General features: G+C 67.0%; 60 protein-coding genes (1 of these 60 only partly in view). 26 read left to right on the top strand and 34 right to left on the bottom strand.

The window, feature by feature from the left end; translation table 11 throughout:
• On the bottom strand, positions 1–1,073 hold the 5' portion of the coding sequence (locus ORI27_RS26535; protein ID WP_266000090.1) for a hypothetical protein. The gene continues 472 nt to the left of window position 1, outside the view; only the first 1,073 of its 1,545 coding nucleotides appear in the window; the start codon lies at positions 1,071–1,073; the stop codon falls past the left edge of the window.
• Between ORI27_RS26535 and ORI27_RS26530 the strand changes: the two genes are divergently transcribed.
• Complete coding sequence (locus tag ORI27_RS26530) at positions 1,012–1,344, top strand: hypothetical protein (RefSeq protein WP_266000089.1); 333 nt, start codon at positions 1,012–1,014, stop codon at positions 1,342–1,344. The two genes, ORI27_RS26535 and ORI27_RS26530, sit on opposite strands and share 62 nt — an antisense overlap.
• A 103-nt stretch (positions 1,345–1,447) precedes the next feature.
• Here the strand turns inward: ORI27_RS26530 and ORI27_RS26525 are convergent, their stop codons facing one another.
• Positions 1,448–2,686 carry a WS/DGAT domain-containing protein gene (locus ORI27_RS26525; protein ID WP_266000096.1) on the bottom strand — a complete coding sequence of 413 codons (1,239 nt, stop codon included), beginning with the start codon at positions 2,684–2,686 and terminating at the stop codon, positions 1,448–1,450.
• A 44-nt stretch (positions 2,687–2,730) separates the two neighbouring features.
• Here ORI27_RS26525 and ORI27_RS26520 point away from each other — a divergent pair, with 44 nt between their 5' ends.
• A complete protein-coding gene (locus ORI27_RS26520) occupies positions 2,731–3,534 on the top strand; it encodes an SDR family NAD(P)-dependent oxidoreductase (RefSeq protein ID WP_266000088.1) in 804 nt (267 codons plus the stop codon).
• Here ORI27_RS26520 and ORI27_RS26515 read toward each other — a convergent pair.
• The 4 genes from ORI27_RS26515 to ORI27_RS26500 form a co-directional block, all read right to left on the bottom strand.
• The gene (locus ORI27_RS26515) at positions 3,521–4,435 is read right to left on the bottom strand and encodes an alpha/beta fold hydrolase (protein WP_266000087.1); all 915 of its coding nucleotides are present in this window, start codon (positions 4,433–4,435) and stop codon (positions 3,521–3,523) included. The genes ORI27_RS26520 and ORI27_RS26515 overlap by 14 nt on opposite strands.
• Before the next feature lie 15 nt (positions 4,436–4,450).
• On the bottom strand, positions 4,451–5,092 hold the full coding sequence (locus tag ORI27_RS26510; RefSeq protein ID WP_266000086.1) for a hypothetical protein: 642 nt from the start codon (positions 5,090–5,092) through the stop codon (positions 4,451–4,453).
• Positions 5,089–5,718 (bottom strand): Mce protein, encoded by a 630-nt coding sequence (locus tag ORI27_RS26505; RefSeq protein ID WP_266000085.1) that lies wholly within the window; start codon positions 5,716–5,718, stop codon positions 5,089–5,091. The genes ORI27_RS26510 and ORI27_RS26505 overlap by 4 nt, the downstream gene beginning before the upstream one ends.
• Positions 5,719–5,795: 77 nt before the next feature.
• Positions 5,796–6,269, bottom strand: coding sequence for a VOC family protein (locus tag ORI27_RS26500; RefSeq protein ID WP_266000084.1), 474 nt, complete (start codon positions 6,267–6,269; stop codon positions 5,796–5,798).
• A gap of 109 nt (positions 6,270–6,378) precedes the next feature.
• Between ORI27_RS26500 and ORI27_RS26495 the strand changes: the two genes are divergently transcribed.
• Positions 6,379–7,242, top strand: a complete 864-nt coding sequence (locus ORI27_RS26495; RefSeq protein ID WP_266000082.1) for an alpha/beta fold hydrolase — start codon at positions 6,379–6,381, stop codon at positions 7,240–7,242.
• Positions 7,243–7,353: 111 nt separating this feature from the next.
• Here ORI27_RS26495 and ORI27_RS26490 read toward each other — a convergent pair whose 3' ends face one another.
• Positions 7,354–8,286 carry a hypothetical protein gene (locus tag ORI27_RS26490; protein ID WP_266000081.1) on the bottom strand — a complete coding sequence of 311 codons (933 nt, stop codon included), beginning with the start codon at positions 8,284–8,286 and terminating at the stop codon, positions 7,354–7,356.
• A 50-nt stretch (positions 8,287–8,336) separates the two neighbouring features.
• Between ORI27_RS26490 and ORI27_RS26485 the strand changes: the two genes are divergently transcribed.
• The gene (locus tag ORI27_RS26485) at positions 8,337–9,113 is read left to right on the top strand and encodes an adenylate/guanylate cyclase domain-containing protein (protein ID WP_266000095.1); all 777 of its coding nucleotides are present in this window, start codon (positions 8,337–8,339) and stop codon (positions 9,111–9,113) included.
• Here the strand turns inward: ORI27_RS26485 and ORI27_RS26480 are convergent.
• Positions 9,110–9,286 carry a hypothetical protein gene (locus ORI27_RS26480; protein ID WP_266000080.1) on the bottom strand — a complete coding sequence of 59 codons (177 nt, stop codon included), beginning with the start codon at positions 9,284–9,286 and terminating at the stop codon, positions 9,110–9,112. The two genes, ORI27_RS26485 and ORI27_RS26480, sit on opposite strands and share 4 nt — an antisense overlap.
• A 38-nt stretch (positions 9,287–9,324) precedes the next feature.
• Here ORI27_RS26480 and ORI27_RS26475 point away from each other — a divergent pair, with 38 nt between their 5' ends.
• Positions 9,325–10,005 carry a guanylate cyclase gene (locus ORI27_RS26475; RefSeq protein ID WP_266000094.1) on the top strand — a complete coding sequence of 227 codons (681 nt, stop codon included), beginning with the start codon at positions 9,325–9,327 and terminating at the stop codon, positions 10,003–10,005.
• Between the two features lie 15 nt (positions 10,006–10,020).
• Here ORI27_RS26475 and ORI27_RS26470 read toward each other — a convergent pair whose 3' ends face one another.
• From ORI27_RS26470 to ORI27_RS26460, 3 genes are read right to left on the bottom strand one after another with little or no spacing between them, the layout of a single operon-like run.
• Positions 10,021–10,548 carry a DUF1942 domain-containing protein gene (locus tag ORI27_RS26470; RefSeq protein ID WP_266000079.1) on the bottom strand — a complete coding sequence of 176 codons (528 nt, stop codon included), beginning with the start codon at positions 10,546–10,548 and terminating at the stop codon, positions 10,021–10,023.
• A 10-nt stretch (positions 10,549–10,558) separates the two neighbouring features.
• Positions 10,559–10,969, bottom strand: a complete 411-nt coding sequence (locus ORI27_RS26465) for a VOC family protein (protein WP_266000078.1) — start codon at positions 10,967–10,969, stop codon at positions 10,559–10,561.
• A gap of 39 nt (positions 10,970–11,008) precedes the next feature.
• Complete coding sequence (locus ORI27_RS26460) at positions 11,009–12,235, bottom strand: EAL domain-containing protein (RefSeq protein ID WP_266000077.1); 1,227 nt, start codon at positions 12,233–12,235, stop codon at positions 11,009–11,011.
• 250 nt (positions 12,236–12,485) lie between these two features.
• On the opposite strand from ORI27_RS26460, the gene ORI27_RS26455 reads away from it, so the two are divergent.
• Positions 12,486–15,215, top strand: a complete 2,730-nt coding sequence (locus ORI27_RS26455; protein ID WP_266000075.1) for a LuxR C-terminal-related transcriptional regulator — start codon at positions 12,486–12,488, stop codon at positions 15,213–15,215.
• A 12-nt stretch (positions 15,216–15,227) separates the two neighbouring features.
• On the opposite strand, the gene ORI27_RS26450 is transcribed toward ORI27_RS26455, so the two are convergent.
• From ORI27_RS26450 to ychF, 4 genes are all read right to left on the bottom strand, one after another.
• Positions 15,228–15,776 carry a VOC family protein gene (locus tag ORI27_RS26450; protein WP_266000073.1) on the bottom strand — a complete coding sequence of 183 codons (549 nt, stop codon included), beginning with the start codon at positions 15,774–15,776 and terminating at the stop codon, positions 15,228–15,230.
• 24 nt (positions 15,777–15,800) lie between these two features.
• Entirely contained in the window at positions 15,801–16,091 is a 291-nt protein-coding gene (locus tag ORI27_RS26445; RefSeq protein ID WP_407666435.1) for a VOC family protein, read from the bottom strand.
• A 134-nt stretch (positions 16,092–16,225) separates the two neighbouring features.
• A complete protein-coding gene (locus tag ORI27_RS26440) occupies positions 16,226–16,792 on the bottom strand; it encodes a dihydrofolate reductase family protein (protein ID WP_266000072.1) in 567 nt (188 codons plus the stop codon).
• A 39-nt stretch (positions 16,793–16,831) separates the two neighbouring features.
• On the bottom strand, positions 16,832–17,911 hold the full coding sequence (ychF, locus tag ORI27_RS26435) for a redox-regulated ATPase YchF (protein WP_266000071.1): 1,080 nt from the start codon (positions 17,909–17,911) through the stop codon (positions 16,832–16,834).
• 94 nt (positions 17,912–18,005) lie between these two features.
• Here ychF and ORI27_RS26430 point away from each other — a divergent pair, with 94 nt between their 5' ends.
• Positions 18,006–19,130, top strand: coding sequence for a DUF6542 domain-containing protein (locus tag ORI27_RS26430; protein ID WP_266000070.1), 1,125 nt, complete (start codon positions 18,006–18,008; stop codon positions 19,128–19,130).
• Here the strand turns inward: ORI27_RS26430 and ORI27_RS26425 are convergent.
• Positions 19,127–20,128, bottom strand: coding sequence for a 4-hydroxy-3-methylbut-2-enyl diphosphate reductase (locus ORI27_RS26425; RefSeq protein ID WP_266000069.1), 1,002 nt, complete (start codon positions 20,126–20,128; stop codon positions 19,127–19,129). The two genes, ORI27_RS26430 and ORI27_RS26425, sit on opposite strands and share 4 nt — an antisense overlap.
• Positions 20,129–20,181: 53 nt before the next feature.
• Here ORI27_RS26425 and ORI27_RS26420 point away from each other — a divergent pair, with 53 nt between their 5' ends.
• From ORI27_RS26420 to ORI27_RS26405, 4 genes are read left to right on the top strand one after another with little or no spacing between them, the layout of a single operon-like run.
• On the top strand, positions 20,182–20,736 hold the full coding sequence (locus ORI27_RS26420; protein WP_266000068.1) for a lipid droplet-associated protein: 555 nt from the start codon (positions 20,182–20,184) through the stop codon (positions 20,734–20,736).
• A complete protein-coding gene (gene xseA, locus ORI27_RS26415; protein WP_266000067.1) occupies positions 20,733–21,953 on the top strand; it encodes an exodeoxyribonuclease VII large subunit in 1,221 nt (406 codons plus the stop codon). Before ORI27_RS26420 ends, xseA begins: the two co-directional genes overlap by 4 nt.
• Positions 21,950–22,180 (top strand): exodeoxyribonuclease VII small subunit, encoded by a 231-nt coding sequence (locus tag ORI27_RS26410; RefSeq protein WP_266000065.1) that lies wholly within the window; start codon positions 21,950–21,952, stop codon positions 22,178–22,180. The genes xseA and ORI27_RS26410 overlap by 4 nt, the downstream gene beginning before the upstream one ends.
• A gap of 52 nt (positions 22,181–22,232) precedes the next feature.
• On the top strand, positions 22,233–23,330 hold the full coding sequence (locus ORI27_RS26405; protein ID WP_266000093.1) for a 3-beta-hydroxysteroid dehydrogenase: 1,098 nt from the start codon (positions 22,233–22,235) through the stop codon (positions 23,328–23,330).
• 7 nt (positions 23,331–23,337) lie between these two features.
• Here ORI27_RS26405 and ORI27_RS26400 read toward each other — a convergent pair whose 3' ends face one another.
• From ORI27_RS26400 to ORI27_RS26390, 3 genes are read right to left on the bottom strand one after another with little or no spacing between them, the layout of a single operon-like run.
• On the bottom strand, positions 23,338–23,748 hold the full coding sequence (locus ORI27_RS26400) for a hypothetical protein (RefSeq protein ID WP_266000064.1): 411 nt from the start codon (positions 23,746–23,748) through the stop codon (positions 23,338–23,340).
• Entirely contained in the window at positions 23,745–24,149 is a 405-nt protein-coding gene (locus tag ORI27_RS26395) for a hypothetical protein (protein ID WP_266000063.1), read from the bottom strand. Before ORI27_RS26395 ends, ORI27_RS26400 begins: the two co-directional genes overlap by 4 nt.
• 22 nt (positions 24,150–24,171) lie before the next feature.
• On the bottom strand, positions 24,172–26,580 hold the full coding sequence (locus ORI27_RS26390; RefSeq protein ID WP_407666434.1) for a plasma-membrane proton-efflux P-type ATPase: 2,409 nt from the start codon (positions 26,578–26,580) through the stop codon (positions 24,172–24,174).
• A 112-nt stretch (positions 26,581–26,692) separates the two neighbouring features.
• On the opposite strand from ORI27_RS26390, the gene ORI27_RS26385 reads away from it, so the two are divergent.
• The 9 genes from ORI27_RS26385 (at position 26,693) to ORI27_RS26345 (ending at position 34,941) form a co-directional block, all read left to right on the top strand.
• Positions 26,693–27,718 (top strand): hypothetical protein, encoded by a 1,026-nt coding sequence (locus tag ORI27_RS26385; RefSeq protein WP_266000060.1) that lies wholly within the window; start codon positions 26,693–26,695, stop codon positions 27,716–27,718.
• Between the two features lie 158 nt (positions 27,719–27,876).
• Entirely contained in the window at positions 27,877–28,092 is a 216-nt protein-coding gene (locus ORI27_RS26380) for an amidase family protein (RefSeq protein WP_266000058.1), read from the top strand.
• Positions 28,093–28,221: 129 nt separating this feature from the next.
• Positions 28,222–29,766, top strand: coding sequence for an arylsulfatase (locus ORI27_RS26375; RefSeq protein WP_266000056.1), 1,545 nt, complete (start codon positions 28,222–28,224; stop codon positions 29,764–29,766).
• Complete coding sequence (locus ORI27_RS26370) at positions 29,759–30,691, top strand: HAD family hydrolase (protein ID WP_266000054.1); 933 nt, start codon at positions 29,759–29,761, stop codon at positions 30,689–30,691. Before ORI27_RS26375 ends, ORI27_RS26370 begins: the two co-directional genes overlap by 8 nt.
• The gene (locus ORI27_RS26365) at positions 30,688–31,578 is read left to right on the top strand and encodes a formylglycine-generating enzyme family protein (protein ID WP_266000052.1); all 891 of its coding nucleotides are present in this window, start codon (positions 30,688–30,690) and stop codon (positions 31,576–31,578) included. Before ORI27_RS26370 ends, ORI27_RS26365 begins: the two co-directional genes overlap by 4 nt.
• Positions 31,579–31,639: 61 nt before the next feature.
• Positions 31,640–32,707: an NAD-dependent epimerase/dehydratase family protein gene (locus ORI27_RS26360; protein WP_266000051.1), complete on the top strand. Its 1,068-nt coding sequence runs from the start codon at positions 31,640–31,642 to the stop codon at positions 32,705–32,707.
• Positions 32,704–33,477 (top strand): SDR family NAD(P)-dependent oxidoreductase, encoded by a 774-nt coding sequence (locus ORI27_RS26355; RefSeq protein ID WP_266000050.1) that lies wholly within the window; start codon positions 32,704–32,706, stop codon positions 33,475–33,477. The genes ORI27_RS26360 and ORI27_RS26355 overlap by 4 nt, the downstream gene beginning before the upstream one ends.
• A gap of 5 nt (positions 33,478–33,482) precedes the next feature.
• A complete protein-coding gene (locus tag ORI27_RS26350) occupies positions 33,483–34,652 on the top strand; it encodes an AI-2E family transporter (protein WP_266000092.1) in 1,170 nt (389 codons plus the stop codon).
• A 43-nt stretch (positions 34,653–34,695) separates the two neighbouring features.
• Entirely contained in the window at positions 34,696–34,941 is a 246-nt protein-coding gene (locus tag ORI27_RS26345) for a hypothetical protein (protein ID WP_266000049.1), read from the top strand.
• Positions 34,942–34,953: 12 nt separating this feature from the next.
• On the opposite strand, the gene ORI27_RS26340 is transcribed toward ORI27_RS26345, so the two are convergent.
• The 3 genes from ORI27_RS26340 to ORI27_RS26330 are packed head-to-tail and all read right to left on the bottom strand — an operon-like array spanning position 34,954 to position 37,264.
• The gene (locus ORI27_RS26340) at positions 34,954–35,772 is read right to left on the bottom strand and encodes an LLM class F420-dependent oxidoreductase (RefSeq protein WP_266000048.1); all 819 of its coding nucleotides are present in this window, start codon (positions 35,770–35,772) and stop codon (positions 34,954–34,956) included.
• 28 nt (positions 35,773–35,800) lie between these two features.
• The gene (locus tag ORI27_RS26335; protein WP_266000047.1) at positions 35,801–36,613 is read right to left on the bottom strand and encodes a dienelactone hydrolase family protein; all 813 of its coding nucleotides are present in this window, start codon (positions 36,611–36,613) and stop codon (positions 35,801–35,803) included.
• A gap of 9 nt (positions 36,614–36,622) precedes the next feature.
• Positions 36,623–37,264: a DUF4245 domain-containing protein gene (locus ORI27_RS26330; protein ID WP_266000046.1), complete on the bottom strand. Its 642-nt coding sequence runs from the start codon at positions 37,262–37,264 to the stop codon at positions 36,623–36,625.
• 360 nt (positions 37,265–37,624) lie between these two features.
• Between ORI27_RS26330 and ORI27_RS26325 the strand changes: the two genes are divergently transcribed.
• From ORI27_RS26325 to ORI27_RS26310, 4 genes are all read left to right on the top strand, one after another.
• Positions 37,625–38,071: a hypothetical protein gene (locus ORI27_RS26325; RefSeq protein ID WP_266074027.1), complete on the top strand. Its 447-nt coding sequence runs from the start codon at positions 37,625–37,627 to the stop codon at positions 38,069–38,071.
• Positions 38,072–38,197: 126 nt separating this feature from the next.
• Positions 38,198–39,229, top strand: a complete 1,032-nt coding sequence (glpX, locus tag ORI27_RS26320) for a class II fructose-bisphosphatase (RefSeq protein ID WP_266000043.1) — start codon at positions 38,198–38,200, stop codon at positions 39,227–39,229.
• A gap of 36 nt (positions 39,230–39,265) precedes the next feature.
• Positions 39,266–40,681 carry a class II fumarate hydratase gene (locus ORI27_RS26315; RefSeq protein WP_266000042.1) on the top strand — a complete coding sequence of 472 codons (1,416 nt, stop codon included), beginning with the start codon at positions 39,266–39,268 and terminating at the stop codon, positions 40,679–40,681.
• Positions 40,682–40,687: 6 nt separating this feature from the next.
• Positions 40,688–41,986, top strand: a complete 1,299-nt coding sequence (locus ORI27_RS26310) for an MFS transporter (RefSeq protein WP_266000041.1) — start codon at positions 40,688–40,690, stop codon at positions 41,984–41,986.
• A 164-nt stretch (positions 41,987–42,150) separates the two neighbouring features.
• Here the strand turns inward: ORI27_RS26310 and ORI27_RS26305 are convergent, their stop codons facing one another.
• From ORI27_RS26305 to ORI27_RS26275, 7 genes are all read right to left on the bottom strand, one after another.
• Positions 42,151–43,356 (bottom strand): cation:proton antiporter, encoded by a 1,206-nt coding sequence (locus tag ORI27_RS26305; protein WP_266000040.1) that lies wholly within the window; start codon positions 43,354–43,356, stop codon positions 42,151–42,153.
• A 12-nt stretch (positions 43,357–43,368) separates the two neighbouring features.
• Positions 43,369–44,262 (bottom strand): polysaccharide deacetylase family protein, encoded by an 894-nt coding sequence (locus tag ORI27_RS26300; protein ID WP_266000038.1) that lies wholly within the window; start codon positions 44,260–44,262, stop codon positions 43,369–43,371.
• A gap of 65 nt (positions 44,263–44,327) precedes the next feature.
• Positions 44,328–44,897 carry a TetR family transcriptional regulator gene (locus ORI27_RS26295; protein ID WP_266000037.1) on the bottom strand — a complete coding sequence of 190 codons (570 nt, stop codon included), beginning with the start codon at positions 44,895–44,897 and terminating at the stop codon, positions 44,328–44,330.
• Between the two features lie 107 nt (positions 44,898–45,004).
• Positions 45,005–46,303, bottom strand: coding sequence for a PhoH family protein (locus tag ORI27_RS26290; protein ID WP_407666436.1), 1,299 nt, complete (start codon positions 46,301–46,303; stop codon positions 45,005–45,007).
• A gap of 209 nt (positions 46,304–46,512) precedes the next feature.
• On the bottom strand, positions 46,513–47,337 hold the full coding sequence (locus ORI27_RS26285; RefSeq protein ID WP_266000035.1) for an acyl-ACP desaturase: 825 nt from the start codon (positions 47,335–47,337) through the stop codon (positions 46,513–46,515).
• 62 nt (positions 47,338–47,399) lie between these two features.
• Positions 47,400–48,878, bottom strand: a complete 1,479-nt coding sequence (locus ORI27_RS26280; protein WP_266000034.1) for a glycine hydroxymethyltransferase — start codon at positions 48,876–48,878, stop codon at positions 47,400–47,402.
• 25 nt (positions 48,879–48,903) lie between these two features.
• A complete protein-coding gene (locus tag ORI27_RS26275) occupies positions 48,904–50,121 on the bottom strand; it encodes a DUF885 domain-containing protein (protein WP_266000033.1) in 1,218 nt (405 codons plus the stop codon).
• Positions 50,122–50,151: 30 nt separating this feature from the next.
• Here ORI27_RS26275 and coaA point away from each other — a divergent pair, with 30 nt between their 5' ends.
• Positions 50,152–51,090, top strand: coding sequence for a type I pantothenate kinase (gene coaA, locus ORI27_RS26270; RefSeq protein ID WP_266000032.1), 939 nt, complete (start codon positions 50,152–50,154; stop codon positions 51,088–51,090).
• Here coaA and ORI27_RS26265 read toward each other — a convergent pair whose 3' ends face one another.
• The 5 genes from ORI27_RS26265 to ORI27_RS26245 all read right to left on the bottom strand — a co-directional run bounded on the left by ORI27_RS26265 (position 51,091) and on the right by ORI27_RS26245 (position 54,926).
• The gene (locus ORI27_RS26265) at positions 51,091–51,513 is read right to left on the bottom strand and encodes a hypothetical protein (protein ID WP_266000031.1); all 423 of its coding nucleotides are present in this window, start codon (positions 51,511–51,513) and stop codon (positions 51,091–51,093) included.
• Between the two features lie 42 nt (positions 51,514–51,555).
• Complete coding sequence (locus ORI27_RS26260; RefSeq protein ID WP_266000030.1) at positions 51,556–51,960, bottom strand: hypothetical protein; 405 nt, start codon at positions 51,958–51,960, stop codon at positions 51,556–51,558.
• A 109-nt stretch (positions 51,961–52,069) separates the two neighbouring features.
• Positions 52,070–52,483, bottom strand: a complete 414-nt coding sequence (locus ORI27_RS26255) for a hypothetical protein (RefSeq protein ID WP_266000029.1) — start codon at positions 52,481–52,483, stop codon at positions 52,070–52,072.
• A gap of 246 nt (positions 52,484–52,729) precedes the next feature.
• Entirely contained in the window at positions 52,730–54,100 is a 1,371-nt protein-coding gene (locus ORI27_RS26250; protein WP_266000028.1) for a hypothetical protein, read from the bottom strand.
• A 31-nt stretch (positions 54,101–54,131) separates the two neighbouring features.
• The gene (locus ORI27_RS26245; RefSeq protein WP_266000026.1) at positions 54,132–54,926 is read right to left on the bottom strand and encodes a (2Z,6E)-farnesyl diphosphate synthase; all 795 of its coding nucleotides are present in this window, start codon (positions 54,924–54,926) and stop codon (positions 54,132–54,134) included.
• 55 nt (positions 54,927–54,981) lie between these two features.
• Between ORI27_RS26245 and trhA the strand changes: the two genes are divergently transcribed.
• On the top strand, positions 54,982–55,725 hold the full coding sequence (trhA, locus tag ORI27_RS26240) for a PAQR family membrane homeostasis protein TrhA (protein WP_266000025.1): 744 nt from the start codon (positions 54,982–54,984) through the stop codon (positions 55,723–55,725).
• Positions 55,726–55,893 lie beyond the last annotated feature (168 nt).

Below are 55,893 nucleotides of genomic sequence, written 5' to 3'. Positions count from 1 at the left end.
ACGATGTACTCACCGCCGTCGGCGGTCAGGATCACGCTCTTGGCCAGCACGGTGCCACCGGCCAGGTAATCGGAGAGCAGGTCGGGGTCCTGCAGCGGATTCTTGAGGGCCTTCTGGGCGTCGATCTCGTTCTGGCTCGGGATCAGGCTGCTCACCGCCGCGGTGATCGGGGTGACGGTGATGGCCTGGTTCGGGATTCCACGGACGGCGCCGCCCGTGGTGATCAGGTCCAAAAGCGGTGTGTTGCAGGTCTCTTCGCACTGTTCACCGGTGACGGGATCGGTCTTGAGGTAGGTGTTGAACAGGTTGACGAATCCGTCCGGGTCCTCGTCGTAGACGGCCATCAGGATCTGCTGCAGCTGGTTGACGGCGACCATGTCGGGCAGCGGCACACCGTCGGTCGTCATCCGTTCGATGTTCTCGGTGCTGTTCAGGACCTTCATCGCGGTCCCGGCCAGCCCGCCGTCTCGGTACCAGTGGTCCACGTAGTACGAGACCTCGGTATCGGTGGCGGCACGACCGAGCACGACCTGGAAGATCTCTTGGATCTTCACCTCCCGGAACGGGTCGGCCTTGATGAACTGCACGGCCACCAGTTGAGTCGGCCGACCGGCCTGCAGCTGCTGGACATAGATGGCGGCCTGGCTGGCATCAGTGGGTTCGCCCAATACGCTGCGGTAGAGCAGCTGGACGTACGTGTCGGCGGTGCCGCCGCTTTCCCGGTAGAACTCCCTGGTGCTGGCGATCTGCGCCACCACCAGCGGTTCGGGTACGCCGATCCGCAGCTCTAAGGTGCCGATCGCCAATTCCCTTGCGGTGGGTGCGCGCCCGAGTAGCTCGAGGAAGTAGCTGTTGACCTGTTGCTCCCGGAAGGCCGTCGACGTGTAGAGGCTGTGCACCACGGCTGCCGTTCCCCGCGTGTCCAGCAGCTTGGTGTAACGCTGCAACTGGTCGGCAGTGGGGTCGACCCGCAGGACCTCGCGGAAGAGGCCGGTGACGATGTCGGTGGATGTGCTCGACTCGTCCGCCGCGGCGGCGCTGCCCGCCGCCGCCGACACCGGGGTGGAGCTCACCGCCTGGCGGGTGCTGCGTGCGGTCGCCGCCACTGCCCTCACCGTCACCGTCGACGTCACGCGGGGCCGCGCGGCCGGGGTGGCCCGGTTGGCGCGCAGGGCGACCGCCGGGCGGGGGCGATGGGCACCGGCGCTGGCGGACTGCTTCGCCGCATGCGAGGTCCGCGCGGAGCTCGCGGTGGATGTCGACGACCCACCATCGTCGGCCGACGCGATCGCCGGTACCGCGAACATCGCCGCACCGACGCCGGCCGCCACCGCTCCGGCCTGAAACCAACGCACCACCGCCACATCCGCCATAGCCCTGACTTACCACCTGGGACCCGGCACGGCGTCCTTCATCAACTGGGCTTCACGTGCCCGACAACGCGTGTTCAGCCCGGCAGTGCGGCCTGCAGCCGGTCCCAATAGTCGTCGATGTCGACGTTGTCCGAGTCGGCGTGCACGCTGATCGCGATGGTGTCGCCAATGCCGTGAACGCCGTGGGTCAGGCTCATCATCGGTGACAGCGCCGGGTATCCGGCGGTGAGCGCCACCGGAAATCCCCCGAACGACAGATCGGCCGGCCCGCGGTTGACGCTGGAGACCACCGTGTTGCCGGTGACGGTCTCGGAGCGGGCATCGGGATCGAAATGCCGCACTCCCCACCGCAACAGTGGCGCGGGGATGGCCGCGGACGCGGCGGCCGACGCCCGCATTGCGGGGTGCCGGCCACGGCGTCGCTGAGCCGACAGCTCCGCAGCGATCAATTCCGCCCGCCGAGCTGGACCGACATCCGGATGCAGGGCGATGCCGACATTACGAAAGTTGTTGTGCCCAGCGGGGTTCAGCATGCAGGCCATCGGGACCTCTGCCCCCAGCCGGGAGGGCTCCTCGCCATGGCCGGCCAGATAGCCGGCCATGGCCTCACCGATCGCGACCAGCGACGCGATCGTCACGGTGGGACCCGCTAGCCGGTCGCGGTGCAGCGTTAGCGTCCGCACCGCCGGCGTTCCGTTGGGCCGCCGATTGATACTGCGCACCGGGCACCCCGCGGGCGGCCCCGGCACCAGACCCGCCTCGGTATCGCGCACCAGCATGCGGTGGGCAAGAGCCGCCGAAAACCCGAGCGCCGGCAGGAACCCACGGCGCGCGGCCACCGGGATCGGTACGGGGCGGTCGCGCCCCAGAAGCGCGCCGCACAGTGCGGCACCCCGGTTGTTGTCCGCGAACGCGTGGCCCATCTGCACCACGATCACCGAACCGTCGCCTGTGCGGCCGGGCACGCCCAGAACCCGGGGGAAAACATGCGCACGCCAAGCCATCCGGTAGAGATCGAGCTGTTCGCCGCCGAGCTCGACGATGGCCCGCAGACATCCTTGCCAGTCCATTCCCTCGGTGTGGTGAACAACGAACTGACCGGAACCCACCTCAGCGCGGCCCCACCGCGGGTATCGCCACCAACCGTCGTCGGCCACCCGCAAGCGCAGTTCGTCACATGCTTGCGCCCGCGACCGCAATTCGGCGACGGCGCCGTCCACATCACCGGGCGAGCCGGCAAAGGCGTACAGCAGGAACTGATCATTGGGAATGACGGCCGACATCCAGAGCATCTGCGCGTCAACCGCGGTCATCGCTCTGCTGGCAGCCACGCCGACCATTGTCCTAGGCTGACAACGTGTTGCCGCCACCCGGTCCCAACCGCGCCGCGCTGATCACCGGAGCCTCATCGGGCATCGGCGCTGAAATAGCCCGAGTGCTCTCCGACCGTGGGCACCACGTGGTGCTGGTGGCCCGGCGCACCGAGCAGCTGACCGATCTCGCCGAGCAACTCCGCCGCCCCAGTTCAGTTGTCGGAGCTGATCTTTCACAACCAGCGCAGCGGGCGCAACTGCCCGAACGGGTGGCAGCCCTCGGTCTCGAGGTCGACATCCTGGTCAACAACGCCGGGCTGTCCACCATGGGTCCAGTGGCCGCCGCCGACCCCGATGCCGAATTGACCGTGATCGAGGTCGACGTGGCCGCCGTGGTGGATCTGTGTACCCGATTCGTCGCGGGCATGGTGGGCCGACGCCGCGGAGCGGTGCTCAACGTCGCATCGGTGGCCGCCTTCGGGCCACTGCCCGGACAGGCTGTCTACGGCGCCGCCAAGGCTTTCGTGCTGTCCTATACCCGGGCGTTGGGCGAGGAGCTCAAATCCAGCGGCATCACGGCGACCGCCCTGTGCCCGGGCCCGGTGCACACCGGGTTCGGGGAGGCCGCGGGCATCTCCACCGAGGAGGCCGAGGCCGCGCTGCCCAAGCCGCTGTGGGTGTCCCCCGAGGATGTCGCCAGGGCCGCGGTGGACGGGCTGGCGGCGGGCGATCCGGTCGTCGTGCCGGGAAGGCTCAATCGTGCGGCGACCGCGGTCTATCACCTGACGCCGCGGCGGCTGCTGCTACCGCTGCTGGCCCGCAACCACCCGGGCCTCAAGCAGAAGTAGCCGACAAGAAGTCGACGATCCGCCGGCCCACCGCGTCGGGCTGCTCGAGCTGCAGGAAGTGCCCGGCGTGCTCGACGATCGCCACGTCGCTTCCCGGCGGCAAGACATCACACACCCATGGCGTGAATTCCGGTGTCATACAACCGTCGTCGTTGCCATGCAGGTACAGCGTCGGCAGCCGCGGCGGCTCGAGCCACCACTTGTGCAGTTCGGCATAGCGGGCCGGCGGGCGGGTGTTGCGAATGGTCGCCCGGTAGGTGCCCAGCGCCGCGCGCCAGCGATCCGGCGCGCCGATCGCGGCGTCGACATGGCGCAGATCCTCGGCGGCGTTGTAACCGGGCGACCAGCGCCGCCACAGCAGCGGCACGATCCAGGACGGCGAGCGTTCCGGCAGGGCCGGCAGCTGGAAATAGCTGATGTACCAGCTGCGCAGGAATTGGGCCGGCACCAGCCGCAACAGCCGGCCCCGGTTGGCCAGCGGCTTGCCGGCTCGCGGTCGCAACGCCGCCGCCGGCGGTACCGACATGACCACTGCCTTCACGAAAGGGCTGTCCGGCATGGCGGCCAATCCGGTGGCGGCGATGGCGCCCCAGTCGTGGCCGATGATGACATCAGCGTCGGTGGGGTCGCAGGCCGCGCGCACCTGCAGCGCATCGTCCATCACCGCCCCGATGTGGTAGCTGCCGTCGGTGGGGATCGATGAGGGCACATACCCGCGCATGAATGGCGCGATGACGCGGTAACCCGCCGCCACCAGATGGGGCGCCAGCTTCCGAAATCCGTACGCAGTATCGGGAAAACCGTGCAGGCACAAGGCAATCGGGCCGTCGGCCGGCCCCCAGCTGAGTGCGCGCAGCTGGACCGCCGGCGCCGAGACGTCAATCCAGCGCGGCTCGGTCATCGATCCCCCTCTTCGCTAGATCGGGTCAAACCCCGAGATGAGCCAGCGGTCCTTGACCTTGTCCAAGGTCACTCGGACACTCGAGGCGGTGTTGGTCGGCGCGTCGGTTCCGACGACGACGGTCTGGTTGACGAACAGCAATACGACCGCATGATCCGGTTTTGCCGACACCGATGCCGCCGCCGGCACCGCCGCGACCGCCGAGATCTTCTTCTCCTTGGCCCCGGGGATGACGACATTGTTGACCAGCTGGGTGTAAGCGTCGAGGAAGCTTCCCGTCAGCCGGTCGCGCGCCGCGCCGAGGTCCTTCTCGACGGTGTCGGGCTTGTAGCTCAGCAGGGCGACCGTCGAGTCCTTGGCGGCCTGTACGGATTCGGTCGCGGCCCGGTCGGCGTCCCGCCGCGACGAGTTCTCCCACTTCAGATACCCGGCTCCCGCGGCCAGCAGCAGCGCGAGGACGGGCAGCAGTCCAAAGGCCACCGCTCCGGCCAGGCTGAAGCGTCGCTTGGGCGCGGCTTGCGGCTCGGCCGTGGTTTCGGCCTCCGCCGGGTCGCCGGCCGGTGTGTCCTCGGCGGCCGGCTCGGTGAGCTCGACCGCGGTGCTCTCGGTCTCGCCGACCTCGGGGTCGGGGGTCTCGGGCTTGTCGTCAGTCGTCACGGCACAAACTCCACTTTCGAGACCTTCGCTTCGTCGGCGCCGGTCTTCTTGACCGTCAGACGCATCCGCCAGGAGCGGGGGGGTTGGTTGGGCGCACCGGCATTGGACGTCGTGACGGTGACGGCCACCAGCACCTGGCCCTCGTCGCCGGTCATCGACTCCAGTCCCGCCTCGGTCACCTGGCCGTCGGATTTGGACTGGGCCTGCTTGACCACCTCGATGAACGGCTGGGACCGCTTGGCGAAGTCGTCGTAGAACGAGTCGGTCGCCGAGTCGAGGATGCGCTGCACATCCTTTTCCGCCTCGTCGAAGTGGATGGTGGTCAGGTTGATGGCGCCCTGCCTGCCCACACTGACCAGCAACTCGCGCAGCTGGTCGGTCTGCCGGACCTCGTAGGCCCGGTACCCGAGCCACCCGACCAGCCCGCCGAGGGCCACCACGACGACCGTGCCGACGATCAGCGCCAGGCGGACATGCGACATCCGTGGCTTGGACGCCGACTGAGTCTCCTCGGTCTCGGTCTCGGTCTCGGTCTCGGTCTCGGTCTCGGTCTCGGTCTCGTTCGTCGGCTCACCCTCATCCGGCATGGCGACCTCGTCCTCGAGCGCGGCGGGCTCGTCGGCCATAATTCTCCCTCTGCAGCACTACGGGCTCGATCACCCGCTTGTGCGCGAAAGGCTACCGGTAGGCCCTGTGAGCGCCGTCACGGGTTGGCAACCGCGGCCTCCAGATCGGCGATGACGATCTTGCGCATCCCGAGCATGGCGGTGGTCGCGGCGGTCGCCCTGGCCGCGTCGGGATCGGAGAGCAGCTCGAAGAGCCGCCTCGGCACCACCTGCCAACTCAGACCGAAGCGATCCCTGAGCCGGCCGCACTGGGATTCCTGGCCACCAACGACCAACGCGCCCCAGAAGTAATCGACTTCGTCCTGGTCAGCGCGCTCGATGAGGAAGGAGACGGCTTCGGTGAACGGGAACACCGGCCCACCGTTGATGCCGACGAACCGGGTGCCGTCCAGCACGAAACCGGCGGACACCACCTCGCCGGGACTTCCGGGACCGGCCTCGGGGTAGCGGTTCACGTGCTCGATGGAGGAGTTCGGAAAGATGCCGGTGTAGAACCGCATCGCCTCCTCGAGGTTGTCGTCGAACCACAGCGACGGGGTGATGATGGGCACGAATCCTCCCCTCTCCACAGTGTCGATGGGGTTGACCGGTCGGGGTGGCGAAACTCATCGCCCACACGCCTGGGTAACGTGCTGATCAGGTTCGGTCGAGAGGATGCCGGTGAGCAGCACGAACAGTGGTCCGCAAACAGTAGAGTTTCACGGTGACAAGAAGCTGACCCTGGTGGCCGACGAGTGGAATCGCGATGCGCCCGCGGCAGCCGGTCGGCCGACGATCCTGATGCTGCACGGCGGCGGCCAGAACCGGTTCTCCTGGAAGAACACCGGGCAGGTACTGGCCGACCAGGGTTTCCACGTGATCGCGCTGGACGCCCGCGGGCACGGCGACAGTGACCGGGCGCCCAACGCCGAGTACACCGTCGACGCTCTATCCGATGACGTCGCGGCGGTGCTCGAGCAGATCGGCCGCCCGGTGGTGTTGATCGGGGCCAGCATGGGCGGGCTGACCAGCATCCTGGTGGCCAAGCACGCCGGACCGGAGAAGGTGACCAAGCTGGTGCTGGTCGACGTGGTGCCCCGCTTCGAGAAGGACGGCAGTGCGCGGATCCGGGAGTTCATGTTCAGCCACGTGCACGGCTTCGACACCCTCGAACAGGCCGCCGACGCCATCGGCGCCTACCTGCCGCACCGCAAGCGGCCGAAGAACCTGGACGGACTCAAGAAGAACCTGCGCCACCGGAATGGCCGCTGGTTCTGGCATTGGGACCCGGCATTCCTCACCGCCCCCGGCGACGATCCGTTCATCCGGGTGGAGCGCATCGAGCAGGCCGCCATCGACCTCAAGATCCCGATCCTGTTGATCCGCGGCAAGCTCTCCGATGTGGTCAGCGCCGAAGGCGTGCAGGATTTCCTGGCCAAGGTCCCGCATGCGGAATTCGTCGAACTCGCCGACGCCGGCCACACCGCCGCCGGCGACGACAACGACGCCTTCAGCGAGGCCGTCGTCTCGTTCGTCGCCCGCTAGACCTGGGTGTGAGCGTGCGTGTCTGACCCGAGACACGCCGGCGAAACCCGCCGTAGATGCACGCTCGCGGCGGTAATCCTCCAGGTTCCGCGTCGCCAACGTTGACGATCGCTACACCAACACCGGCACCGTGCCGTGCCGTTCGTCGGTGAGGATCTCGAACATCGCCCGCCGTGACGCGGTCAGCTCGGCATCAACCCCGTTGCCGGATAGTGTGATTCGGCAGTCCGCCAGGGCGGAGTTGTAGCAGTACTTGGTATCCCCGTTGGTGTCGGTATAGGTCAGCCCGATGACGTCGCGCGGTTCGGCACGGATCTCACCGCGCACCTCGAAGCCGTCGGTACGTCCGCCGAACGACCATCGGAACGGCTCGTAGGACCCGCGGGTATGCCGGGCCGCCAGCACCGAGCGCACGGCGACCTCCCACCCGGCGTGCCGCAGCACGAACAGGGTCGCCGCGGGAAGCCGCAGTGGTCCGACGGCGGCGCGCGCGGTCACGACTTCGAGGCTGGACTCCGGCTGGCCGTCGAAGCCGCACACCTGGCCGAAGGCGTACGCCGGGGTGTGCTTGGTTCCCCAGTTGTGGTTGACGCTGCCCCGCCACGCTTGGACCGCGATGCTGGTGTCGCCGAGCGCCACGGTGCCGTCGAAGCGGGCCAGTGGATGGCGCACCTGGGTCTTGGCGGTCGGAAACTTGGCCGCGTACGCGCGGTCGGTGAGGAGCTTGACCATCGGCTCGTCGCCGGGCGCGATGACCAGGTCCCATCGGGCGCCGTCAAGCACGCCCCGGGCGCCCACGTCGTCGATCACCGTATCGGCGATCCTGGCCGACCACGGGTCGGACAGATAGTCGGCCACGGTCGCCGGATGCGCCACCTTGATGGCACGGTTGCCGGCACCCTCCGGATCGAACACCATCACCCAGACGTCGGCGGCGGCATCGCCGGGCTCCGGCAGCAGCAGCGTCCAGCGCAACCAGATCGCCTGCGCCCGATCCGGGTGATTGGCGCGGATGAATCTGCTCTCGTAGTAGGGAGGCATCATCGGTTCAGGATTCCCGACCGGAGGGCGGCGCAGGAGTGGGTTGGACGTTTATGGCGGCGATATTGGCGGTTCTGGTCGTGGCGCAGGCGGTGGCGCTGCTGGTCGTCCGCTCGCGCCTGCAAGCCAGCCGGCGCGAAACCGAGGAGCTGCGCGGCCGCCTGGACACCCGCAACATGCTGTGGACCGGTGGCCGAGAGGCGGTCAAGACGGTCTGGCAGACCGCCAACCTGGTGCGCACCCAGGGTCTGGGCTCAGCGGTGCGATCCTCGATCGAGGAACTCGCCGACTGGGCCGACGTCGAGCGCCCTGACCTGGCCCGGCTGGCCCCCGACGGCAAGGTGGTGGTGATGTTCTCCGACATCGAGGGATCCACCGCTCTCAACGAACGCATCGGAGACCGGGCGTGGGTCAAGCTCATCGGCAGCCACGACCGACTGGTCCGGCGGCTGGTCGGATCCCACGCCGGCCATGTCGTCAAGAGTCAGGGCGACGGCTTCATGGTGGCGTTCGCCGATCCCGCCGAGGCGGTGAGCTGTGCCGTGGCGATCCAGCGAGCGCTGGAACGGGATGCGAAAAGAATGCGGCACAACAGTATTCGAGTGCGGATCGGAATCCACATGGGCAAGTCGGTGCGCCGCGGCGACGATCTGTTCGGCCGCAACGTGGCGATGGCCGCCCGCGTCGCCGGGCAGGCCGACGGTGGTGAGATCTTGGTCAGCGAATCGGTGCGCACCGCGGTCGGCGACCGGCACGCCTTCGACGAAGGCCGGGACGCCGAGCTCAAGGGATTCAGCGGCACCTACCGGCTCTACGCGGTGGCGGTCTAGGTGTCGGGTGCCGCCTGGCTTTTGGTGGCCTCGGCATGGCGCTGGTGCAGCCGGGCGCGGATCTCATCCGGCGTGTAGGCCTCGCGACGGCGCTGGTCCCGCGCGACGAGTACCCCGCCCGCGACGACGCCGGCCGCGCCGGCCAGCCCGATCCACTTCCAGATCCCGCGCATACCGACCAGACTAGGCTGCGGTGGTGACCGAGCACACGGTGTCGTTGGCCCAGGCACTGAATGAGACCCGCACCGGCGATGTTTGGCTGTTCCGCGGCGGATCGGGTCCGGATCGGGCGATCCAGACCTTGACCAACGCCCCGGTCAATCACGTCGGCATGACGGTGGCCCTCGACGACCTGCCGCCGTTGGTGTGGCACGCCGAGCTTGGCCACAAGCTCGTCGACCTGTGGACGGGCACCAATCATCGCGGCGTGCAGCTGAACGACGCCAGTGAGGCCATCGAACAGTGGTTGCACCACTACGGTCAGCGCTGCTGGTTACGACAGCTGACCCCGCACGTCACCCGCGACCAGGAAGACCGGCTCCTGAAGGTGATCGCCCGGATGGACGGCACACCATTTCCCTCCACCGCGAAGCTGACCGGCCGCTGGCTGCGCGGCCGGCTCCCTACCGTCAGCGACTGGACCCGCGGAATACCGTTCGTGCACAAGAAGGTTCGCGAGTCAGCCGAGCGACGAAAGGCCGCTGAGCGCGAAGTCGGACTGCAGACGGCCTATTGCGCGGAAACGGTCGCCATCACCTATGAGGAGATGGGCCTGTTGGCAACCGAGAAGAATGAAAACTGGTTCGACCCTGGACGATTCTGGAGCGGTGATGCGCTGCCGATGGTCGGCGACTACCGGCTCGGCGAAGAAATCCGCGTCATCACAGACTGATTGGCCGGCTACCCACTACCCCGTCGCCCACACCGCCAGCAGCTTGCCGTGCGGATCGCGGAGCATGATGGCGGTGATGGTCTGGTCCTGCGGGACGTCGTAGGCGACATGAGCAGCGATCTGCTGGCCCTGCGCCAGCTGTCCGGAGGTGATACCCGGCTGGACGGCGCCCACGGCGGGCGCGATGTTCGACCCGTCGGCGGCCCGGGCGACGAACCAGAAGCCGTTGTAGGTGGTCGTGCCGGACTTCGCGACGATCGTCACGTCGACGGCGTACATCGTTCCCTTGGCCGGGACGATCTGGGCGTCGGGGGGTACTGGGCGCAGGTTGGCGACGGTGTAGGTCGCCGTCGCGCCGTCCGGCGAGGCGACATCGACCGCGGTGCCGAAGACGACCGCCTGTTTGGCGGATGGTGCGCTCGACGTCGCCGGTGCGCTATCGGCGCTCTGTTGGTCCGTCGAGCCCGAGCCCCCGCACCCCGTGGCGATCAGTGCGACGGCGATCAGGCCGACAAGCACCCTGGACATCCGTGTTCCGCGCATTCGCGAAATACTAGCGCGGTCCGGCGAGCCCGAACTTCGCCCGGGCCTCCTCGGTGACCGGGGTGAACAGGTTGACGAGATTGCCGTCCGGATCCCGAAACAACAGCGCGCGGTTGCCCCATGGCATGGTCGTGGGTTCGGTCACGACCTCGTCGAGATGCTCGCGCAGGCGCTCATGGTCGGCGTCCACATCCTCGACGATGAATTCCAGAATCGCGCTCCGGTTGGCTGCCGGCTCCGCCGATCCGGCTCCGAACAGAGGCACGGTCTTGTCACTGCCGATGGCCAGTGTGCCGATAGCCGTGGGAATCTCGGCGAACAACTCGTTTCCCCACACCGCGGTGACCCCGGTGACCAACTCGTAGAACGCGACGAGCCGTTTGACGTCGGCGGTGATGATGCGCGTCGAGATGAAATTCATGCGGCCACCCTAGGGGTCGCCTCCGACAAGAGTGCTGGCTCAGTTCAAGCGGTCCAGCAGCGGCCGGGCGGCCGCGGCGACGCGTTCATGGTCATAGGTGATCACCATGTCGAACCGCCGCTTCTCCTCGTCTGCCGAATGCGCTACGGAACAGGTTCGCTCGCGTGCGACCAACCCGCAGGCGGCTTCCGGTCCCAGCACCAGGATCGTCGACTCGCGCAGCAGCGGGTCGTCTCGATCCAGCGTCACCCCCCTGACCCGCGGCCCCAGGCCGGCGGGCCCGTTCTGGCCGAGGACCGCCACCAGCGGTGAACGTTCGGCGATCGCTGAGTAGAGCTGTTCGGACTGCAGATCCAGGCACTCATCGGCCGGCACGGTGGCAAGCACGATCGGCGCGTTCTGGGCGGTGGCGGCGATACCCCCGATGTGATGGGAAAGGGCCGTCAGGGTCTGCTTGCGCACCGTACGGACGGGCAGGCCGGCCACGGCCGTTTCCGTCGTGGAGTGGTGGGCGGCCGGCGCCGGCGGTGTCCGTCGTAGCGGCCACGAGAACGGTTGGGACCGACCGGTCAGCTGCCCGGGGGCACCGAACCAATTGCCCTGGCCGAGCGTCGCGCCGTAGGCGAGCGCCTGTTCCAGGTGTTCGGCGGTCTCGATGCCTTCGGCGCAGATGACCGCGCCGGTACGTTCGTGGTGGGCGATGATCGCCGCCACCGTGCGGGCCAGCATCCGATCCGGCTGGCGCTGAACCAAACCCATGTCGAGCTTGAGAATGTCGGGTGCGACGACGTCGAGCAGGACCAGCGAATCGGGATGGAAGCCGATGTCGTCCAACGCGATTGCGAACCCGAGGGAACGCAAGGCGGCCACCTTGCGCAGCAGCGTCCGGGGATTGGTCAGCAGTCCCCGTTCGGTGATCTCGAACGTGAGACGGAACGTCGCGGCGGCACGCATGACATCGGGGTCGACGGCCGGATTGACGGGCACCGTCCCCGGCTCACAGTTGACCAGCAACAGCGTCCCCGGCGTGAAATTGCTCTCCAGGGCACCCTGGGTCGCGGCGCGGATGCACAGTTCATCGATGAGGTCCAGCCGACCGGTCTTCGCGGCGCGGTCGAAAATGTCGGTTGGCGCTGGATTGTCCAGTGCGGGCCAGCGCGCCAGTGCTTCATAGCCGACGACGACTTCACTGGGTAGTTCCACGACCTGCTGATACGCTGGGACCAGGCCATTACCCGCAATTGCCTCGTCGATGAAATCGGTCACGACGTCCTAGCGATGGTGTGGCGGCCCCCTGCGCGTACACGGGTGAAACCGATGAGGCCAAGTTAGCTGTGAGGCCCGCGATTTGACTGAGCCGCCACCCGATTTGCCTTGACCGACTACCCGTACAACAGCAAAGTCGCCGCGTCCCTTAGGTGAGGCTTCGCTAGGGATAGATATCTGACATCATCATCGAAGTGACCGGCACGCAGCAGTGCGGCCGGATCCAGAGCCATAGGGGGAGGCGACGCTGATGCAGCCCAGGAGGCGGCTCGCCCCGGTCGTGTCGACCAGGCTGCGCGCCCCCAATTTGGACGGCGGGTTGATCTCCCGCGAACGCCTCATCGATCTGCTGCAGGCGGGCCGCGACAAACGGCTGGCATTGATCCACGGCCCAGCGGGTTTCGGCAAGACGACGTTGGCCGCGCAATGGCAGCGGGTGCTGAGCGCCGAAGGCGTGCCGGTCGCGTGGATCACCCTGGGCCGCGATGACAACGACACCGCCTCATTTCTCGGCCATCTCGTCGAGGCGGTTCGCCGCGTGGAACCCAGCGTGGGCGCCGGCCTGGGTGGCCTGCTGGAACAGGAATCCGACGATGCCCAGCGCTATGTACTGACCGAGTTGGTCAATCAATGCGCCGAATACGGACGCCCGGTGGCGGTGGTGCTCGATGACTGGCATCTCATCGAAGACGAGGGCGCCACAGCGGTATTGGAATCTCTCCTCGATGTCGGACCGGCCAACCTGCACCTGATCGTGACAACCCGAACCCGCGGACCGGCAATCGCACGACTCAAGGTCCGCAAGCAGGTCCACGAGATCGATGCCATGCAGCTTCGCTTTGACCAGAAGGAATCGGCCGCCTTCCTGCTCGAGCTCAATGCGCTCGAACTCAACGGCGACGACGTGCACACACTGTGGTCGAGCACCGAGGGGTGGGTGGCCGCGCTGCAGCTGGCCACGCTGTCGTTGCGCAGCAGCCCGGACCCGTCGGCGCTGATCCGCGACTTCTCCGGACGCCACCACTCCATCGGGGACTATCTGGCCGAGAATGTCCTCGACACGCTGCCGCCCGACCTCCTCGATTTCCTTCTGACCACGTCGATCTGCGAGCGCCTGTGTGGAGGGCTCGCCGCCGCGGTCAGCGGCCGAACTCGCGGACAGACCATCCTCGAGGACCTCGAACGCCGCGACCTGTTCCTGCGACCGCTCGATGACAACCGCGAGTGGTTTCGTTACCACCATCTGTTCGCCGGCTATCTGCGCCAGCGACTGGAACGCGACCACGGCGAGCGGATCGTGGTCCTCCATCGCACCGCGTCCGCCTGGTTCGCCGAGCACGGGCTGTACGGCGAGGCGGTCGCCCACGCACTGAGCGCAGGCGACGCGCCCGCGGCGGTGGACCTGGTGGAACGCCAGGCGATGTCGCTGGTGGAACACAGCCGGATGGCCACCCTGCTCGCATTGGTGAACAAGCTGCCCAGGCACCTGCTGGCCGCCCGACCGAACCTGCACCTCGCCATCGCGTGGGCCAATTGCCTGCTGCAGCGCCGCGACCAGGCCCAGGTATCGCTGAACCTGGCCCGTGCCGCCCAGGGCTGCGCGCCCGCGGGCGTGCTGGGCGAAGCCGATGTCGTGCAGGCCTGCATCGACGTCTACGGCGACCGGATCGACCGGGCCGCAGAGCTCGTCGCACCGTACCTCGTGGAGAATTCCGGCTACCGGCCCTTCCTGGTCGCGGTGTCGGCCAACATCAGCACCTTCGTCGACCTCCACAACTTCGCCTACGACTCTGCCGAAGCACGCCAGCGCTGGGCGGCCCCGTTTCACGAAGCCACGGCAGGGCCGTTCGCCGGTGTGTACGGGCGATGCTTCGCAGGCCTGGCCGCGTTCGCACGGGTCGATCTGGTCAGCGCCGAACGTCACTATTCCGAAGCCTGGGATGTAGCTCAGCACATGGCCGGACAGCACTCGCATGCGGCCCGGTTGGCCGGCGCGCTGCTCGGCCGGGTGCTCTACGAGAACGGCGACATCGACTCGGCAGAAACGCTTCTGGAAGAGTGTCACGAGCTGGGAGCCGAAAGCGGCGTCGCCGATTTCATGATCGCGACTTACAGCACGCTGGCGCGTATCAAGGTCCTGCGCGGCGACATCGAGGAAGCCATGGCTCTTCTCGAAGAAGGAATTTCCACCGCGCACCACCTTTCGATGCCCCGGCTGGCCGCTGCGCTTCACAGCGATTGCCTACGTCTGCACCTCGCCGTCGGCGACGTCTCCCGCGCCCAGGACGCACTCGCGCGCAGCACTGACGACATCGCCCCCGCGCACGACGGCATCGCCTTCGCCGTGCGCTACCACCAGCGGGGCATGCAGGCCCGAATATTGCGCGCCAAGAACGATTTCGAAGGTGCGTGTCGAGTCCTGTCGGCAATGCGCGATGATAGTAAGGCGGTCGGTTGGCGTTACGGGGAGACCGCGACCACCATCAAACTGGCCAAAGTGCTTTACCTCAGCGGGAATACCGCAGCCGCAACCGATACTCTGGTGCCCGCGCTGATCACCGGCGCACGCGCCGGGCTGATCCGCACGGTTGTCGATACCGGACCGGAAATCCTGAGTATGGTTGCCCGGCTCCGTGAGGCGAGCCGGACCAGCCGACAGGCCAACGGCTTTCCCGAGGTGCCTCCCACCTATCTATCGCGGTTGCTGGCCACCGCCCACAGCGACGCCCGCAGCGCGGCCATTCCGGTCATCGCGCGGGTCGCCGAGCGATCACCGTTACCTGAAGAGCCGCTCAGTGCACGGGAAGTCGACATCCTGCGACTTTTGGACCGCGGCCTGTCCAACAAACAGATCGCCCGCAACCTCGGGGTGACCATCAACACCGTCAAGTGGTATCTCAAGAGCATCTACATCAAGCTCGGAGTCGGCAGGCGCGGCGAATCGATCGCCGAGGCGCGGCGGCGCCGCATCCTGCCGTGAGATCCTGATCGGCTATGACGGAAGAGTCCGCCTTGCCTGCCGCATCACACCGGTGCCCGTGTCCGCCAGATCCGGCCGATTCTCGGCGAAACCCCTCATGGCCCGATAGAACGACCAGATTTGGCGAGGACTCGGCACTTTCGGCATCCACGCCAATTCCCAGTGAATTCCGTTGATCGGATCGTCGAAGAACACCGCGTAGTAGCCCGGCCAGTAGTGCGGGTACTCCTTCGGCTCGTCCGTGACGGGGATATCGCGTCGAATCAGAAACTCGCGATAGAAGCGGTCGACTTCTTTGCTGTTCCGGGCCCACAGGGCAATGTGATTGATGCCGACAGCCTGGTCTTGGTGGGTCAGTTTGCCGCCGGTGCGCGCGGGCTGGATGCCGATGTAGCTATGCGGATTGGCGTAGCGGGTCATGTAGTAGACCGATTGGTACTCGATGTTCAGCGTGGAGAAGCTGCCGTACCCGAGCCAGCCGAACAACGCGTCGTAGAACGCGATGGACCGTTCATAGTCCAAGACCGCGAACTCCACGTGACACACACCCCGCCACCGCATCGCGCCTCCCTCTAGTCCGTTGGCTCAGTCGTGATGAGCGACCACGTTGATGATGTTGCCGTCGGGCGCACGGACAAAGAACCGACGGACACCCCAGTCTTCCGTCGACAGCGGATGGACGATCTCAAATCCGCTCGCTCTGGCTTCCCTCGTAAGCCGCCTCGACGTCGTCGGTGTGGACCGAGATGACCGAGTCCTCGGGCGCGGTCGCATCCCGCGTGACGAGTTGAACGTGCGCCCCGGTGCCGGGGTCGGTGTAGCGAGCCACCCAGCCCAGATTGAATTCCTCGTCGGCCAACCCCAGGAAGTCGGCATAGAAGCGCTTGGCCGCCTCGATGTCTGAAACTCGTAGGTTGGACGTGACGCGTTTGACGCGCATGACCCTCCTCACGCAAACGGACTGGGCGCTACCTACACGGTAGACCGGCCTTCAACGGCGTCACCCAGCCTCACCGAGGGTGCACATAGCGCAACAGGGCGACGCCATTGTCGAACGTTCGGTGCTCGACCAGAACCACGTCGAGGCGCGCATCGCCGGGCAATGCGCGCAGACCACCACCAACTATCTTCGGCACCACGAAGAACGCGAACTCCTCCACCAGACCGGCCCGAATCGCCGGGGCCGCCACGGTCGGCCCGAAGATCTCGACCACACCCGCGGCATCATCGACGATCTGCTGCAGTTCGGCCAGCCCCAGGCCGGACAGCAGATGGACGCGACCCGAGCCGGTCTCGTCGGGCATCAGCGTCGATGACACCACGACCTTCTCGATACCTCGCCAGCGCCGGGCGAACTCCCACTCGGCCGCCGTCCAGACCTCGTCGACCGGATCGGTCTCCCAGTACTGCATCAGCGTGTACGTCTTGCGGCCCAGCACCTCGGTCGACACCGTGGCCATGCGATCGATGTGCGCGTCGAACACCGCCCCGTTCGGGGCCGACCACTGGAAATCCCCAGCGGCGTCGGCAACGTAGCCGTCGAGGGACACCGTCGCGGTGTAGTTCAGTTTTCCCATACGGTTGAGACTGACGCGCTCGACGAGATTAACCGCGCCTTACACGTTGAATCGGAACTCGACAACGTCACCGTCGGCCATCACGTAGTCCTTGCCTTCCATCCGCACCTTGCCCGCGGACTTGGCCGCGGCCATCGTCCCGGCATCCACCAGGTCGTCATAAGAGACGACCTCGGCCTTGATGAAGCCCTTCTCGAAGTCGGTGTGGATCACTCCGGCCGCCTTGGGCGCGGTGTCGCCCTGGTGAATCACCCACGCGCGGGCCTCTTTCGGGCCCGCCGTCAGATAGGTCTGCAGCTTCAACGTGTGAAAGCCCGCACGCGCCAACGCATCCAGCCCACGTTCGGTCTGCCCGATCGACTCCAGCAGCTCGGCCGCCGACTCATCGTCGAGCTCTTGGAGTTCCGCCTCGATCTTGGCGTCCAGGAACACAGAATCGGCCGGCGCGACCATCGCCCGCAGCGAGGCTACCCGGTCGGCGTCGGTCAGCACCGACTCGTCGCAGTTGAACACGTACAGAAACGGCTTGGTGGTCAACAGGTTCAACTCACGCAGCAGCGCCGAGTCCACCTTGGTCCCCGCAGCGAACAGCGTCGTGCCGTCGTTGAGCACCTGCTGGGCAGCCGACGCGGCCTCGAACACCGGTTTGCGGTCCTTGTTGTTGCGGGCTTCCTTCTCCAGCCGGGGTACCGCCCGCTCCAGCGTCTGCAGGTCGGCCAGGATCAGCTCGGTCTCGATGACCTCGATATCGGATTTGGGATCCACCTTTCCGTCGACGTGGACCACGTCGTCGTCGGCGAACACCCGCACCACCTGACAGATCGCGTCACACTCACGGATGTTCGCCAGGAACTTGTTGCCCAGGCCCGCACCTTCGGAGGCCCCCTTCACGATGCCGGCGATGTCGACGAAGGTGACCGGGGCCGGCAGGATCCGCTCGGAACCGAAGATCTCGGCCAGCTTTTCCAGTCGTGGATCCGGCAGGGGCACCACGCCCTCATTCGGCTCGATGGTGGCGAACGGATAGTTGGCTGCCAGCACGTTGTTGCGGGTCAGCGCATTGAACAGAGTCGATTTCCCCACGTTGGGCAGACCGACGATTCCCAGGCTCAGGCTCACAGGGAACACAGTCTAGGAGAAAACTGCGGTGAGGCCCTCCGGCGCGCGGCCCCGCCGTCGGTCCACATCCTGCCGGAAACGGTACGGTCTACGTGTGTCAGCACAGCGAGCCAGGTCGTCAGTCGCGGCCGCGAATCGCTCGGCGCATCCGAATCTCCCCGGCGTGCCATGGTGGGGTGCAGTCCTGATTGCTGTGATCGCCACCACAATTGGCTTCGCCTTCGATGCCGGCTCGGGCAACAAGGAACTCGGCAATATGTTCGCCGCCCTGTACGCCGTCGGGTGTGTGGCCGCCGTACTCGCGGTGCGGCAGTCCAGCATTTTCACCGCCGTCATCCAGCCCCCGCTGATTCTGTTCGTCGCAGTGCCCAGTGCCTACTTCTTGTTCCACGGTGCCGCGTTCACCGGCATCAAGGACACTCTCATCAACTTCGGCTACCCACTGATTGAGCGCTTTCCGCTGATGCTGTTCACCTCGGCCGGTGTGCTGCTCATCGGGTTGGTGCGCTGGTACTTCTCGATGTCGGGCCGCTCGGTGGTCGCGGCCGCCCCCGACGAGACCGAAGCGGCGCCCGGGCTGTTCGCCGGTCTGGCCGCCAAGCTGAGCTCGGCTCTGGGCCGCGGTGACGCCGACGACGCGGACGCCGAACGGGCACCCCGGCGCAGGCACGGCATCGACCGCCCCGCGACGGCGGAGAAGCGCCCCCGATCCGGCCGGTCCGCCAGACGTCCCGCGCCGACCCGGTCTCGACACGCCCGTCCCCCGCTGGAGGACATCACCGAGGTGCCGGACCGACCCCGTCGCCAGTCGGCCCGCCGTCGCCCGGACACCGACCCCGCCGCGCCCGATTTCGCCGATCCCCCACGGCGCCGGCGCCAGCCGCACGACCCGAATGGCCGCATACCACCGTCCCGGCGCGAGCCCCGTGACCCTCGCGAACCGCGGCCGCCTCGGGAACGGCGGGATCCCTACGGAGCACCGCCACAGCGCGGCAGCCGGTTTGAGCCCTACGATGCCTATCCGCCCTACGAGCCGTATTCGGCCTACGAACCACCGCCGCGGCAACGGCAACCCGGCAGGGCCAACGGCGACAGTGGCACCCACCATCCGGTATCTCGGGTGCGCTACCGCGGCGACGAAGAGGACGCCGGGGGCCAGCAGCCCCGGCCGCGGCGCTCCAGTGAGTGGGACGTCGAGTCCTGGCGCTCCGACCGCTAAGAGCGGGCCGGGCGGATTTCGCGTGGTAACGCGAACACCAACGTCTCGTTGGCCGTGGTCACCGACTGCACGGTGCCGTAGCCGAACTCGGCCAGGCGCTCCAGCACCCCGCGCACCAGCACCTCCGGAACCGACGCGCCTGAGGTGACTCCCACCGTGGTGACCCCGGACAACCAGGCCGGGTCGATGTCCTCGGCGTAATCCACCAGGAAGGACGACTGCGCCCCCGCGTTCAGGGCGACCTCGACCAGCCGCACCGAGTTCGACGAGTTGCGTGAACCCACCACGATCACCAGATCGCACTCGGGTGCCATCGCCTTGACCGCGCCCTGCCGGTTCTGGGTGGCGTAGCAGATGTCGTCGCTGGGCGGGTCCTGCAGCGTCGGGAATTTCTCCCGCAGCCGGCGCACCGTCTCCATCGTCTCGTCGACGCTCAGGGTGGTCTGGGACAGCCAGATCACCTTGTTCGGGTCGCGCACGGTGACGTTGTCCACGGCGTCCGGATTGTCGACGACCTGGACGTGATCGGGCGCCTCCCCGGCGGTGCCGACGACTTCTTCATGGCCTTCATGCCCGATCAGCAGGATGTCGTAGTCGTCGCGGGCGAATCGCTTGGCCTCGTTGTGCACCTTGGTGACCAGCGGACAGGTGGCGTCGATGACCTGCAGCCTGCGCTCCGAGGCCGTCTCGTGGACGGTGGGGGCGACGCCATGGGCCGAGAACACCACGATCGCCCCCTCGGGCACCTGGTCGGTCTCGTCGACGAACACCGCGCCGGCCTTGGCCAGGGTCTCCACCACGTGCTTGTTGTGCACGATTTCGTGGCGCACATAGACCGGTGCCCCGTGCTTCTCCAGCGCGCGTTCGACGGTCTCGACGGCCCGGTCCACACCGGCGCAGTAACCTCGCGGCTCGGCCAGCAGTACCCGCTTGCCGGTCACGACCCCCGCGGCCGAACTGGCGGCACCGGGAATCCCCATGTTGACGGTAGGCGGCATGCTTTCAGGGTACGTTCCCGCAACGTGGCCGGGCCAGTCGTAGGCTGGGGCCCATGGCAACTGCACCGTATGGGGTTCGTCTGCTGGTCGGCGCCGCCGTGACGGCCATGGAGGAGACCCGCAAGCTGCCCCAAACCATCCTGATGTACCCGATGACGGTGGCCAGCACCGTCGCGCACATCGTGATGAAGGTGCAGCAGGACCTGGCTGACCTGGTGATCAAGGGCGACAGCGCACTGGAGACCATTTTCCCGCCGAAGGACGAGCAGCCCGAGTGGGCGACCTTCGACGAGGACCTCCCCGCCGACGACACCGACGGACAGACGCCCGACGGGGAACGCCTCACCGAGGGCCGCTTCGCGCTGTACACGATGACCGAAGGCGTCGAGACGAAGACACCGACGTCGGCGACGAGCCCGTCCACCGCGCCGGAGATCGCCGCGGAACTCGACTATGAGTCGCTGACCCTGGCCCAGCTGCGGGCCCGGCTGCAGTCGCTGAGCGTCGCCGATCTCGAGTCGCTGCTGGCCTACGAGGAAGCCTCCAAGGCCCGCGCCCCGTTCCAGACCCTGCTGGCCAACAGGATCACCCGCGCGACCGCCAAGTGACCCAGGGCAACTCCGCGGAGAACCCGTATCCGGTCCGGGCGGTGGCCATCCGGGTGGCCGGCTGGATCGACAAGCTGGGCGTCGTGTGGGTCGAGGGCCAGTTGACCCAGATCAACGTGCGCAGTTCTACGGCGTACATGGTGCTGCGTGATCCGGCGGCCAACATGTCCCTGGACATCAGTTGCCCGCGTGATCTGGTGCTCGCGGCCCCGGTGAAGCTCGCCGAGGGCACCCAGGTGGTGGTCTGCGGCAAACCGACGTTCTATACGGTTCGCGGTTCATTCTCCTTGCGGGTCAGCGATATTCGCGCGGTCGGTGTCGGCGAGCTGCTGGCCCGTATCGAGCGGTTGCGCAAGCTGCTGGAGGCCGAGGGCTTGTTCGATCCGCGGTTGAAACGCCCGCTGCCGTTTCTGCCGTCGACCGTCGGGTTGATCACCGGGCGGGCCAGCGCGGCCGAGCACGACGTGACGACGGTGGCCGCGGCCCGCTGGCCGGCGGTGCGCTTCGCGATTCGCAACACGGCCGTGCAAGGGGTCAACGCGGTGGCGCAGATCGTGGAAGCCCTGGCGGCGCTGGATTCCGATCCCGAGGTCGACGTCATCGTGATCGCCCGCGGCGGCGGCAGTGTGGAGGATTTGCTGCCGTTCTCCGACGAGACCCTGTGCCGGGCGATCGCGGCGTGTACCACCCCGGTGGTCAGCGCGGTCGGCCACGAGCCCGACAACCCGCTGTGCGATCTGGTCGCCGACCTGCGTGCGGCCACGCCCACCGACGCCGCCAAGAAGGTGGTACCCGACACGGCCGCCGAATTGGCGCTGGTCAAGGAGTTGCGCCAGCGCAGCGCCCAGGCCCTGCGCAACTGGGTCGGCCGTGAGGAGCGCACCCTGAGCCATTTGCGCAGCCGCCCGGTGCTAGCCGACCCGCTGCGGGCGCTGACCCAGCGCACCGAGGAGGTCGAGCGCGCCCGAACCGCCGTGCGACGCGACGTCAAAAGGCTGGTCGCCGTCGAAACCGACCGGATCGGCCATCTGGCGGCGCGGCTGGCCACCCTGGGCCCGGCCGCCACGCTGGCGCGCGGCTACGCCGTGGTGCAGACCGCGACCGGCGACATTCTTCGAACGACCGCCGACGCACCGACGGGCACCCGGCTGCGTATCCGCGTCGGCGACGGCGCGATCGGCGCCACCAGTACCGGCCCGACGGATGGAGCCGCATGAGCAAACCAGAGAAAACGAAGCCTATTAGTGAGCTCGGCTACGAAGATTGCCGCGACGAGCTGATCGAGGTGGTCCGGGTACTAGAACAAGGCGGACTCGATCTTGATTCGTCGCTGAAACTGTGGGAGCGGGGCGAGGAACTGGCACGACGCTGCGAACAACACTTAGCCGGTGCCCGCAAGCGCATCGAAGACGCCCTAGCCGGCCGCGACGACGACCAAGACTGATCCGCCGCGGCCGATTACCTGCGACATTGGAAAACTGGAACGTGTTTCAGTTATCCTCGCCGCCATGGGTGATGCCACGTTGACGACCGACCTCGGCCGCGTCCTGGTGACCGGCGGCGCCGGATTCGTCGGCGCCAACCTGGTGCGGGAACTGCTCGACACCGGACACTTCGTCCGCGCCTTCGACCGGGCGGTTTCGCCGCTACCGCCGCATGAGCGGTTGGAGGTGATCCAGGGCGATATCTGCGACACCGCCACCGTCGCGGCGGCGGTCGACGGGATCGACACCATCTTCCACACCGCGGCGATCATCGACCTGATGGGCGGGGCGTCGGTCACCGACGAGTACCGCAAGCGCAGCTTCGACGTCAACGTCGGCGGCACCAAGAATCTGGTGCACGCCGCGCAGGCCGCCGGCGTCCAGCGGTTCGTCTACACCGCATCCAACAGTGTCGTCATGGGCGGCCAGCGCATCGTGAACGGCGACGAAACGCTGCCCTACACCACTCGATTCAACGACCTCTACACCGAGACCAAGGTGGCGGCCGAGAAGTTCGTACTGAGCCAGAACGGGGTGGACGGCCTGCTCACCTGTTCGATCCGTCCCAGCGGCATCTGGGGCCGCGGCGATCAGACCATGTTCCGCAAGCTGTTCGAGCGGGTGATAGCCGGTCATGTGAAGGTTCTGGTCGGCAACAAGGACGCCAAACTCGACAACTCCTACGTGCACAACCTGGTGCACGGGTTCGTCCTGGCCGCGCAGCATCTGGTGCCCGGCGGCACCGCGCCCGGCCAGGCCTATTTCATCAACGATGGCGAGCCCATCAACATGTTCGACTTCTCCCGGCCGGTGGTCGAGGCCTGCGGCGAGAAATGGCCGACATTCTGGATACCCGGGGGGTTCGTCCACGCGGTGCTGACCGGCTGGCAGTGGCTGCACTTCAAGTTCGGACTGCCCCAACCGCCGCTGGAACCGCTTGCGGTGGAACGGGTATCGATCGACAACTACTTCTCCATCGACAAGGCCCGCCGCGACCTCGGCTATCAGCCGCTCTACACCACCGACCAGGCGCTGCAACACTGCCTGCCGTACTACACCGAGCTCTACGCCGAGATGAAGGGCGTCGGGAAACCCGCGACCGTCAGTTGAGCCGCGTCTAGCGCATCGCGTTCTTGACGACCTGCCCATAGGCGGCCTTCTGTTCATCCGAGACGTTCGGGGCGAACACCACGACGACGTCCTCGACCTGCAGCATGTCCCGCACTCCGCCGGCATAGATCTCCGCGCGCCCGGTGCTCGGAAATTTCAGGATCGACACCGTATCGGTATCGATCGCCTGGACGCAGCCCGCCTCCGGGCAGGTCGACGCTGTCGCATCGTGGGCGTTGACCGCGGGCAGGCCTGCCTTCTTGATGGCACTCAGCACAGCGTCGACGGAGACGGTGTTCAGCAGCCCCGCCCCACCCGCCGTCGGTGGCGGGGCACCGGAATCCCTGGCACCGCAGCCCTGAAGTACCGCGGCCAGCAGGACAACGACGAACCCCCAGCGGGCGGCTGATCGGCTCATGGCAGCAACCGTCCAATCGCCTCGAGATAACCGTCTCGCTCCGCAGCGGACAGTGGCGGCGCGAATTCGACGACGATGTTGGCGAACCTCGGCAGCCCGTGCGTCACCGAATACCACTTGGCCTGCGGGACGGTCGCGAAGGACTTGACCCGCATGGTGTCGGTGACGATTGCCTGCTCACATCCGGCGGCGGGACACTCCTGAGCGGTGGTGTCGATGGGGTTGGGCGTCGCGACGCCCTCGGCGGTCAGGGCCGCCACCAGGCCGGCCGCGGTCAGCGGCTCCTGCACGGTGGTGGCATGGCTGGCCGGTTCGGCGGCCGCACTCGGCAACGGCTGTTGCAGGGCGACCAGCCCGACGGCCAGGACGGCCGCACCGAGCAGGCTGAATCTCGTCGGCATCCTCCGAGGGTAACGAGCGCGACTACCGCCGATCGAGCCAGCGATACGTGAGCAGTTTCACCCGGTCTTCCGCGAGGAACCAGACCAGCGCATACACCCAGACCACGCCGGCCCAGCCCCACCCCAGCGGCGTCATGGCGAACCCGCAGACCGCGATCACCGTCGCCACCGCCTGTGTTCCGATGACCGCGCCGAGCAGGACGCGAGCCGGCGCGGGTGACGACCAGAATGGCCGCCGAGTGCGGGTGACGAAGATGGTGAGATGGCCCGATACCGACAGTTTGAGGTAGATGAGGGTCCGAATGAGTTCGCGGTCCAGGCCGAAGTACTTGTCGGCGACCAGAAACAGGAGAAAAGTCTCGGCCACTCCCATCAAACCCAGAGCGGTCGCGACGATCAGGATCCCCCTCATATCCCAGGCAGCCGGTTTCACTGAGCCGCGAACCCGGTCGTAGGCGATCGCCAGGATGGCACCGTCATTGAGCAACGCCAGGAACACGATCATCACGGCGGTGACGGGAAAGAAGTTCATGACGACGATCGCGAGCGTGATGAGCAACAGCACCCGGATCGTTTCGGCGATGCGGTAGATGGCATAGCTGGTCATCCGCTCGAAGATCTCGCGCGCCTCCCGGATGGCCGTCACGATCACCGACAGGCCGGGCGCCAACAGCACGACATCGGCCGCCGCCCGCGCGGCATCGGTCGCACCCGCCACGGCAATACCGGCATCGGCCTGCTTGAGCGCCGGAGCGTCGTTGACGCCGTCGCCGGTCATTCCCACGATGTGGCCTCGGGACTGCAGGAGCTCAACGATCCGGTACTTGTGTTCGGGATAGACCTGAGCGAACCCGTCGGCGCCCGCCACTGTGCGGGCCAGCTCGCCGTCGCCCGTCGCGGTGTCGAGCGCCCCGGCGTCGAGGATCCGGTCGCCCAGGCCGACCTGACGGGCGATCTCCTGACCGATCGCAACCTGGTCCCCGGTGACCATCTTCACGTCCACTCCGAGTTGCCTTGCCGCGGAGATGGTTTCAGACGAGTCAACTCTCGGAGGGTCGGCCAGGGCCAACACGCCCACCATCCGCCAGACACCATTCGGGTCGGTCTGGGCCACCGCCAGCGAGCGATAGCCGTGGACGGCGAATCCTTCGACGACGCCGACGACCGCGCCGGCGGCGGGGTCCTGCTGGCACAAGGTCGCGATGACCTGCGGTGCGCCCTTACTGACCTGGAACTGCCTGCCGGAGGATTCCCGTACCCGCGCTTCGGTGCGCTTGCTCACCGGGTCGAACGGGACGAACTGCAGGACCTCGAGTGCCGGTACGTCGACCGCGCCGGCCAGTATTGCGAGATCGATCGCGTCGTTGTCCTCGGCGCGGGAGGCCAGCGCGGCGGTGGCGCGCAGGGACTTCTCGGACACCCCCTCGGCGGTCCACACGGCTTCGACGGCCAGCCGGTTCTGGGTGAGGGTGCCGGTCTTGTCCGAGCACAGCAGGTCCATGCCGCCCAATTCCTCGATGGCCGGAAGGTGGCTCACCACCGCCTGTTCTCGGGCAAGCTTGCGCGCCCCGACCGCCATCGTCACCGACAGCACCGCGGGCAGCGCGACCGGTATGGACGCGATGGTCACCACCAAGGCGAACTCGAGTGTCGCCAGGACGGCGTTTCCCCGGATCAGCGACACCACCGTCGTCAGCGCCACCAGCGCCACCGCGAGCACGATCAAGTAGTGGCCGATCCGCAGGACGGCACGCTGGAAGTGGCTCACGGTACCGGCCGTCTGGACCAACGCGGCGGTGCGGCCGAAATACGACGACGCGCCGGTGGCGTAGACGACGGCATCGGCTTCTCCTCGGACCAGCACCGATCCGGAGAACAACGTTTCGCCCTGACTCCGTGTGACGGCCAGCGATTCTCCGGTAAGTGCCGATTGGTCGACCTGGACCGAAACGTCGTCGAGTACCCGCAGGTCGGCCGGTATCACGTCACCGAGCCGTACCCGTACCACGTCACCGGGTACCAGTTCACTGACCGCCACAGTGACCCATGCCCCATCCCGCCGGACGCGAGACGAGGCGGCCAGCCCCTTCTTCAGTGCGGCGATCGCACCCGCCGCCTGATGTTCTTCCACGAACGCGACCAACCCGTTGAGGACCAGAAGTACGCCGATGATCACCGCATCCGCCCAGTGCCGCGCGGCAAGTGACAGCAGCAGCGCGACCTCGATCATCCACGGGATCGGGGCCCAGAAGTAGCCGAGGAAAGCCAGTACAGGATTGACGCGCTTCTCTTCGATCTCGTTCGGCCCATAGCGGTCACGGCGGGCACGTGCCTGCTCAGATGTCAGACCCTGAGCCGAGGTATCCAGGGTCGACAGCGCCTGCGGCAAGGGAAGCGTGGCCAGCTTGTCGTCGGTGCTCACGTGTTCCACACTGCGCCACGGCCGGAGTTACCGCGAGGGCCAAAAGGCCAGCGCGGGACCGACTTCAGTACTCCGGACTCACAGCGGATTGCCAGGCTTGCGCCCCGTACACTCTGTTGCCGTGCTGATCCGCCGCGCAACAGCTGCCCTGGGGGCGTTGATCGCACTCACCGCGCTGACGGGTTGCGCGCCCGGCGTGCCGGACCGCAGCGCCGATGCGCAAGCGCTCGCTGCCCGGGTGCGGCAGTTTCCCGGCGTGGTCGCGGCCACCGCCGATTTCGCGGACAGTCAGGCCCAGGGTCTGGTGTACTTCCGGCTCTATGTCGACGTTTCCGACGGTCTGACCGCCGATCAGGCCGCCGCGATAACCGCACGATATCTGCGCGATCTCGGCGGCGGCAAGTACACCGGATACCGGATGGAACTGGACCTGCGACGCGGCTGGAATCTGTTCGCCGTCGACAGCGGGACGCTGGCGATCACCAACACCGACCAGATCGTCGCGCAGGCGCGTGACTGGGCCACGCTTCGGCACGAATTCCCCAGCGCCACAGTCACTATCCGATCCACCATCACCCATCCCGGTAGACAGCTGACCGTGCAGCAAGGCGGCCAGTCCAATCTCGCGGTCCTCGAGCTGGGCGATCCGAGCGACTACACCGGCGTCATCACCGCCGTGCGCACCCTGTCGGGTCGATTCCCACACCTGGCGGGGCTGGACTGGACCGTCGACGCCGGCAAGGAGCAACCCGCGGAGATCAAGACGTCGCGGCGACTGCCCACGGCTGCCGAACTGGGCGTCTTCGACCGCCTCAACGCCGATCAGTCGATTCCCCACATCGACCGGCTGCGAATCAACGGTCCCGTTACCGCTCCGGTGTGGTTCTCCGAGAAGACAATCGGGTCACACGATGTCGCGGTCGCGCTACAGCTGGCGCGCGCACATCTACCGGTCGTCGCGACACTGCCGGCGCCGGTGCTCTACAGCGCCAGCGACCAGCTGTCGGGCCACATCGGCGGTCGCGGATTCGCCCGCGGCCCGGTCGTGGTCACCGTCGGCGGATGCACCAGGCATGACCCGTTGGTGTACGTGCCGATTCCCGACGAGCGTCACCTGATCGCGCAGTACGAAGCCTGCACGACCTGAAACAACGCTCAGCGATCTGGGCGGAGGTCATCGGCGTACGCAGATAGGCCAACACCTCCCGTTCCCGCCGGGTGAGCGGCGGTGTCGAGGCCGAAACGCCACGACCGGCGGTCGCATAGCACGCGTCCAGACATTGCTGAAGAAAGCGCTGGTGGCCGGTGACCGACAGGTGCGCAGCCAGCATCTCCAGACACTGCGCATCGGCGTTGTCCAGGAACGAAGCGGTGAGCGTGCCTGCGGGTTTCACTTCCGACGGTCTGCCGATCGGCATGCAACTCCTCGGACCACCCGGGAGTGAACCTCTGCTGCTGTCGGTGGCCGATGCGTTGATGGCCGCGAACCCCCATGTCGCCCGCCAGCCCCCGAACTGGTAGGGATACGAAAACCGCACAGCGCGAATCTGTTGCAGTCGAACAATTTCCACAGGCGACCACACTCCCCATCCAGGGGATTGTCGCTTACGGTGGGTTGACGACGTATTCAATCCATGACAAGGGGTCACCATGCCTGACAAAAAACCCAACATTCTTGTCATCTGGGGTGACGACATCGGGATCACCAACCTCAGCTGCTACAGCGACGGCCTGATGGGCTATCGCACGCCCAACATCGACCGCATCGCCGCCGAAGGGATGCGGTTCACCGACTCCTACGGCGAGCAGAGTTGCACGGCCGGCCGCTCGTCGTTCATCACCGGCCAGAGTGTCTACCGCACCGGGTTGAGCAAGGTGGGCATGCCCGGCGTCGACGTCGGCATGTCCCCCGACGACCCGACGATCGCCACCCTGCTCAAGCCGCTGGGCTACGCCACCGGCCAGTTCGGCAAGAACCACCTCGGCGACCTCAACAAGTACCTGCCCACCGCTCATGGCTTCGACGAGTTCTTCGGCAACCTGTATCACCTCAACGCCGAGGAAGAACCCGAACACCCCGACTACCCGACCGAGGAAGAGGCGCCCCGGCTGCGCAAGAGCCTCCTGCCCCGCGGCGTGATCAAGTCCTGGGCCACCGAGGAGGCCTCCGACGAGGTGGACGAGCGCTTCGGCCCGCTGGGCAGGCAGCGCGTCGAAGACACCGGGCCGCTGACCAAGAAGCGCATGGAGACCGTCGACGACGAGACAACGGCGGCCTGCATCGACTTCATCAAGCGCCAGCACGAGGCCGACACCCCGTTCTTCGTGTGGATGAACACCACCCACATGCACTTCCGGACCCACACCAAACCGGAAAGCCTGGGACAGGCCGGGCGCTGGCAGTCGCCGTACCACGACACGATGGTCGATCACGACAAGCACGTCGGCCTGCTGCTGGACTGCCTGGATGAACTCGGCATCGCCGAGGACACCATCGTCGTCTACTCCACCGACAACGGGCCGCACGCCAACACCTGGCCCGACGGCGCCACCACCCCGTTCCGCAACGAGAAGAACAGCAACTGGGAGGGTGCGTTCCGGGTGCCGGAGATGGTGCGCTGGCCCGGCCGGATACCGGCAGGCGTGGTGTCCAACGACATCATCCAGCATCACGACTGGCTGCCGACGATCGTGGCGGCCGCGGGTGTGCCCGACATCGTGGACAAGCTCAAGCAGGGTCACACCATCGACGACAAGACCTACCACGTACACATCGACGGCTATAACCTGCTGCCCTACCTGACCGGCGAAGTCGACAAGAGCCCGCGGCGCGGGATGATCTATTTCTCCGACGACTGCGACGTGCTCGGCATCCGGATCGACAACTGGAAGGTCGTGTTCATGGAGCAACGCTGCGAAGGCACGCTGCAGATCTGGTTCGAACCGTTCACCCCGCTGCGGGCACCGAAGATCTTCAATCTGCGCACCGATCCCTTCGAACGAGCCGACATCACCTCGAACACCTACTGGGATTGGTTCCTGGATCACGACTACATCGCGTTCATGGCCAATGCGGTGGTGCTCCAGTTCCTGGAGACCTTCAAGGAGTTCCCGCCGCGGCGCGAGCCGGCGTCGTTCACGATCACCAACGCGGTGGAGAAACTCAACGACTTCCTGCAGACGATGGGTGGCTGACTTGGCCTTGGGCTTCTGGACCGACGGCCCCACGAAGTCGGCGATCGTCGACTTCGTGGGTCGGGTCACCGCCGAGGGTGGGCCGGACTACGTCGCACCGGACGATCGCGTCGCGGTGTTCGACAACGACGGCACGCTGTGGTGTGAGAAACCGGCCTACATTCAGCTGGACTTCCTGGTCCGCCGCTTCGCCGAGCAGGCCAAGGTGGACCCGTCGCTGGCGGACAAGCAACCGTACAAGGCTGCTCTGTCCGGCGACCTGGCCTGGATCGGCGATGCCGTCACGATGCACTACCAGGGCGACGACTCGCGCCTGAAAGAGCTCGTCGGAAGCATCGGCGCCGCGCACGCAAACATGAGTGTCGAAGACCACGCCGCCCGCGTGAACGCGTTCTTCGCCGAGGCCACCCACCCGACGCTCGGGCGGCCCTACCTGCAGTGCACCTACGCGCCGATGGTCGAGCTGCTGAAGTACCTGGAGGCCAACCGATTCACCAACTACATCGCCTCCGGCGGTGGACGCGATTTCATGCGTCCCATCACCGGTCCCAGCTACGGGGTACCTCCCGAGCGGGTCATCGGCAGCTCGGTGGGCATGTCCTACAGCGAGTCCGACGGTGGTGGCCATGTGCTGATCGGCGACACCATCGATGTGTTCGACGACGGCCCGGAGAAGCCGATCCGGATCTGGAACCGCATCGGCCGCCGGCCGATATTGGCGGCCGGGAACAGCAACGGCGACGTACCGATGCTGTGCTACACCGGAGCCCATGGCGGTCCCGCGCTGCGCTTGTTGGTCTTACACGACGACGCGGAACGCGAGTTCGACTACACGGCAGGCGCCGAGCAGTCGCTGGAGTACGCGAAGAAGTACGACTGGACGGTTGTCAGCATGAAGTCGGACTGGACTACCGTTTTCGTGTGACAGCAGACGTCGAGCAGGACCTGGTCTGGATACCGGCACAGACCGCTGTGCTGGGATCTGACCGGCACTACCCCGAGGAAGCTCCGGCCCGGGCGGTCACAGTTGACGGCTTCTCGATTCAGGCCCGTCAGGTCACTAATGCTGACTTCGCCGAATTCGTCTCAGCCACCGGCTATCTCACGGTAGCCGAGCGGCCGCTGAACCCCGCGGATTATCCCGATGCGCCCGCCGCCAACCTGCAACCTGGGTCGATGGTTTTTCGCCGCACCAGCGGGCCTGTCGACCTGCGGCACCTCAGCCAGTGGTGGACGTGGACTCCGGGCGCATCGTGGCGACATCCACTGGGCCCCGGCTCGTCAATCGCCAAGCGGGCCGACCATCCCGTCATCCACGTCGCCTACGAGGATGCCGAGGCGTACGCGGCGTGGGTGGGGCTGGCGTTGCCCACCGAAGCCGAATGGGAGACCGCGGCGCGCGGCGGGCTCGACCAGGCGGCGTATACATGGGGCGACCAACCCGAAGGCCCCGGCGAGCGGTTCGCCAACTTCTGGCACGGCGAGTTTCCCTGGCGCCCCGACCCGGGTTACGGGCGCACCACTCCTGCCGGCACCTTCCCGCCCAACTCGTACGGGCTGTTCGACATGGCCGGCAACGTCTGGGAGTGGACATCTGACTGGTACTCCGACACGCGCGCGGGCGACTCCTGCTGCGAGGCCGGGAGCTACGACCCCGCGCAACCGCAGTTCAAAGTCCCCCGCAGGGTCATCAAGGGCGGCTCGTTCCTGTGCGCGGACAGCTACTGCCAGCGGTACCGCCCCGCCGCCCGCCGGCCGCAGATGATCGACACCGGCATGAGCCACATCGGCTTCCGCTGCGTGAAGCGGTAGGTCAAGCACCCCACCCGTGCTTGACTGGAACGCGTTCTCGACACGCTGAGGAAGGAACTCGATGTCCGACGCTGTGCTGGTAACCGGCGCATTCGGGTTGGTGGGAAGCGCCACGGTCAGGCATTTGGCGGCCGCTGGCCGTCATGTGATCGCCACCGACCTGGACACCTCGGCGACCCGGAAGGCCGCCGAAGAACTACCGTCCGGTGTGGAGGTGCGGTGGACCGATCTGACCGACCCGACCGCCGTCGAGGCGCTACTGACCGATGTCTCCCCCACCGCGGTCATCCACCTGGCCGCGGTGATCCCCCCGCTGTGCTACGCCAAGCCCGGGCTGGCCTACAAGGTCAATGTGGGAGCAACCGCAAACCTGGTGAAAGCAGCTGAGGCCCAACCTAAGCCGCCCCGGCTGGTGCAGGCGTCGAGCATCGCCGTCTACGGGCCGCGCAACCCGCACCGGGTCACCGACGTGCTCACCGCACAGACACCGGTCAATCCATACGACAATTACGGCAAGCACAAGGTTGAGGCCGAGGGGATCGTGCGGGCCTCGACGCTGGACTGGGTGATCCTGCGGTTGGGCGGGGTGCTGACCACCCAACCCAACCTGGGTATGGATCCCAACTTGATCTTCTTCGAAGGCGTGCTGCCCACCGACGGGCGGCTGCAGACCGTCGACGTTCGCGATGTGGCATCCGCCTTCGCCGCGGCCACCACCGCGGACGCGCTGGGCCAGACTCTGTTGATCGGCGGTGACGACAGCCACCGGCTGCGGCAGGGCGATATCGGGCAGTCCACCGCCGCGGCGATGGGTCTGGTGGGGGCGCTGCCCGCCGGGCGCAAAGGCGACCCGAACGACGACGGCGGCTGGTTCGCCACCGACTGGATGGATTCGGCGACCGCCCAGCAGCTCCTCAAACACCAGCACTATTCCTGGCCGGACATGCTGGCCGAGACGGCGAACAGGGTCGGCTGGAAGCGCTACCTGTTCCGGGTTATCGCACCGCTGGCCCGCGAGTACCTCAAGCGCCAGTCCCCGTATCACGGCCAGCCGCCCGGCTACGGCAATCCGTGGGAGGCGGTGCGGCGCAAGTGGGGTGCTCCGGAGAACGACGGGAGGGTGTCATGAGCGATCAGGTGGCGGTGATCGTCGGGGGCGCCTCGGGCATCGGCTGGGCGACGGCCCAGACGCTTGCGGCGCAAGGCGCGCGGGTCACGATCGCCGATCGCAACACCGAGTTGGCCCGCGAGCGCGCCGCCGAGCTGGGCGACCCGCATACCTGGGCCGCGGTGGAGGTCACCGACGAGGCCACGGTGGCAGCGCTTTTCGATGATGTGGTGGCTCGCGAAGGTGGGCTGCACGTGGTGGTGAACTGCGCCGGGTTCAGCGGTTTCGGCCTCATCACCGAACTCGACGCCGAGCAGTTCCGCTCGGTCGTCGACGTCTGCCTCAACGGGGCATTCCTGGTGATCAAGCACGCCGGCCGACATCTCGGTGACGGCGGCGCATTGGTGTCCCTGACATCCCTGAACGCCCGCCAGCCGGCGATCGGGATGAGCGCATACTGCGCGGCCAAGGCCGGATTGTCGATGCTGACCCAGGTGGCCGCGCTGGAGTTGGGCCCACACGGCATCCGGGTCAACGCCGTCGCGCCGGGCTTCGTGCACACCCCGCTGACGGAGGGGGCGGCGATGGTGCCCGGTGTCGTCGACGAGTACGTCGAGAACACCGCGCTGGGCCGTCCGGGCACGCCGCAAGACATCGCCGACGCGGTGGCGTTCCTGTGTTCTCCGCAGTCATCATGGCTCACCGGCGAGATCCTCGACCTCAACGGCGGTGCACATCTGAAGCGTTACCCCAACATCGCCGAACACCTGACCCGGCTGATGAATCAGTGACTTCGGTGAACACCGAGTTCACCCCGACCCAAAAGCGCGCGCTGGCGATCCTCACCGTCGTCGCCGTGGCGCTCGGCGCCTACTTTCTGCGGCACTATTTCATCCTGGTGGTGATCGCGGCCATCGTCGCCTATCTCTTCACCCCCCTGTACAACCGGTGCCGGCGAAGGTTCGGGACCGGGCTGTCGGCGACGCTGACGGTGCTGGCCGCCCTGGCTACCGTCATCATCCCGCTCAGCGGATTGATAACTATTGCGGTACTTCAGGTTTCGCACATGTTGGCCAATGTCTCCGAGTGGACGCAGACCGCGGACCTGTCCACGCTCGGCGACAAGGCACTGGGGATGGTCAACGAACTCCTGGCCAAACTGCCGTTCGGCCACTTCACCGTCAGCGCCGATTCACTGCGGACCACGATGGTCAACGTCGCCCAAGACGTCGGCCAATGGCTGCTGCGCTCACTTCGAGGTGCCGCCGGCGGGGTGATCGGCGCGATCACCTCGGCGATCATCTTCATCTACGTCTTCGTCTCGCTGCTCACCAACCAACAGCAGGTACTGCTGTTGATCCGACGGTTGAACCCACTCGGCGAAGAGGTCACCGATCTCTACCTGACCAAGATGGGCGCCATGGTGCGGGGAACCGTCACGGGACAGTTCATCATCGCTCTGGTCCAAGGCATCTCGGGTGCGGTCTCGATCTACATCGGCGGCTTTCACGACGGGTTCTTCATCTTCTGCATCATCCTGACCGCACTGTCGATCATCCCGCTGGGCAGCGGCGTCCTTACCATCCCGTTCGGCATCGGGATGATGTTCTTCGGCAATATCCCCGGTGGACTGTTCGTGGTGCTGTTCCACATCATCGCCGTCACCAACATCGACAACATCCTGCGACCCATCCTGGTGCCGCGCGAGGCCCGGCTGGACCCGGCGCTGATGCTGCTGGCGGTGTTCTCCGGGATCGCGATGTTCGGCTTCTGGGGAATCGTGCTGGGCCCGGTGCTCATGATCGTCATCGTCACGACCATCTCGGTGTATCTAGCTGTGTACCGGGGAGTGGAGATGACGTCGGCCGAACCGCCCGAGACTCGCCGCCGGTTGTTCCGGCGGCGAATCAAGCAGGAGGCGCAGACTACCGCGGTCGCCGCAGACGGCGAGCCCGCCGAGGATTAGTCGACCTGGCGGTACCAGGAGATGACGACCATCACCATGGCGGGTGCAGGCGCTGTTCGACGCGCACAAGCACAAGACCATCACCACGCTGCGCGCCGATGGGCCGCCACGGATCTCCGGCATCGAGGTGACCTTCGACGACGGTTCGATCACCGACGGCCCCGACGGCGACCTCTTCCGTGCCGATATCACCGAGGTCGTGCTCACCCATCTCAACGATGCCGCCACGCTGCTGGTCATCGAATGGTGGACAGCTGCCCAGGGGTTGCGCACCGTCGAGCGAGAATAGGCGCATGGCCTCCTAGGACGTCTTCGCGTCCCGCCAGGCCACTAGTTTGTCGACAAAGCTCAGGTCGTATTTGCCATCCACGGCCCGAATCTCGGTGTGGAACAGCGTGGCCCCGGCGGCCAGGTAAGCGTCCGCGGACTGTGGGTCGGTCCATAATGTCGACCGCTCGATATCGGAGTCCGCCCGGCCGAACCCGGCAGCCAGTTCCCCGACACGGGCGCTGGCCTCGCGGTAGGAGTCGATCGGCAGGAAGGTGTGCCAGATATCGGCATGGCGCGCCACGGCCGGCAGGGTCCGCTTTGGACCGGAACCCCCGATGAGAATCGGGATCTTCCGCAGCGGCGCCGGCCGCAGCATCTCGAATCGGCGCTCGATGCGCAGCAAGCCCTCATCGAACAGATCCGCGCGTGACTTCACCGTTCCGAAGTCGAAACCATAAGTGGTGTAATCCTTTTCATACCAGCCAGCGCCGACGCCCAAAATGGCCCGGCCACCACTGATGTGGTCGACGGTGCGCGCCATGTCCGCGAGCAGGTCCGGATTGCGGTATCCGATGCCGGCGACCAGCAGACCGATCTGGGCGCGGGTGGTGATCTCGCCCCACGACGCCAACGCGGTCCAGCCCTCGAAATTGTTCACATCCGGCTGAACATCGGCCAGCACCGGCTTGGCGTCGACGATGGTCTCGATCATTGGTGCGTGGAAGTGGTCGTAGCCGAAGATGACGTCCACCCCGATTTCCTCGGCATGCAGGACAGCCTGCCGCCAGGTGGCGTAGTCGGGTGTGTCAGCGGGCTGGATCTGGACGGCGACGCGCACGGGATAGCTCACCCACGCGACAAGCGCGGCCCACCGCGATTTATTCCGGGCTCAGCCGGTCTTTGAGGAACTGGACAACCCGCTTGCGCGCTTCATAGGCCGGCTGGTTCTCGACCTCGCGCACCTCCAGCGTCAGCACCGAATGGGCCATCCGGCCGAATCCGTCGGGGTTGCCCTTCGAGGAATCGAGCTCGATGACCTCGAAGGCATCCCCGAGCCGATCCTTGAGCGTCTTGAACCGCTGCGCCGGCGCCATCGGGTCGCCGCTGAACCGCAGGCCCAACGCACACAGCCCGTCTTCGGCGGCCCGCTTCTCGATGACCTTCATCTCCCCCTCGGACAACCCGGGGTCGCGCTTCTGCTTGGCGGTCAGTGCGATCGGCACCGACGGCTGGCTGAGCACCGGGGCGAGCACGCTGTCGTCGACGGCGGCCGCCAGCGCGAAGCCGCCGGAGAAGCACTGCCCGATCACCCCGACACCTTTGGCACCGGTCTTGTCTTTCAGGTCGCGCGCCAGCGCTCGCAGGTAGTGCGACACCGGCCGCTCCTTGTTGGTCGCGAACGCCGCGAACTCCTTGGCCACACACCCGCGCGCCAGGGTGACCATCGCACCGGGGGTCATCGCGGGCGCCCCCGGCGTGCCGTACAGCGACGGGATCGCGACGGTGAAGCCGTTGTCCACCAGATAGTTGCCCAACGCCAGCACCCCGGGATGCACCCCGGGCATCTCCGGGATCAGGACCACGCCGGGCCCCTCGCCCTTGCGGTACACGTCATGGGTGAAGCCGGCCGCCGTGAACGGCTCGCACACCCATCCCGTGAGGTCGGCTTCGGGTGCTTCGGATCCCGGCATCGAGGTCTCCTATCGGCGCGGCGGCAGCGGTTGTTGGGTCTGGGTGCCAGCGGCGAGGGCACGGAAGTCGGCGCTGCTTCCCGCGCCGGTGACGGCCACCTGTGCGGGCCCGGCCGAGCTCTCCAGCCGGGTGGTCCACACCGGTTCGGTGCCCTCGCCACCCTCGTAGACGATCCACTTCACGCCGTCGACGTCCTGGGTGCCGGTGGGATACATCGACGGGTGGATCGAGCCGACCAGCGCCTGCTCATCGGCGTTGCTCTGAGTCAGGCTCACATACATCCTGGACGGGGTGATGTAGCCGACGGTCGAAGTGACGGCGCGCTGGCGTTGCCCGTTCGGGTCGGTGCGGCCGCCATCGATCCCGCCTCGGCCGCCGGAGTTGGCCTGCCAGCCGGCGGGCAGCTGCGGCAGCCGGATCGGAATGCCCAGCGTCTCGGCGTCGGCCTTGAGCGCGGCGGCAGCGTCATATTCCGGGACCGTGCCCTCCCGCGGACCGCTGGTGCCCACCGAGCACATCCCCAGCAGCCCGGCCAGCACGATGCACGCGAGCAGCAGCGGAGCCAGCGACCAGAACATGTCGCGACCGTCCTGGAGCAGCCGGGGTTTCGGCTCCTTGGGCGGTACACCCGTCTCCGGCGGTGTCGTCACGATTGCCAGTATCCCAGGCCTGCACATCGGCCCGGCTTCTGGGACGGCCACGACGTCGCGAGCGGAATCGGTCCCAAGTCATTACCTGCCCGGCAGGTCAGTATGTGATGGCGGTCAGCTCACCCCGCGCAGACGTCATGAGATGCCGTGCCACGGCATAGAAGCGGGTGTGAGGATGGGTCGACCGTTGGCGAATTTCCGTTTCCCCGGTGTTGGAGCAGCGGGAGTGGCGCTGGTTGGAGCCGCCGCGATATGGGTGGCGCCGGCTGAATCGGCCATCATAGGCACCGAAAGCTCCGGCGGTCCGGTTGGCTTCGGTGACAGCACCACTGAGTCCGGCGCCGTCCGGCCACAGGTTGCATGATCGTGGTGGATCAGACGTGCGCACAGGGTTCGACGGCGGCGCTCATCGGCACCACACACGATGTCACCCCGATCGCGTTGGCAACCGTGGTCACCGCGAATCGCTGCGGGCTGATCTGCAACGGTGCTGACGGCGGCCCCGGCGAAAACGGCCAAGGTGGCGGCCTGCTCTTCGGCAACGGAGGAAATGGCGGGGCTGGGGCATCTGACGGCCAACCCGGCGGCACGGGCGGATTCCTCGGTAGGGCCGGGCACCCAGGCGCTCCCGGTCAGCAACAGACCGGCGGAAACAGCAGTCAAAGCGGAAACTCCGCGACCGCCAACGCCGCCATCACATCCGCACGCGGCGGTTCGCCAACCACGTCGGGCGCCAGCAGCAAAGCCTCGCGTGGCCGCAGCGGTCGGAGCGCGAGCAACTCCAGTGACGGCGGCGGCGCCGGATAGCTGATCCTCCCGCGACGGGGGCATGTCGCCGGCGACATCAGGCAGGGCCGCAGCTGGCTGGGCGCCATCGCGCGAGCGAGTATCCCAGGTCTGGACTGCCGACCGGCTTCTGGGACAATCTCAGCCATGCCAGACGCCCGCCGCCGTGAAGCGCCCGATCGTAACCTCGCCCTGGAACTGGTTCGGGTCACCGAAGCAGGCGCCATGGCCGCCGGCCGCTGGGTCGGCCGAGGCGATAAGGAAGGCGGCGACGGGGCAGCCGTCGACGCCATGCGTGAACTGGTCAATTCGGTATCGATGCGCGGTGTCGTGGTCATCGGCGAGGGCGAGAAGGACAACGCCCCGATGCTCTACAACGGCGAAGAGGTCGGCAACGGCGACGGGCCGGACTGCGACTTCGCGGTCGACCCGGTGGACGGCACCACCCTGATGAGTAAGGGCATGCCCAACGCCATCTCGGTGCTGGCGGTGGCCGAGCGGGGCGCGATGTTCGACCCGTCGGCGGTGTTCTACATGAACAAGATCGCCGCCGGACCCGACGTCGCCGACTTCATCGACATCACCTCGCCGATCGCGGCCAACATCCAGCGCATCGCCAAGGTGCGGAAGGCCTCGGTGTCCGACATCACGGTCTGCATCCTGGACCGACCGCGGCACGCCAAGCTGATGGAGGAAGTGCGTGACGCCGGCGCCCGGATCCGGCTGATCTCCGATGGCGACGTCGCCGGTGCGATCTCGGCCTGCCGACCCGACTCCGGCACTGATCTGCTCGCCGGTATCGGCGGCACACCCGAAGGCATCATCACCGCCGCCGCCATCCGCTGCATGGGCGGGGCGATTCAGGCACAGCTCGCGCCCACCGACGACGCCGAGCGTCAGAAGGCCGTCGACCGCGGCCATGACCTGGACCGGGTACTGACCACCGAGGACCTGGTCTCCGGCGAGAACGTCTTCTTCTGCGCGACCGGCGTCACCGACGGCGACCTGCTCAAGGGTGTGCGCTTCTTCGGTGGCGGTTGCACCACACAGTCGATAGTGATGCGCTCGAAGTCCGGCACCGTCCGGATGATCGACGCGTACCACCGGCTTTCGAAGCTCAACGAGTACTCCGCGGTGGATTTCACCGGGGACAAGACCGCCGCATATCCACTTCCGTAACCGACACCTGTAGTAACCGAACAACTAAGGGAGCACATGAGCACCGACAGTGTGGTCGAGGGCGAGTACCGCATCGAGCACGACACCATGGGCGAGGTCCGGGTTCCGATCAACGCCCTGTGGCGAGCCCAGACCCAGCGTGCCGTCGAGAATTTTCCGATCTCGTTCCGCGGGCTCGAGCGCACCCAGATCCGCGCGCTGGGCCTGCTGAAGGCGGCCTGCGCACAGGTGAACAAGGACCTCGGCAAGCTGGCCGCGGACAAGGCCGACGCCATCATCGCGGCGGCGGGTGAGATCGCCGACGGGTTGCACGACGATCAGTTCCCCATCGACGTGTTCCAGACCGGTTCGGGCACCAGCTCCAATATGAACGCCAACGAGGTGATCGCCTCGATCTGCGCGGCCAACGGCGTGACGGTGCACCCCAACGACGACGTGAACATGTCGCAGTCCTCCAACGACACCTTCCCCACCGCCACCCACATCGCGGCGACGGAAGCCGCAGTGCGCCATCTGATTCCGGCACTCGAGGTGCTGCACGAGTCGCTGGCCGGCAAGGCCCGGCAGTGGCGCACCGTCGTCAAGAGCGGTCGCACCCACCTGATGGATGCCGTGCCCGTAACCCTGGGCCAGGAGTTCGGCGGGTACGCCCGCCAGATCGAGGCCGGCATCGAACGGGTGAAGGCCACCCTGCCCCGCCTCGGTGAGCTCGCGATCGGCGGCACTGCGGTGGGCACCGGGCTCAACGCTCCCGACGGGTTCGGCGCCAAGGTTGTCGACGTGCTCGTGGAGCAGACCGGCCTGGCCGAATTGCGCACGGCGAAGGACTCTTTCGAGGCTCAGGCGGCGCGCGACGGGCTGGTCGAGGCCTCCGGCGCACTGAAGACCATCGCGGCATCGCTGACCAAGATCGCCAATGACATCCGGTGGATGGGCTCGGGCCCACTGACCGGGCTGGGCGAGCTTGCGCTGCCCGACCTGCAGCCGGGCAGCTCGATCATGCCGGGCAAGGTCAACCCCGTCATCCCCGAGGCCGTCACCCAGGTGGCCGCCCAAGTCATCGGCAACGACGCGGCCGTCACGGTGGGCGGCCTGTCGGGCGCGTTCGAGCTGAACGTGTACATCCCGATGATGGCGCGCAACCTGCTGGAATCCTTCACGCTGCTGTCCAACGTGTCGAAGTTGTTCGCCGCCAAGTGCATCGACGGCCTGATCGCCAACGAAGAGCACCTACGCCAGCTGGCCGAGTCCTCCCCGTCCATCGTGACCCCACTGAACTCGGCGATCGGCTACGAAGAGGCCGCCAAGGTCGCCAAGCAGGCCCTCAAGGAGAAGAAGACGATCCGGCAGACGGTCATCGACCGCGGGCTGATCGGCGACAAGCTCTCCGAGGCGGAACTCGACAAGCGCCTGGACGTGCTGGCGATGGCGAAAGTCAAAGACAGCGACTAACGGCCGATGACGCCGCGCCGGGCCGCACTGGCCAGCTTCGTCGGGACGACAGTCGAGTTCTACGACTTCCTGATCTACGGCACCGCTGCCGCACTGGTATTCCCGAAGCTGTTCTTCCCCAGCGCGTCCCCGGCGACCGGCGTCCTACTGTCGTTCGCCACGTTCGGGGTCGGGTTTGTCGCCCGGCCACTGGGCGGCATCGTGTTCGGCCACTTCGGCGACCGGGTCGGCCGCAAGCGGATGCTGGTGTATTCGCTTCTGTTGATGGGCATTTCGACGGTCGCGATGGGTCTGCTACCCACCTATGCCCAGCTCGGGATGGCCGCCCCGATCCTACTGACCCTGCTGCGGCTGCTACAGGGCTTCGCCGTGGGCGGCGAGTGGGGCGGGGCCACTCTGATGGCCGTCGAGCACGCGCCAGCCGAGCGCAAGGGCTTTTACGGCGCGTTCCCGCAGATGGGTGCGCCGGCCGGCACCGCGGTCGCCACGTGCGCCTTCTACGTCGTATCGCGACTGCCGGATTCCCAGTTCCTGTCCTGGGGTTGGCGAATCCCGTTCCTGGCCAGCGCAATCCTCATCGCGATCGGACTGGCGATCCGGCTTTCATTGACCGAGAGTCCGGATTTCGCCGCGCTGCAACAACGTTCAGCAGTCCAGCGGCTGCCCATCGCCGAGGCTTTCCGCCGGCATTGGCGCCAGATCCTGCTGGTCGCCGGCGCCTATCTGTCCCAAGGGGTGTTCGCCTACATCTGTGTGGCGTACCTGGTGTCTTACGGCACCACCGTCGCGAAGATCGACCGGACCGACGCCCTTCTCGGGGTATTTGTGGCCGCGATCGTGGCGGTGTTCGTCTATCCCCTCTTTGGCGCGTTGTCCGACCGGCTGGGCCGCAAGCCGGTGTTCGTCAGTGGTGTGGTGGCGATGGGGCTGGCCGTGTTTCCGACTTTCGCGTTGATCAACACCGGTCGGCCCGGGCTGTTCATGGCCGCGCTGGTCCTCATCTTCGGCCTGGCGATGGCGCCGGCCGCGGGGGTGACGGCCTCGCTGTTCAGCCTGGTGTTCGACGCCGACGTCCGCTATAGCGCGGTGTCCGTGGGCTACACGCTGTCCCAGGTGGTCGGTTCGGCCTTCGCGCCGACCATCGCGGTCGCGCTATATAAGGCCACCGGTACCAGCAACTCGATCGCAGCGTATCTCATTGCTGTGTCTGTCATTTCGGTGCTGGCGGCGGCATTGCTGCCTGGGCCATGGACCCGTAGCGACCGATCCCCAGCGGCGCCCCCAGTCAGCCCCCGTACCGTCTAGGGTCGCGCGAGCGCCGGCGCCCAGTTGTCGGCCGAGCTTGCCGCGGCGCACACCCCAGAGGCCATACTCGAACTGCTCATGCTGGCGGGTACCTACCGCACCGTGAGCTATCTGGTGAAATCACTACGCCTGCCCGGCGAGCCCGGCGCGGCACGTTTCGCGGACTACCCTGGTGAAGGTGCAAGACGTTCGTAGCGGGCGATGCCCAACGGCGCGGTGAGGCTGTGCAGGACCAGGCTCAGCGTCACCGCGATCACGCCGGCCTGCGTGAGCAGCTCGGCATGCTGGATGTCCCCGCGGGCTATCACCAGTAGACCCAGCACCACGGTGCCGATCCCCCTGGGCCCGAACCAGCCGATGAACAACCGGCTGTAGGCGGGCAGATCGGTGCGGATCAACGCCACCAACACCGCGACCATGCGCACCCCGAACAGCGCCACGACACAGAACAGCAGCACCCGCCAGGTGATGTGCTGCCAGGCGTCGATCACCGCGAACGCACCGAACATCGCGAACACCAACAACTCCAGCAGCTGCGCGGTGGCGTCGGAGACCTGGGTCGACAGCTGGGTCTTCCCGCGATGCGCCACCACCGCGAATGCCAGACCGCCGGTGAATGCCGCGACGAACCCGCTGGCGTGCACGCGTTCGCCGAATTCGAAGCAGATGAGGGCGATGGCCAGCGTGGCCAGCTGCGCCCAGGTGTCGCTCATCCACGCGCGCTTTCGCGACCACGCGATCAGCAGCGCGCCCAGCAACCCGACCCCCGCGCCGATGATCAACGAGACGAATTCGGTGCGCACCACGAACCAGCCCCAGTCGCTGGGGTGTTGATCGGTTCGTGCCGATGCCAGCGCGAGCGCGCCCAACAGCACCGCCAGGGCAAACCCGTCGTAAAAGCCGCTTTCCACCGACAGGGCGTTGCGCACCCGGTCTGGAATCCGGTCGTCCTCGAGCAGCGCATCGATGAGCGCCACTTCGGTGGGTGCCACGATCGCGGCCAGACACACCGCCTCCCACCACGGCAACACCGGCAACAACACCACCGCGGTCAGGGTGCCCAGAGCGAAGGTCAGCGGTATCCCGATCACCAGCAGACGGACGGTGAGGTGCCCGCGCCGGAACACCGTGGTCGGGTCGAGTTTGGCCGCCTGGTTGAACAGGATCACGGTGAGCGCCAACTGCGCCAGGACCGTGTACCCGTCGGTGCCCGAACCTGCGGCGAGCAGATTGAAACCGAACGGCCCGAACACCATCCCGATCACGACGAAGATCAGCGCCGGCGCGACATACCACCGATTCACCAAGCCCGACACCACGGCGTAGCCCAGGACCAGCAGGGTCAGGACGAACGAGGTGGCGGTGTGCACCTAAGCGCCGGCCTAAGAACCGTTGTTGGAACCGCCGGAATTGGCCCCAGGGATGTCGGTGATCGGAATGTTCGGCATCGGCTTGGGGGACGGGGTCGCCGGCAGGGTCGGGATATCGGCGGCGGGGATGTCCTGCAGCAGGTTGACCGGCGGGCCGTTGTCGCGGGAGCCGTATACGCTGCCCGGCGAGCGCGGACCCAGCATCTGGCTGACGGTGACCAGGTGGTATCCGTTGGCCTTCAGCACCGGGATGAACTGCTCGACGAGATCCACCGTCGACGAGTAGGTGTCGTGGAACAACACCACCGAGCCGGGCTTGATCTGAGTCATCAGCATGTAGCGGGTCGCGGCGGTGTTCGAGTCGTTCATCCAGTCGAAGGGGATCACGTCCCACAGGATCGCGGCCAGCCCGTACTGGGCGGCGATCTTGTTGACGGCGTCGTCGGTGAGCCCGCCGGCCGGCCGCCACAGCGTCGGGGTCTGCCCGGTGGCGGCCTTGATCGCGTCGTTGGCCTTGCCGAACTGAGCCGGTACGTCTTCGATCGGGATCGTCGTCATGTTCGGGTGTTCCCAGGTGTGGCTACCGATCTCCATGCCGGCGTCGGCCACCCGCTTGGCACCGGCGGGGTTGGCCGCCACCTTGTTCCCGATCTCGAAGAAGGTGGCCTTCGCGCCCGCGTCGTTGAGAATGCCCAGCAGCCGGTCGGTGTAGGGCGTGGGCCCGTCGTCGAAGGTCAGCGCGACGCACTTGACCACCGAACAGTCCACGGCGTCGGCTGCTTCTGCTTCGGAGGCCACCTTGACGTGCCCGGTGAAACCGCCGATGACGACGACGGCCACACCCGCGAAGACGCCGATCGCGGTCCGCAGATAGGACCAGGACAGGTTGTCTCCTCGGCGCGGCACCCGGGTGAGTTTACCGGCCGTAGCTGGCCGGCCCCCGGAACGAAGGCCCCACCGGGCGCGATCACCTATCGTGGCGGCGCGATGAGCCGGCGCGCTGCCTCGACGGCCGCCGCACGCCGCGACGCGATGACGTCCGGATCCCCGTTGGCCGCATCGGGATGAGGTCCGTTGACCCAGCCGAGCGCGATACCGAAGAGCAGGGTGAGCAGGTCGAGCGGCTGCCACATCGGGTCGACGTGACCGCTGGCCTGAGCGGCTTCGATGGCGGCGATATGTCCTGCCAGAACCGGCTCACCATCGGCTTGAGGTTCGTCGAGTGCGACACCCTCCAGGAGCGCCCAGCGGATCATCCGATGGTGTTCGGGGTGGGCCTGTACCAGATCGAAGACCGCACCCACGAACTCGGGAATCGCGTCCGGCGCCATGGTGACCGCGCGGAAGAACTCGGCGTTTCCGGCCGCCACCACCTCGCGGAACAGCGTCTCCTTGTCACCGAAGTGGGCGTAGAGGCGCTCCTTACTGGCGTGGGCGGAGCGGGCGACACGATCGATTCGAGCGCCGGCCAGCCCATGTTGGGCGAACTCATGCCTGGCGGCAGCCAAGATCTCTTGGCGAAGCTCGGTGGCCGTCCTCACCGAGCGATCATATGCAGACGAACTGGTTTGTCTTCGCTCGTCATGGCGCTCCCAGCGATTTCGGCGCGTTTACCGCCGCTGAGCGGCGGTAAACGCGCCGAAATCGCTCACGGGAGGGCGCCGGGGCTGATCTCCTCCAGCATCTCGGTGACCAGGGCGGCGATCGGCGAGCGCTCGCTGCGCATCAGCGTGATATGCGCGAACAGCGGGTGCCCCTTGAGCTTCTCGATGACCGCGGCCACCCCGTCGTGACGGCCGACCCGCAGATTGTCGCGCTGCGCGACGTCATGGGTCAGCACCACCCGCGACCCACTGCCCAGCCGGGAGAGCACGGTGAGCAGGACATTGCGCTCCAACGACTGGGCCTCGTCGACGATCACGAACGAATCGTGCAACGAGCGGCCACGAATATGGGTCAGCGGCAGCACCTCGAGCATCCCCCGGGAGAGGACCTCCTCCAGCACGGCCGGCGAGGCCAGCCCTTCGAGGGTGTCGAAGACGGCCTGCGCCCACGGGCCCATCTTGTCGCTCTCGCTACCCGGCAGGTAACCCAGTTCCTGCCCGCCGACGGCGTACAGCGGCCGGAACACCACGACTTTGCGCTGGGTGCGCCGCTCGAGGACCGCTTCCAGACCCGCGCACAGCGCCAACGCCGACTTGCCGGTGCCCGCCTTGCCGCCCAACGACACGATGCCCACCGACTCGTCGAGAAGCAGATCGAGTGCGACTCGCTGCTCGGCTGAGCGGCCCCGCAGACCGAACACCTCGCGGTCGCCGCGCACCAGTTGCACCTTCTTGTCGGCATTCACCCGGCCCAGCGCGCTCGAGTTGGCACCGAGCAGCCGAACACCGGTGTGGCATGGCAGATTACGGGCGTCTTCGAGGTCGATCTCCCCCTCGGCGAACATCGCGTCGATGTCCTCGCCGGCGACATCGAGCTCGGTCATGCCGGTCCAGCCGGAGGTGATCACATCCTGGGCGTGGTACTCGTCGGCCGACAGACCCACCGCCCCGGCCTTCACCCGCAGTGGAATGTCCTTGCTGACCAACGTGACTCGCTTGCCCTCGGCGGCCAGGTTGGCGGCGACGGTCAGGATCCGCGCGTCATTGCTCTCGGTGCGGAACCCGGCCGGCAGCACCGTCGGGTCGCTGTGGTTCAGTTCGACATGCAGTGTCCCGCCCTGCGTCCCAACAGGAATGGGCTGATCGAGACGACCGTATTCCAGACGAAGGTCGTCGAACAGCCGCAGCGCCTGCCGGGCAAACCAGCCCAGTTCGTGGTGGTGGCGTTTAGCTTCCAGTTCACTGATCACCACGAGCGGTACCACCACTTCGTGTTCGGCGAACCGGGTGCACGCCCACGGATCGGACAGCAGGACAGAGGTGTCGAGCACATACGTCCGAATGGGCGACTGCGAATCGGTCACTGGGCGCTCCTCAGGCTCACGCGGTCCCCGCGAACCCCTCGGCGGACACTGCGGCACCAGGACCGGGACCGGTCCTGTCGTGGTCGAAACGATAGGTGCCGCCCGGACAGCAGAGCATGTCGCTAGCCATCGAGAGCGACGCTACTCCGGTCGCCGCCTGCGCGCCGATCAGGCGCGCCGCCGTGTTGTCAGCGAACGAACTTCTTCAGCACCGATTCGCCGTCGAGGCCCCATGCCCTGATGCGGTCGGAGACCGCCTGGCGGGATGCGTCGAGGTCAAAGATGCCGGCCTGCGCGACGTTGTGCAGCTTCTCGGTGTACTCGACGATGTCGCCGCCGACCAGTCCGAACCCGCCGGCGCGGCGGGCAACCGCGGCGATCGTCGAGTCACGATGAGTCTGCAGGCAGTGCGCGACGAGGTGAGCGAAGAACGCTTCGTGCCGCTCCTCGTCCGCGGCGATCCGGCCGACCAGAGCCTTGAGCACCGGTTCGTCGATCTTGGCCTCGAGATTGCGCAGGAAGACCGCGTGCGCGCGCTCATAGAGCGCCATGAACACCAGGGTCTCGATCTGGGTGTACTCGTCGGCCCGGTAGCCGCGCATCACGTGCGCGACGCGGACATCCTCGTTGGCCGTCGGATCGAAGTTGCGGGTGACGACCAGATAGTTGCGGATCGCGATGGCGTGCAGGTTCTCCTCGGCGGTCCAGCGGCCCATCCAGCGGCCCCACTTGTCCTCCAGGAGGAAGTGTTCGACCAGTTCGCGGTGATACCCGGCGAGGTTGTCCTTGGTGATCAGGATGATTTCCAGGGCGTCGACCACGTCGGAGGGCAGGGTCACCTGGGAGGCGTCCCAGTCCCTGCCGCCGAGGAAGGCGAAGTTCTCGCCCTGGTCGAACGGGACATAGTCGTGGCCGTACCATTCGTCGGCCGTTTCCAGATAGCGGGCCAGATTGTCGGCGACAACCGGCTCGAGCTCGAGCGTCAGCGCGTTTGCGACAGGTTTCTGTGCCATGCAGTAACTGTAACCCAACGACACGGATGTCCAGAAATTCGGCCCATCCGGCGTTTCGCCGGTTACAGCGTCAGGCCCGGATACAGCGGGTTGGCCGCCAGCAGCTCGGCGGAGGCGGCGTGGACCCGGTCGGCGGTGCCGTCGGCCAGCTTGTACTTGGCTTTGGAAGGCCCAGCGGTGCCCGCTTCAGCTGTTGTGTTGGTGAGCACGTCGACCACCAGCTCGGCGACCCGGTCGAACTCGGCCGGCCCGAACCCGCGGGTGGTCAGCGCCGGGGTGCCGAATCTGATGCCGCTGGAGTACCAGGCGCCGTTGGGGTCGTTCGGGATCGAGTTGCGGTTGGTGACCACACCCGCGTCCAGCAGCGCGGACTCGGCCTGGCGGCCGGTCAGCCCGAAGGTCTGCACGTCGAGCAGCACAAGGTGGTTGTCGGTGCCGCCGGTGACCAGCCGGGCCCCGCGCTTGAGCAGGCCCTCGGCGAAGGCCTTGGCGTTGTCGGTGATCCGCTGCGCGTAGGCCTGGAACGACGGCTGCCGGGCCTCGGCCAGCGCGACAGCCTTGGCGGCCATCACGTGGGACAGCGGGCCGCCGAGCACCATCGGGCAGCCCTTGTCGACGGCGGGCGCGTACTCCTCGGTGGCCAACACCAGTCCGCCGCGCGGACCGCGCAGCGATTTGTGCGTGGTCGTGGTGGTGACGTGGGCATGCGGTACCGGATCCTCGTCACCGGTGAACACCTTGCCGGCCACCAGACCGGCGAAGTGCGCCATGTCGACCATCAGGGTGGCCCCGACTTCGTCGGCGATCTCGCGCATCGTGGCGAAGTTGACCCGCCGCGGGTACGCCGAATAGCCGGCGACCAGGATCAGCGGCTTGAACTCGCGCGCGGCGGCCCGGACGGCGTCGTAGTCGATCAGCCCGGTTTCCGGGTGCGTGCCGTAGCTGCGCTGGTGGAACATCTTTCCGGAGATATTGGGCCGGAAGCCGTGGGTGAGGTGACCACCGGCGTCCAACGACATACCCAGCAAGCGCTGGCTGCCCAACCGGGCGCGCAGCCGCTCCCACTCGGCCTCGGAGAGGTCGTTGACTCCCTTGACTCCGGCGTCGACCAGAGCGGGCGACTCGACCCGGGTGGCCAGGATGGCCCAGAACGCGACCAGATTGGCATCGATGCCCGAGTGCGGCTGGGCGTAGGCGTAGGGGGCGCCGAACAGCTCACGCGCGTGCTCGGCGGCCACGCTCTCGACGGTGTCGACGTTCTGGCAGCCCGCATAGAAGCGGTGCCCAATGGTCCCCTCGGCGTACTTGTCGGACAGCCAGGTGCCCATGGTCAGCAGCACCGCCGGCGAGGCATAATTCTCGCTGGCGATCAGCTTGAGCGAATCCCGTTGATCGGCAAGCTCTTTGCGGGTGGCCGCGGCGATCCGCGGCTCGACGGACTCGATGACTTCGAGGGCGGCGCGGTAGGCCGCGCTGGCGGTGGCGGCGTAGTCCGCGCCCGCAGCGGGCACGTGCGGCGAAATCGTCGAGTCTGCGGTCATGGGTTCAGCCTATCCGGCGCCCCTTTCAGGCCGCTTCGGCCCGCAGCGACGACGGGATCAGTGGTTCGTCGAGCAGCCGGCCGAACCGCTCGGTCAGGCCAACCCCGGCCGGCCGGTCGTCGAGCCACCCGCGCAGCAGGCGATACCCCTCGACATAGGTGCTGGTGTAGGCCCGCCACAGTGGCGAGGACAAGAACCGCAACATCTGCCGTGCCCGGGTGTCGTCGACCAGCAGCCAGCGTTGGAGGAAGGCCGCGACCTCGTCGACGTCGCGGTGCTCGTCGTGCAGCATCAGCGCCGCATCCTGGCGCACGTCGGCGAGCGCAGCCGTGGCCTCCGACAACGCTTCGGCGCGCTCGCCGTCGAACCGCAATCCCAGATCGGCGTAGATCTCGCCGGCCCAGCGCCCCCAGCCCGGTCCGACCGCGGCGTGCAACGCCAGATCGGCCAACCCCTCGGCCATCAGGCATTGCGGGGTGTTGACCAGGAAGATGGTCTGCTCCTGCTGGTCCTGGCCGGCCACCAGACCGGCCTCCTTGCGGCAGTGTTCGGTGTGATGGCCCGGGTAGGACTCGTGGGCCACCAGCCGCGGCAGGTTGGCCATCTGCTGTTTGAGGTCGGCATTGACCGCGACCGTCGACCGGTAGTTGCCCTCGTAGTAGTTGAAGCCCGACCACGGTTTGTCGGTGACCACCTCGTAGACGATGGTCTCGGCATCGGGCAGCGGGTATGTCGCGCGCACCGTGTCGCGCAGCGCGCTGGAGAACGCGTGCATGCACTCCTCCAACCGGGCCGGCGGGATCTCGTCGGCCCGGCGGTGGGCCTCCATCCGCTCGGCCAGGGGCCCGCTACCGCCGAGCACCTCGTCGATCCTGGCGTGGGCGGCGCGGTAGCGCTCCTGGTCGCCACGGCTGATCTCGACGTCGAAATAGTTGCGCACCTCGTCGACGAAACCGACCTGCTCCCCGGCGAACTTGCGGGCCGAGAACGCCAGGGCACGAAGGTGCGCGCCAATGAAGTCGGCACGCTGGTCGGTGAAGCCGCCCTCCCGCGGAACGTGCGGAAGCTCGGCGAGCAGGCGATCGGCCTGCCGGGCCAGTTCGGCGGGTTCGGGAGCGGGTTCATCGGCGACGGCGCGGCGCAGTTCGGGATCTCCGGTGAAGGAGTCGACGTAGCCCTCCTCGATGCGGTCGAAGCGCAATCCGAGGGTCAAGTAGTCGCGGATGAGGGTGCCGGGCTGCATGTCAACCAAGCTAACTGCAAGACTGAGAGCATGGCGCGGCTGAGTGAACCCAGCCCTTACGTCGAGTTCGACCGGAGTCAATGGCGTTCACTGCGCATGTCGATCCCGTTGAAGCTGACGGAGGACGAGCTGGTTGGGCTGCGCGGCCTGGGCGAGCAGATCGACCTGCTCGAGGTGGAAGAGGTCTACCTGCCGCTGGCCCGGTTGATCCACCTGCAGGTGGCCGCCCGCCAGCGGCTGTTCGCCGCGACCTCGGAGTTCCTCGGCGAGCCGCAGCAGAGTCCCGACCGGCCGGTGCCCTTCATCATCGGTGTCGCGGGCAGTGTGGCCGTGGGTAAATCCACCACCGCGCGCGTACTGCAGGCGCTGCTGGCCCGCTGGGAGCACCACCCGCGTGTCGACCTGGTTACCACCGACGGCTTCCTCTACCCGAACGCCGAGCTGTCTCGTCGAAACCTGATGCACCGCAAGGGTTTTCCCGAGAGCTACAACCGCCGCGCACTGATGCGGTTCGTCACGTCGGTGAAGTCGGGCGCCGATCAGGTCTGCGCCCCGGTCTACTCACACCTGATCTATGACATCGTGCCGGGCGAGAAACACGTCGTCACCCACCCGGACATCCTCATCCTCGAGGGGCTCAACGTCCTGCAGACAGGTCCGACCCTGATGGTGTCGGACCTGTTCGACTTCTCGGTGTACGTCGACGCCCGCATCGAGGACATCGAGCAGTGGTACATCAACCGGTTCCTGGCGATGCGGGCCGGGGCGTTCGCCAACCCTGCCTCACACTTCCACCACTACGCGGGACTGACCGATAGCGAGGCCGTCGCGGCCGCCCGCGATATCTGGCGGTCCATCAACCGGCCGAACCTGATCGAGAACATCTTGCCGACCCGCCCGCGCGCCACGCTGGTGCTGCGCAAGGACGCCGATCACGCCATCAACCGGCTGCGGCTGCGGAAGCTGTAACTAGTTGTTGGGCACACCGGTGAGCGGATTGAGCCGCAACACCGGCAGTGGGAACGAGAACTCCGCCTCGCTCGCGTCGGGATGGTCGTAAAGGCCCACGGTGTACACGCCCGCGGTGTACGCCGTCATCGGCAGGTGATGGGCGAACACCCGGAACTTCACCGGCACGCCGGGGTTGTCCGGCCACTGCCAGGCGAACTCCAGCAAGCCGACCCGCTCCCCCTCCGGCGACTTCGCGATGATGAACCGGCGCGGCTCGTAGTCGCTGCCGCCGGGCGTGTGTACGGCAAGAACGAGCGGCACAGTGATCTGCGCCGGGAGGCTCTCCACATAGCAACTCGTCATCGGAAAGCCTTCTGCGCTAACCCCACCGGCCTCTTCCAAGACCGCCTTGCGTGCGGCGGCGAACGCGACGACATGCATGGTCGCAACCTTAGCCACCGCCGCCCGCCGGGCGTGGACCGGTCATGCCTTCATGCGGCGCACCCCCAGATACTGCAGGTCGGCGAACACCAGGGTGTACACGCCGCCCGCCAGTGTGACGACCACACCCACGGTGGTCAGATCAATCGCCAGCACCACCAACACCGCTGCGGCGGTGAAGACCAGGTTGGCAATCGCGGTGGCGATACCCGCAGACCGCACCCGCGATAGTCCGGCCGCCAGGAACACCACGATCCCGTAGACGACGAAACCGGCTCCGACGGTGTATTCAGCGGCCTTCGGGAAACCGGTGAATCCCGACAGCGGTCCCGCGGCGGCCATCAGGGCGATACCGCACAGGCCCGACAAGACGGCATCGGCCCGCATGGCGAGTCGCAGCATCGCGTCCGACGACGTGGTTGCGGTGGTGGTCGACACAGTGGTCATGAGGAAATCCCTTCGTGGTTGGTTGGTGGAAGGCCTGACATCGAAGTGCCGGTGCGGGGCCGCACGCCGTAACCTCTTGCGGCGGCGCCCCACACCGGCGGGGCGGGAGTCACGCCAGACGGCGCACTCCGAGGTACTGCAGGACAGCGAACGTCGCGGCGTAGAGGCCGGTGGCCAGCGCGGCGCCGACGCCGAATGCGGTCAGCGGCAACACCCCTGCCACGGTGACGGCCAGCAGGCCGATCGTGCCCGCTGCGTTGAACATCGCCACAGCGATGCCGACCCGGCGAAGGTCGGGTGTGGCGGCCAGCGTGTAGACGACCAGGCCGCCGAGCACGAACGCGGCGCCGAGGATGTACCCCTGTGCCGCGGTCAGGCCGGTGAGCCGGGCCAGCGGATCGGCCGTGGCCGCGATCGCCAGCCCGAGCACGCCGGTGACGGTCGCGTCCAGGCGCATCGCGAAGCGCAGCAGTGAATCGGTGGAATCCGAAAACGGTTGGTGTCTGGTGATGATGGCGGTCATGTCACCGAGGCTGCTGAAAATCCACTGCCAGATCGACGCCTGACACTGCCAAACACTGCCAACCGCAGGTCACGACGATGCGGGCGAGGAACGAGCCCGAGGAGAAGTGACCTACACACCCAGGTCACGACGATGCGGGCGAGGAACGAGCCCGAGGAGAAGTGACCTACACACCCCGGTCACGACGATGCGGGCGAGGAACGAGCCCGAGGAGAAGTGGCCTACGCACCCAGGTCAGCCGAGTTGTCAGGGCTGCGAAACCACCATCCGGCCGCGCAGATCGGACGCGATCAACCGGGCCGCCGCGTTCTGCCAGTTGTGCAGCGAACGTTGCGGCACCTCCGTGACCAACCACTGCCAGGCCTGCCGGGCCACCGGATCCAGGCCGGCCGCGGTGGCATTCTGCGCATAGGCTCGCACCCCGACGACATAGGGGAAGTACAGCGAGTTGTAGTAGCGCCACTGCTCGGTGGTGCCGAATTCGCCGCCGTCGCGGGGCTTGAGCCGGGCGATGTGGTCGGCCAGCAGCGCCTTGAGTTCGTTGGCCCGCTCCACCGGCCGGTCGGCCGCCCCGCGCGCGGCCAATCGCTCGTCGATGACCGGCAACTGGGTCAGCGGACTGGCGACGAGCTTGGACAGATCACCGTAGTGACCCAGCGCGCGGCGGGTCAGCCTGGCGAAGGCCTCGTCATCGAGGGCGTCCAACGGGTTGATCGCGACGAGCGGCAGCGCGGCCTCGGCCCCGCGCAGCGCCGCCCGCTCGGCGCGCAGCCGCGGTGAGTGGGAGAAGGCCAGCCGGTCGAGCAGCCCGGCGAGCGGGTCGGCCAGCACGTTGATCGCGATCGCGACGGCCAGGCTGGTGAAGAGCAGCACCGTCAACGCGGTGCGCCCGGGCCCGTCCGCGCCGGTGACCGCCATCCCGATCAGCGACTGACCGCCGAATAGCACCGCCACCACCAGGGTTCCGGTGAACGACCGCAGCATGTCGGCACGCAGCGCCTGGCCCTCGTCGAAGGCGTCCCACAGCGCGACGGCCACACCGAGCAGCAACACGTCGAAACCGGTGGACGCCAACGCCAACCAGCTCGGCACCAAACCCAGCGGAATCACCAGGATCGCGTTACCCAGAGCGAAGAACAGCGTCGCGATGATCACCACGCCGATCACCCGGCCGGGCTGCGCGGCCCGGAGCACGGCGGCCACCATCGCCCCCAGCGTCGATACCGAGATCACCGTGAACATCACCCAGTGACCCGTCCGCAGCGGACCGTCGACACTGCCGGCCATCGCCGCGCCGACCAGCGTCAGCGCAGCGACCACGCCGATCAAGATCAATTCGGCGGCGCGGCTGCGCCAGGTGTCGACCGGCCGGGCCAGTTCGAGGACGACGCAGAACCAGGCAACCCCCGGCATCGCGACGAGGTAGATCTCGATCTGGCCGAGCAATTCGGCATGCGCGACACTCACCAGCCGCACGGTGTCCAACGCCACCACGGCCGCGAACCCGCACAGCCCGGTGGCGGCCAGTGCCAGCACCGGCTTGCGCGGGTCACGCGCCAGCAGATACAAACCCAGCCACCAGCTCAGCGTGAAGACCACCGCTGATAGCGCAGCCATGGCTCTAGTGTGGCATGGCCACACCAGCCGATTACATGCCGAATCGGCGGTGCCGGCGACTGTAGGCGCGCAACGCGCGAAGGAAGTCCACCCGCCGAAACGCCGGCCAGTGTGCTTCGGTGAACCACATTTCCGAATAGGCGCTCTGCCACAGCAGGAACCCGGAGAGCCGCTGCTCCCCCGAGGTTCGGATCACCAGGTCGGGATCGGGTTGGCCCGAGGTGTAGAGATTCTCCGAGATACCCTCGATCGTGACAGCCTCGACCAATTGCTCGGCGCTGGCGCCGTTGGCCAGTTGCTTACTCAGCAACGCCCGCACCGCGTCGACGATTTCTTGGCGGCCGCCGTAGCCGACCGCGACGTTGACGTGGAATGACGCCGGCGGCAGACCCGCGGTGCTGTCCACGGCGTCTCGCAGCCGGCGAGCCGGCTCCTCACCCAGCAACTCGAGATCACCGACGGTCCGCACGCTCCACCGGTTCGTCGGCGCGCAGATCTGTTCGACGACGTCGGTGATGATCTCGATCAGGCAGGACAACTCGTCCGGGTCGCGCTGAAGGTTCTCAGTGGACAACAAGTACACCGTGGCCATCTCGATGCCGGATTCGGCACACCAGCGCAGCATTTCGGCGATCTTGGCCGCACCCATCTTGTAGCCGTAAGCCACGTCATCGTGACCAGCGTCACGGGCCCAGCGCCGGTTGCCGTCGCACAGAACGGCGATATGGCGGGGTAGCTGGGACTTGGAGCGCGCCAGCTCCTGGCGCAGCCGCATCTCGTAGAGCCGGTAAGCCGGTTCTTTGAGGCGAGGCGGAATGATCTCCACGACAAACCAGACTACTGTGAGCCTCAGGTAGCCCCGGGCACGAATTGGAGGTGGCATGACCGCAGGAGTCGAGACTTCCGATCCCCGCCGGTCGCAGTCCCCGCACAACGAACACGCCGAAGATTTTCCCGAAGCGGTTGTCGACGCTGCCGCGCAGTTCCTCGGCAGGCCACGAGCGCGGGGCTGGATCCACGTCTATGCCGCGGTCATCGCCTTCATTGCCGGCGCCGCCCTCATCTCGGTGTCATGGGCGCTAGAAGGCACCCGCGCAGGACTCGCGACGTTCATCTACACGGTGACCATCGTGGCCATGTTCGCCGTCAGCGGCACCTATCACCGGGTGACCTGGAAGTCACCGGCGGCGCGCAAGTGGATGAAGCGCGCCGACCATTCGATGATCTTCATCTTCATCGCGGGCAGTTATACGCCGTTCGCGTTGTTGGCGTTGCCCGAGCGCAGCGGTATCGTCCTGCTGGCCATCGTGTGGGGCGGCGCGCTGGCCGGGGTTCTGCTCAAGCTGTTCTGGCCGTCGGCGCCGCGCTGGGTCGGGGTGCCGCTCTACCTGCTGCTGGGCTGGGTGGCGGCCTGGTTCATCGTCCCGATCATGAATGGCGCCGGTGTCGCGGCGCTGGTGCTGCTGATCGTCGGCGGCGCGTTGTATAGCGTCGGCGGCGTGCTCTACGCACTGAAATGGCCCAACCCGTGGCCGACGACGTTCGGCCACCACGAGTTCTTCCATGCCTGCACCGCGGTCGCGGCGATCTGCCACTACATCGCGATGTGGTTCGCCGTCTTCTGATCCCCGTATCCCCGCGAACAGACGCAAACGCCACCGACACGCCGGTGATTTGGAGTCCTTTGCGTCTCTCTCGAAAATTGGGTGACCCAAGCTGGGTGAGCGGTTGCTCGCTGGTGCTAGGCGGCGTTGGTGCGGGGTTCGAGAGTGACTTTGTACCCCAAGGTTTCC

Origin of the sequence: Mycobacterium pinniadriaticum (genome assembly GCF_026242045.1) — a bacterium.
Taxonomy (GTDB): Bacteria; Actinomycetota; Actinomycetes; order Mycobacteriales; family Mycobacteriaceae; genus Mycobacterium; species Mycobacterium pinniadriaticum.
This window is presented reverse-complemented; position numbering and strand designations above follow the sequence as displayed.

What these genes read in the sequence shown, in the direction of transcription:
- ORI27_RS26525 (WP_266000096.1), bottom strand. Translation starts at nt 2,686, where the DNA reads ATGACCGCGGTTGACGCGCAGATGCTCTGGATGTCGGCCGTCATTCCC.
- ORI27_RS26515 (WP_266000087.1), bottom strand. Translation starts at nt 4,435, where the DNA reads ATGACCGAGCCGCGCTGGATTGACGTCTCGGCGCCGGCGGTCCAGCTG.
- ORI27_RS26505 (WP_266000085.1), bottom strand. Translation starts at nt 5,718, where the DNA reads ATGGCCGACGAGCCCGCCGCGCTCGAGGACGAGGTCGCCATGCCGGAT.
- ORI27_RS26490 (WP_266000081.1), bottom strand. Translation starts at nt 8,286, where the DNA reads ATGATGCCTCCCTACTACGAGAGCAGATTCATCCGCGCCAATCACCCG.
- ORI27_RS26485 (WP_266000095.1), top strand. Translation starts at nt 8,337, where the DNA reads ATGGCGGCGATATTGGCGGTTCTGGTCGTGGCGCAGGCGGTGGCGCTG.
- ORI27_RS26480 (WP_266000080.1), bottom strand. Translation starts at nt 9,286, where the DNA reads ATGCGCGGGATCTGGAAGTGGATCGGGCTGGCCGGCGCGGCCGGCGTC.
- ORI27_RS26470 (WP_266000079.1), bottom strand. Translation starts at nt 10,548, where the DNA reads ATGCGCGGAACACGGATGTCCAGGGTGCTTGTCGGCCTGATCGCCGTC.
- ORI27_RS26465 (WP_266000078.1), bottom strand. Translation starts at nt 10,969, where the DNA reads ATGAATTTCATCTCGACGCGCATCATCACCGCCGACGTCAAACGGCTC.
- ORI27_RS26455 (WP_266000075.1), top strand. Translation starts at nt 12,486, where the DNA reads ATGCAGCCCAGGAGGCGGCTCGCCCCGGTCGTGTCGACCAGGCTGCGC.
- ORI27_RS26450 (WP_266000073.1), bottom strand. Translation starts at nt 15,776, where the DNA reads ATGCGGTGGCGGGGTGTGTGTCACGTGGAGTTCGCGGTCTTGGACTAT.
- ORI27_RS26445 (WP_407666435.1), bottom strand. Translation starts at nt 16,091, where the DNA reads ATGCCGACTTCCTGGGGTTGGCCGACGAGGAATTCAATCTGGGCTGGG.
- ORI27_RS26440 (WP_266000072.1), bottom strand. Translation starts at nt 16,792, where the DNA reads ATGGGAAAACTGAACTACACCGCGACGGTGTCCCTCGACGGCTACGTT.
- ORI27_RS26425 (WP_266000069.1), bottom strand. Translation starts at nt 20,128, where the DNA reads ATGCCGCCTACCGTCAACATGGGGATTCCCGGTGCCGCCAGTTCGGCC.
- ORI27_RS26420 (WP_266000068.1), top strand. Translation starts at nt 20,182, where the DNA reads ATGGCAACTGCACCGTATGGGGTTCGTCTGCTGGTCGGCGCCGCCGTG.
- ORI27_RS26410 (WP_266000065.1), top strand. Translation starts at nt 21,950, where the DNA reads ATGAGCAAACCAGAGAAAACGAAGCCTATTAGTGAGCTCGGCTACGAA.
- ORI27_RS26400 (WP_266000064.1), bottom strand. Translation starts at nt 23,748, where the DNA reads ATGAGCCGATCAGCCGCCCGCTGGGGGTTCGTCGTTGTCCTGCTGGCC.
- ORI27_RS26395 (WP_266000063.1), bottom strand. Translation starts at nt 24,149, where the DNA reads ATGCCGACGAGATTCAGCCTGCTCGGTGCGGCCGTCCTGGCCGTCGGG.
- ORI27_RS26375 (WP_266000056.1), top strand. Translation starts at nt 28,222, where the DNA reads ATGCCTGACAAAAAACCCAACATTCTTGTCATCTGGGGTGACGACATC.
- ORI27_RS26360 (WP_266000051.1), top strand. Translation starts at nt 31,640, where the DNA reads ATGTCCGACGCTGTGCTGGTAACCGGCGCATTCGGGTTGGTGGGAAGC.
- ORI27_RS26355 (WP_266000050.1), top strand. Translation starts at nt 32,704, where the DNA reads ATGAGCGATCAGGTGGCGGTGATCGTCGGGGGCGCCTCGGGCATCGGC.
- ORI27_RS26335 (WP_266000047.1), bottom strand. Translation starts at nt 36,613, where the DNA reads ATGCCGGGATCCGAAGCACCCGAAGCCGACCTCACGGGATGGGTGTGC.
- ORI27_RS26325 (WP_266074027.1), top strand. Translation starts at nt 37,625, where the DNA reads ATGATCGTGGTGGATCAGACGTGCGCACAGGGTTCGACGGCGGCGCTC.
- glpX (WP_266000043.1), top strand. Translation starts at nt 38,198, where the DNA reads ATGCCAGACGCCCGCCGCCGTGAAGCGCCCGATCGTAACCTCGCCCTG.
- ORI27_RS26315 (WP_266000042.1), top strand. Translation starts at nt 39,266, where the DNA reads ATGAGCACCGACAGTGTGGTCGAGGGCGAGTACCGCATCGAGCACGAC.
- ORI27_RS26310 (WP_266000041.1), top strand. Translation starts at nt 40,688, where the DNA reads ATGACGCCGCGCCGGGCCGCACTGGCCAGCTTCGTCGGGACGACAGTC.
- ORI27_RS26285 (WP_266000035.1), bottom strand. Translation starts at nt 47,337, where the DNA reads ATGGCACAGAAACCTGTCGCAAACGCGCTGACGCTCGAGCTCGAGCCG.
- ORI27_RS26280 (WP_266000034.1), bottom strand. Translation starts at nt 48,878, where the DNA reads ATGACCGCAGACTCGACGATTTCGCCGCACGTGCCCGCTGCGGGCGCG.
- ORI27_RS26275 (WP_266000033.1), bottom strand. Translation starts at nt 50,121, where the DNA reads ATGCAGCCCGGCACCCTCATCCGCGACTACTTGACCCTCGGATTGCGC.
- coaA (WP_266000032.1), top strand. Translation starts at nt 50,152, where the DNA reads ATGGCGCGGCTGAGTGAACCCAGCCCTTACGTCGAGTTCGACCGGAGT.
- ORI27_RS26265 (WP_266000031.1), bottom strand. Translation starts at nt 51,513, where the DNA reads ATGCATGTCGTCGCGTTCGCCGCCGCACGCAAGGCGGTCTTGGAAGAG.
- ORI27_RS26260 (WP_266000030.1), bottom strand. Translation starts at nt 51,960, where the DNA reads ATGACCACTGTGTCGACCACCACCGCAACCACGTCGTCGGACGCGATG.
- ORI27_RS26255 (WP_266000029.1), bottom strand. Translation starts at nt 52,483, where the DNA reads ATGACCGCCATCATCACCAGACACCAACCGTTTTCGGATTCCACCGAT.
- ORI27_RS26250 (WP_266000028.1), bottom strand. Translation starts at nt 54,100, where the DNA reads ATGGCTGCGCTATCAGCGGTGGTCTTCACGCTGAGCTGGTGGCTGGGT.
- trhA (WP_266000025.1), top strand. Translation starts at nt 54,982, where the DNA reads ATGACCGCAGGAGTCGAGACTTCCGATCCCCGCCGGTCGCAGTCCCCG.